This is a genomic window from Pedobacter montanisoli (assembly GCF_022809115.1).
Taxonomy (GTDB): domain Bacteria; phylum Bacteroidota; class Bacteroidia; order Sphingobacteriales; family Sphingobacteriaceae; genus Pedobacter; species Pedobacter montanisoli.
This window is the reverse complement of the sequence record NZ_JALGBH010000002.1, coordinates 685,543-743,213: the sequence shown is the minus strand read 5'-3', so window position 1 is coordinate 743,213 and position 57,671 is coordinate 685,543. Positions and strand designations below refer to the sequence as shown.

The window sequence follows — 57,671 nt, the reverse complement described above, 5'->3', positions numbered from 1 at the left end:
CAGCAAATATTTCGATAAAATTGAGGTAAAGAAAGGCAAACGTGAGTTTATTACACATACAGGTTATTTAGGCAAAAAGCGTATTAGTGTAGTTTCTACCGGTATAGGTACAGACAATATTGATATTGTTTTTAATGAATTAGATGCTTTGGTAAATGTGGATTTTGAAACCCGTACCATTAAACCAACATTAAAATCATTAGATATCATCAGGATAGGAACTTCAGGTGCTGTTCAGGAAGACATACCGATGGGCACTATTCTGGCATCAACTTATGGTTTAGGTTTAGATGCTTTGATGCATTATTATGAACAAAATAACAGCGCAGAAGAAAAAAATCTATTGGCACGTATCAATAGCCATTTTAGTAAAATTGAAGGGATAAGCCCTTACCTTACTGCTGCCAGTAATAAGTTATTAGAAAACATAGCTCATGATATGGCAAAGGGAATTACGGTTACTGCACCAGGTTTTTACGCACCACAAGGCAGACAGGTTAGAGCAAAAAATGCAGTAAGCAATTTTATAGCACAGTTGAACAGTTTTAAATTCGAAAATAACCGTATTACCAACCTTGAAATGGAAACTGCAGGTATTTATGCCTTAGCCAAAACATTAGGGCACAATGCACTTTCTGTTAATGCTATTTTAGCCAGCAGGGTAAAGTTCGAATTCAGCAGCAATCCTAACCAGATTGTAGAAAAAGCAATTAAAACTGTTTTAGAGCGATTATAGTACCGTTAATAATGGGATTTGCACAAACACTCCGAAGTATTCTGCTGCCTGTAATAGATTTCTTTTACCCTCCTTTTAAAAGAGTAATGGATTTGCAAACTTTCAGGTATGCGGTTTGCGGAGGTAGTAATGCGTTATTGAACCTGGTTATTTTCTTTCTAGCCTACAATTTTATTTTTAAACAGGAATTTATTCATATTGCGGGCTTTGATATTACCCGTTACATCGCCGCATATATTGTGGCTTTATCCATTAGCTTTCCGATAGGCTTTATCCTCAATAAATTCATTGTATTTCAGCAATCTAATTTAGAAAGCCGTGTACAGCTTTTCAGGTACGGTTTTGTAACTGCAACCAGCATTTTATTCGATTATCTGCTATTACATTTATTGGTGGGCTATTTCCAGTTCTGGGCTACTCCTTCTCAGGCTTTCATCATTGTTATTTTATCTTTATACAGCTATTTATGTCAAACGTATTTTACGTTTAAAACCGTTAAGTAAGACTTTTGATAAAATTTGATATGGTACCTGTAGGATATCCTTTCTTACTGATCCAATTCATAAGTGCATCCATCCTTTCTTCCATCTTAACTCCAGAATTTCTGCTTACATAAAATGGGAAACCATATTTTTCTTTCTGTTGCAGATCTGTAAACTCCCATGGGTGAAAATAAATATTTACGTACCCATCTTTCTGATAAGATAAATGAAAGAGATGTTTATAATACCATAAAGGGAAATTGTGAAAAGACAACCAGAATAGAGGTATTCTGAATTTAGGACTTACCGTAGCTGGCAACTGCCATACCTTTCCCTGCTTAAAATAAGTGCGTGGAATATGCAGGTTATTGTACCTGCCGGGTAAATACGTAGGATTTAAGGAGCTATTGTATATATAACCCGCTTCCTCTATCTCCTCATCACTTACAGGCATCATTCTCGGCATCCTGAAACCTTCTACTTTCATTCCTGAAAGTTCTTCTAACACCTGCTTAGATTTTAACAGATCTGCATTCTCGAATTTAGAATGATAATAAGTATGTGAAGCCAGCTCGTGACCTTCATTTTTTATACGTTCTATAACTCCCGGAGCGTTTAAGGCAAAAACAGCCGTAGAGAAAAACGTAGCCTTAAGCTGGTACTTAGCCAATAGATCGAGTATAATTTCGCAACCTTTAATAGATATACTAATCTGGTCTTTAAATACGATATCCTTATTGTATTCAAAGGGCATATCGAATTCTTCGATATCAAAACTCAATAATACCATAGCTTATTTAATATTTGTAGATCGGATAATATAGGTTGGCCTGTTTTTGCTTTGCATAAACATTTTACCAATATAAATTCCCAATATACCCAAAATAATAAGTTGTAAACCTCCAAAAAAGGCAATAGTTACAATAAGTGAAGCCCAGCCACTTACATGTGTATGAAAGTAAGCGTAAATTGCATATGGCAGATACAACAAAGACAAACCCGATATAAGAAATCCAAGATATACAGCCATATGTAAAGGTTTTACACTTAAAGAAGTTACACCTTGCATAGCTAATTTACGCATTCTCTTAATGTTATATTTACTGGATCCGGCAAAGCGGGCATTTGGAATATAATCTAAGGCATATTGTTTGAAACCTAACCATTTTACCATTCCGCGTACAAACAAATCATTCTCTTTAAAATCTTTGAATACATTAATCACGCTTCTGTCCATTAATCTGAAATCGGCCGTTCCAGGCTCCAGTTCAACATCAGATAAGCTATTCATCAATTTATAAAACAAACGCGAGGTTTTTCTTTTCTTAAAAGGAAGGTTTTTATCTTCCTGTCTGCGGGTATAAACAACATCATAACCTTGCTCCCATTTTTCCAGCATTTCTACGAGTAAACGTGGTGGATGTTGCAAATCAGCATCCAAAGAAATTACACAATCTCCTCTTGCGCTATCTAAACCTGCTTTTAAAGCCGGTTGGTGTCCAAAATTCCGAGATAATTCTATATAAAAAACCCTGCTATCTTTCTGCGCAGCTTCTCTTACTAAGTCTAAAGTACGGTCGGCACAACCATCATCAACAATGATCAGTTCATAATCGTAATTCAACTTTTCAAAAACATCTTCTATATGATCGATAACCACTAAAATGTTTTCTTCTTCGTTATACGCCGGTATTACAACCGAAACCAGTTTATCCATGAATAAGGTTTTCTTGATTAAATTTCTTAAATAAAAGCTGATATATAATGACCAACCAGATGATTATACACGGCAATGCTTTTAATGAATAAGGTTGTACATAGGTTTCTCGTACAAATCTCGGAAATAAATCTGATGGAGAAAAACTGGTTAATAGTAAAGCAAAAATAAAAAGCGCTATATACCAACCAGAAACAGGTTTTTCCTGAACTAAAAACCACACAGCTACGCCAACAAAAGCAATAATGTAAGTAGGCGATTCTGACGAATTACTAAAAATAACAGCAAAAATTAATGTTGAAGCCAGATAAAGTAATCTAAAATTAAGGAACTTGTATTGGTTGATACGTAAGTAAGGCAAGCAAAATAATACAACACCTGCAACCAAAAATGGGAGATTAGAAATATGAACATTATCCGTTATGCGTCTCACCATCCCCATTACAGAAATATCCTGCATTGAAGTTAAACTCGCATTTAACTCCTGCTTTTCTGAAAGCGAAGTGTACCAGTCATGGTAGCATTGCAATATATATGATGGTCCGAAAAATAACATGGGTAATACAAAAAATATTACTGCGCAAATGATACAGCTTAAAACAAACTGCATTTTTTTACGCACAAAAAAGAAAAAAGCCAACCCTACAATTCCATATAACTTTACAAAAGTGCCCAACATAATCAGAAACGCAGCCCAAAAATTCTTTTGCTTCTCAATCATGGTAAAGGTTAGAACTATAATAGCTGCTATTGAAATGTTAAACTGGAAACTAAACAAAGCCGTCAGCATTTCGTGCGCAACAATCCAGTAAACTGCATTAACTCTACGGTAAGTAAGTGATAATTGACTTATAGCAAAATACAGAAACAAAACATTAGCCAATTGCCAGAACATGGTACCCAAATAATCGGGAAGTATGGCAAAAGGTGCTATCAAAACGGTAAAAAATGGTCCGTAATGATTGGTATCTAAATACTGTTGCGGATAGGCAATATATAAATTCAATTTATCCAAGGCATGCACATAAACATGCTTAAAAATTAGATAATTGTTATACGACCCCTTATGGTATTGCTTATAGCAAGCTATTAAGGCCAGTAATACCCAGATCAGCAATATAAATTTACGGTTATTAACCAGACTAAGCAGTCTGCTGGTTAAGTTTGTTTGGTTGGGTTTCAAAATAGTTGTTTGTGTTTTAAATCCGTTATGAAGTTATAACAATTTTGTATATGGTTGTCTGTTTATATGAGCTTTCTGGATATAAAACTGTATTTGGAAAATCAGGAATATTAACTGCATTTGGATGATGTTGTGTTTCTATACAAAAAGCATCAAATTCATGATAATCTTTATTATTCTTCCCATTTTTTACATCAAGGTACTTAGCCGTATATAAATGGGCAACTGGTTCTGTAGTATATATTTGCAATTTTAAACCACTATTTTTGCAACTGGTTTCACTTGCCAAAGTCAGATCACCATAATTTTTATCTAAAACATAGGTTTGATCATAACCTAAATTCTCGTCCCAGTTTTCAGAAAAATATTTTCCTCGCTTAAAATCATGCATGGTTCCTTCAACTGGCATCAAATTACCCGTAACTACATAATTACTATCCTGCTCCAGCCAGTTGGAAGCATACATTTGGTGAAAGTGATTTTTAACATCACTACCATCTGCACATAAATTAAAATAACTATGGTGGGTTAAATTTACCGGAGTAGCTTTATCAGTAAGAGCCTGATAATTTAAAATAAGCTCATTATCATCTGTAAGCCTGAATTCCAGTTGTACAATCAGATTACCGGGAAAACCTTCTTCTTCATCTTTGCTTTCATACTGAAAAGTTACTGCATTCTTTTCTTCATTTACAGATAGAATATCCCATATTTTTCTATCAAAACCCTCCTTTCCTCCATGCAGGGTATCATTTCCTTTATTCTGTGCTACCTGAAAGAATTGACCTTCAATCTCAAATTTTCCGCCTTTTATGCGATTGGCATAACGACCAATTATAGCGCCTAAATAAGGATAATTATTCAAATATTGCTGGTTGATATAGCCTTCAAAATCATCAAAGCCTAAAACAATATCCTGACTTTCTCCATATTTATTAGATACAATGAATTTATTAATAATCAGGCCATAATTAAATAATGTAACAGCTGTACCTTTAGCATTGGTTAATAGAACAGCCATAACATCTTTTCCATCGATTGTAAAGCCTGTTCTATATTGCTTTATTTCCATTAATTGTATCTTAGTAGATCAACCGTAAAAATACATTTTTAACATTACACCTGTTTCAAAAAATGATTAATGATTTTAAGAGAACATTTTTTAATATCTATCAACAGGAACCCGATGCCTGTTACTTTGCACCGGGAAGAGTAAACTTAATTGGCGAACATATTGACTATAATGGAGGCTGGGTTATGCCATGTGCAATCAATGCCGGAACATGGTTACTCGTTCGGTTCAATAATGAATCTCTGATACGATTACATAGCCATAATTTTTCTGAACATTTTACAGTTCCAGTTGGTAAAAATTATCCCAAAAAAGCGAATGAATGGTTTTATTATCCCTTAGGGGTAATTGAAGCCTTACAGCAAAAATTTAACTTAAACATAAGCGGATTAGATCTTTATTACTTTGGTAATATCCCTGTAGGTGCTGGTTTGTCTTCTTCTGCTTCAATAGAGGTTCTCACTGCTTATGGGATAAGTGATATTTTTAAATTGAATACCCTACCTTTAGATATAGTTAAACTTACACAACACGTAGAAAATCTATATATTGGTGTTCAGTCTGGCATAATGGACCAGTTTGCAGTTACCTACGGTCAAAAAAATAAAGCTATCCTGTTAAATTGTTCTTCTCTTCAACATCAGACAATTACCTGTAATTTGGGAGATTATAACCTGGCTGTTATCAATACCAATAAAACCAGAAAACTGGAAGATTCAAAATATAACGAACGGGTACAGGAATGTAATTCAGTTCTTAAAATCCTGCAAAGCCAAATCAATATTCAATATCTTTGCGACATCAACCCTACAGAATGGCTCCAATATCAGTATTTGGTTGAAGACAAAACTTTATTGAAAAGAGCCACTCACGTAATTACGGAAAATGAAAGAGTTAAAAATGCAGTAGTTGCGTTAAAAGAAGGAGATTTAGATTATTTTGGAAAATTGATGTTCCAATCGCATTTATCTCTGAAAGATGATTACGAAGTTACAGGAGTTGAACTGGACACTATTATTGATTTTTGCACCGATCATCCTGATGTAATTGGCGCACGTATGACCGGAGCAGGGTTTGGAGGTTGTGCTATAGCACTATTAAAAAAAGGAAAAGAAAAAGACTTTACAAAAGAACTCAATAGTTTTTATAAAGAAAAAATAGGTTATCATCCAGATGTTTATATACAGGAAATTGGAGATGGCCCTACAAAGATATTTTAAATGCGCATGAAGAAATTAAAATTAGACGAGCTTAACAGGGTTGATATAGAAGAATTTAAAAAACAGGATAAACTCCCCATAGTTGTTATTCTGGACAATGTACGCAGTATGCACAATGTAGGTTCTGTATTTAGAACTGCCGATGGTTTTGCACTAGAAAAGGTAATTTTATGCGGTATTACGGCTCAACCACCTCATAGAGAAATTGAAAAAACCGCATTAGGTGCTACACAATCTATGGATTGGCAACATTATGACAATACATTAGATGCGGTTAACGATCTACGTAAAGATGGTTATGAAATTATAGCCATTGAGCAAGCCCAAAATAGCATAATGCTTAATGCTTTTAGACCAGATCATACCCAGAAATATGCCTTAATATTTGGCAACGAAGTAAATGGCGTAGCTGATGAAGTAATGAAACACATTGATCAATGCATAGAAATTCCTCAATTTGGAACCAAGCATTCTTTTAATATCGTAATATCAACAGGAATTGTATTATGGGACTTTTTCGCGAAAATAAAATTATAAGTAAATGGAAAACAAACTTCTAAAAAAATTACAGATTAAACCAGGATATTGTGTTTCTATTATTAATGAGCAACATTCTGTAAACTTTGGAGTGGTACCAACAGATGTAAGTTTTAACAACCAATTTATTTCATCAGCAGACGCTTTCTTTATTTTTGCCACAAACCGCAAAGAGCTTTATCAGCAATTGGAAAAAGTTGCTCCTTCTATTAATGAAAAGACCATTTGTTGGCTAATCTATCCTAAAAGCAAAAGCGGTATTGCCACAGATTTGAATTTAATGCAAAACTGGGAAGGTCTAAAAAATTATAAAGTTGAACCCTGTGCGTCTGCTGCCATTGACGAAACCTGGACTGCATTACGCGTACGAAAAGAAGGACAAAGTAAAAAATCGGGTTTAGCAAACGAGGACATCCAAAAAAGTGAATATGGCGATTATATTGATGTTACCAGTAAAACCGTAAGGTTACCTCCTTACCTCTTGGAGGCTTTAACAACACATCCTACAGCTTTGTCATTTTTTGAAAGCTTATCTTATAGCAACAAAAAAGAATATGTACTTTGGATTTTAAGTGCCAAGCAGGAAAAAACAAGAGATGAAAGAATAGGAAAAACTGTAGAAAAACTACTTTCTGGAAAAAAAAATCCTAGTGAAAAATAACCAATAAGCTGCTTCATAGAAGCAGCTTATTTAATTTCTACCCTAAGCCTGTTTCACAGCTGTATAACCAGCCAGGAGGGCAAAAACTTTGAGCATCAGCTGGAGTAGTGCAACACATATAAGGATAATTGAAGCCTTGTTCATAATCCTGAGATACACATACTATAAATCCTTTCCCTTGCAATTTACAAAAATCAGGATTAGGATCTCCAGGCTCTTCAGAACCTCCTCCTATTACTTTTTTCATCTCAGCTCTACTGAGTAAGTTGTTTTTTTTCATAGTATGAACATATTTTAACTATTGATTTATCTGTTTTTTTCAAATAGATAAAGGCTGATTCTGATTAAGCAGCTCATGATAAACTTATTATTCTATAGGAGGTATATCTGGCATTACACAGCCATATATCCATCCTGAAGGACAAAAGCTCTGTGCTTGTGCTAAAGAAGTACAGCACATATCAGGATAATCATAAGATGGACCATTTGGTGATACGCATGAGATGTACCCTTTTCCATCTTTTTCACAGGAACTATTTCCTGGGTCACCAGGTTCGGCAGAACCACCACCCATTACTTTCTTCATCTCAGCTCGACTGAGTAAGTTCATTTTTTTCATAACTTTGGATTTAAGTTTAATTGATTTAGACTTTGTAAACCTTCACGCAGGTTTACTTGAGCGGCAATAGTTTACGCCATTGCTCGTTTCGGGGTAGTACGCTTGCAATCGGCTACCCCTTTTCGTATATACAAAATCTTATCCTCCGCTATTTAGCATTTTAGTTATATTCCTTGTAAATCTTTGTAATAGAGAGCTTTTCTGCGTAATTATTTCTGCATCAGCCATCATTCCTGGTTTTAGAATTACCGGCCTGGATGTATTCTTTTGTTCAAATTTATTAAAGTCTATTTTTGCAATGAAAACACTATCTTTCAAAGCTGCATCTGTTATGAAACTTACTTTTCCATGTATCATGCCATACTCCTCAAACGGATAGCTCCTCAACTTTATTAAAGCCTCCTGACCAACATTAATTTTACCCATGTTAAACTGTGGAATTTGAACTTCTCCAAAAAAACCTGCATTGCCAGGATTTACAACAAACATCTCTTGTTTAGCCGTAATGTTTTGGTTCTCCTGTAAAATACCCGCATAGCTGATTTTACCAGATATTGGGGTAGAAACCACATACTGTAACAACCAGTCGTTAGTTTGGTTGATCATACTATTTAACGCTTGCAAAAACTTTGATTGCTGTTCTTTTATTGTATATTCTAACGCAACCAATTCTTTTTGTTTAGCTAAAACATTTGATTTATTATTTAATAAAGAGGTTGTGGTTTGTTGTAAAGGATATTTACTGGCCAGATACTTATTTTCCTGTTGCCTGTACTCACTTTCTGAAATTACATTTTTGCTTCTTAATTTTCTGTAAGCTTCATATTCTGTCTGAGCATTTGCAAATTCCATTTCCTGTACCTTTTTTTGTTCCTTTATCTGTTCTTCCAACCTTTTCAAGTCAAGCAGATCTCTTTGTAGGTAAGATTTTTGTGATTGGTACAATCCTCCTTTTTGCGTATTAACATATTGCAGATATTCCTGATAAAACACCTGATAGGATGGCTGTAATTCACCTAAAATTAATTGATTATCAAATATCCCAGCCTGAATCTGAGCAGAATCTCCATTTAGAGATTTGTTTAGCCAGTTTAATTTATTGGATAACCTGATTACATCTTCATGATTTGCTGTGCTTTCAATAAAAGCCAAAGGAGTTTTTGCTTCTACCACAGCTCCGTCATTAACTAAAAGTTTAACCAGTTTGCCACTTTGCATAGCTAGAAGGCCTTTAGGAGAATTAACAGAGTTTACTTTTAAAGGCATTTTAACTACATCCGGATATTGAATAAATGCAGATAATAGAATAATAGCCAGCAATAGAAACAAAATCAGCATTATACCTCTTCGCAAAATCCATGAAGGTATTGCTGTAATAATCTCTGTGATTTCATCACTGTTATGATTAATTTGATTTTCAGATTGTACAGGCATCGTTTTTTATTAATTTCCCAATTCTAATTGATTTTTGACCAAATGAAAATATGCTCCCTTCTGCTCTGTAAGCTCGGTATGATTTCCTTCTTCTATAATTTGACCCTTATCTAATACGATAATATGATCAGCATTTTTAACTGTGCTTAAACGATGTGCAACCACTACCACCGTTCTACCTTTAAAAAACGACTCCAGATTTTCCATAATTACCCGTTCATTATTCGCATCTAAAGCATTGGTTGCTTCATCGAAAAAGATATAAGACGGATCTTTATAAACCGCTCTAGCTATTAAAATACGTTGTTTTTGACCCTGACTTATGCCATTACCTTCAGCCCCTATTTTAGTGTTAAGTCCTAAAGGAAGGCTATCTATTAAATCGGTAATATTAGCTACTTTGATAGCATGTTGTAATTTAGATATATCAGGATAATCATCAGCTACTGCTATATTTTTAGCAATCGTATCTGAAAAAATAAAACCGTCTTGCATAACCACTCCACATTGGTTGCGCCAGAAGCCAAAACCTAGCTGCTCCAAATAAGTTGCACCTATTTTAATATCGCCTTTTTGTGGCAGATAAAACCGAAGCAATAATTTTAAAATGGTTGTTTTACCACTACCACTCATTCCAACTATAGCAGTGGTTTTACCTTCCGCAATATTTAGATCGATCCCTTTTAATACCGGTTCATTACCCGCGCCGGGATAGGTAAAATGTAAATTGTTAAGATAAATTCCTTTTTGTGAGGGCAATTCATGTAGAAAATTCCTTCCCACTGGTTCTTCATCCTCCAGTTCATGAATTTCGTTTAAACGCTCTAAACTTATTTTAGCATCCTGCAATTGTTGAATAAATCCCAATAATTGTTCTATAGGACTATTTACCTGCCCCACAATATATTGTATAGCCATCATTCCCCCCAAAGTAAGCTGGCCATCTATTACCGACTTTGCCACTAAAAAAGTAATCAGTATATTTTTTCCTTCATTGATAAAAAAGGCTCCGGCCTGCTGTATTTGCCCAAGAGAAAGGCTTTTTACACTAAATCTGAATAAACCTGCCTGTAAGTGTTCCCACTCCCATCTTTTTTGCCTTTCACAGTTATTCAGTTTAATTTCCTGCATTCCCCCTATTAGCTGCACAATACTGCTCTGATTTTTCGATGAGATATCAAATCTTTTAAAATCCAGCTTTCTTCTCCTTTTTAAAAAGGCAATTACCCATAATGTATATAATACACTGCTAATCAGAAAAATAAAAAATATATTAACATTATAATAAGCCAATACAAACGTAAAAACTACCAGATTAAATACCGAAAAAATAGTGTTTAGCGTAGATCCCGTAAGAAAGCTTTCGATACGTTTCTGATCATTCATACGTTGCATGATATCACCAGTCATTTTGGTATCAAAAAAACTCATGGGCAGCTTCATAAGTTTAATTAAGAAATCTGTTAAAATTGAGATATTAACCCTTGTACTGATATGCAATAATATCCATGACCGTATAAAGTCTACACTCATACGCCCTAAAAACAACATGGTTTGAGCAATAAGTATTATATAGATAAAGTTAAGATTACGGGTATTGATACCAATATCAACTACTGATTGAGTTAAAAACGGCACAATTAACTGCAATAAACTTCCAATGCCAAGCCCTACAAACAACTGTATAACAAGCTGCTTGTATTTATATAAATAACGTAATAAGAAACTAAAATCAAGCGCTTCTTTTTTATCTCCTTCCTGTTCATAGAATTGAGGACTTGGAGATAGCATTAACGCTATTCCCTGGCTACTACCATTATTATGTACGCTAATCCAGCTGTTATAAAATTCATTTTTGGTGTATTTGATCAATCCTTTTCCAGGATCTGCGATATAATATATATCTTTTTTAATAGCATAAAGTATTACAAAATGATTTTGATTCCAGTGTATAATACAGGGTAAATCTATTTCTTTAAGTTGATTTAAAGTAAGTTTTGCTCCTTGTGATCTAAACCCTATCTTTTCTGCTGCTTCACTAATTCCCAGCATAGAAACCCCTTCACGGTTAATGCCACTCAGGTCACGTATGCGTTGCAGCCTGATGTTTTTGCCATAATATTTAGCTATCATGCGCAGACAGGTAGGGCCGCAATCCATTTGATCAGGTTGTTTATAAAAAGGAAAAGCCTTCAAGTTAAATTAGTTTTATGTTTGGTCTTATTAGCCTAAATATATGGCTTTTTTATGTTTATCCTTGGTCCAGAATAAGTTTTCTATTGTGCTTATAAATTTAAGCTTTAATTATAGATTTTCACGCAGATTAGTAGTGTTAAACCAAACTGTATGCAAAAAATTCTTGTATTGAGTCTAATAAACTAAATATTTTATATCCTCCAATTGATAAGGCTCAGGAAGTTTATAGCCATTTACTAAAATGGTAGGCGTATATTTAATTTCAGCCATATCACACCACTCTTTTTGTTTTGCAGTAACCTCCGCCATTTCTTCTGCTATTACAATAGGGTATCGCTTTGCCCAGTCTTCATATTTTTTCTGACTTTGAGCATACCAGTCATTTAACGCATTGGCTAATAGCACTTCATCTTTGGTTTGGCTTAATGCTGATACATGTCTTGATACTTTGGTGCGCTGGTCATCATCATGATCTGCAGTAGTAAAAATTACTTTCAACTGAACATCACTCCTGGTCGCTAGCCAGTTATCTAAAAAAGCGTGAGCTTTAGCACATGGTCCGCAAAAAGGATTACTAACCATAGTAATAATGGTTTCTGCTTTAGGATTTCCCAAAACAACAGGCATTAAATTATCAGGAACAGCATATTTTGCCTGATTAGTTAAAGCGTGATTAAACAACTGTTGATCGTATTTGAATTTTTTGAGTTGTTGTTTTAGTGGATTATATTCGGCACTTTTTGTCAGCTGGGGTTTTAATAAGAACCACGCCATTACAGGAATAATAAAACTTAGAAAAAGCTGCACAAAAGTGAGTATGCTAAAGCTATGAATGATATATTGCTCTTTACCAAAACGAATACCTGCAATAAACTCTATCCATAACAACACCTGAACTGAACAGCACAGAGTACACCAATTATTTTGTCTGTACTGATACCCTATTGACCATAAAGTATAAGGTAAGCTTAGTAAATTAAGCCACAATAAGTACGGCATTAACGAAGGATTAAAATATAAGGCCAAGAACGAACCCATAAAATAAAAGAACCCTACTTCACTCCAGCTCAACCATTCGTTTATCTTGGCTGCATCAGATTTTAGTATTGCATTACAATTATTTTTACTACCCAAACCGCAAAGATTTCTAACAAATGGATTATTTGCATCAATACTATGTGTAAGCAATAAAACGCATATGCCAACTCCTAATAGCTTTACCAATAACAGGATATAATACCCTGGAACTGAGCTTTGTAAATTTAATCCAAGAAATAAGGTAGATAAGAGCGTTAAGATGAACAGGGGTTTACCAAGCGTTTTTAAATTAGCGAGAAGTTGTTTTTCATAGTATCTTGTTTCATAACTATTAGGAGTTACTGTGGCATATAAGGCAATTCCAGACCATTGCTGTATAAAATCCTTTTCAGGTATAATTGATTTTTTAGATTTTTCATCACTGAATGTTACTTTCCCATCCTTAATCTCATGTATCAACATAAATGCTCCCCCTTTGCTATTAATGTGAGCAATAAAAGGAAAGAATAAATCTTCTACTTTATATTCTTCTTTTTTGATTTGATAAGCTTCATTCTGAATATGATACTCATTTAAAACATCACTAATAGCTAATAAACTGGGATATTCAGGATGGTCGTATAAAGCTCTCTTTAAAGAATCATAGCTGATCTTGGCATCTAGATTCTTTAGAAGAAGTTGCGTTACCGCCAAAGCATTTTCTTTAGGACGTAGTAACATAAATTTAAGTTTGGTTAGTTGATATAACCTAAACTATAAATTAAGTCATGACAAACAAAGATTTGTGATTTTTTTTCACATTTTTGGTTTTTTCAATATATTTAATATATTAAATCATCTAAATTAACTCATCATGGATATAGGAAAAACGCTAAGAATATTCAGAAATATCAAGAAAGTTTCTCAAAGTAATGTAGCTAAAGCTCTTAACATGGAACGTTCAACTTATGCAAAACTTGAGCAGAACTTAACGATGTTACGAATGGATGTGGCGCAACAGATTGCAGAATTCTATGGGATGGAATTGTATTACTTTGCCCGCTGCTTAGAATATGAACGCTTTATTTCTGATCCTACAACCTCACGATTAATCCTCATAAGAAAAGATCAGGAAGAAAAAGAGTTGAAAATTATTTAGATTCTCAACTCTCCCTATTATATCTTAAAAATTCTTAGTAATCTGCTCATCTAAAGGTTTTACAGCAGATCGGTATCTGTGAATAAGCTGCCCTTTTTCATCTATTAAGAATTTTTCAAAATTCCATTTAATATCTCCCGTAAAATCAGGATTAGACTGGGTAGTTAAGTATTGAAACAAAGGAGAAATACTTTCGCCTTTCACCTCGCCTTTTTCTGCTATTAAGAACGTAGTGTTATACTTTCCTGTACAAAACTCTTTAATTTCTGCATTAGTACCTAACTCCTGACCTCCAAAATCAGCAGATGGGAAACCGATCAGTACCACCTTATTACCATATTGTTTATGCAGTTTCTCAAGATCTTCATATTGTGGAGTGTAACCACATTTAGAAGCCGTATTTACAATCAATATCTTTTTCCCTTTAAACTTTGAAAGTTTAACTTCTTTTCCATCCAATGTTTTGAAAGAGAAGTCATAAATACTTTTAGGTGGATTAGGATTAAGCATTAATCCTAATAAGATTAACAATGTGTTTATCATGATGCATCTTTTTAATTACATATAAAGATAAACGTTTTATATGTTTTTTAGTTCATCATTTTTTTTACAAAAAAAGGATTGTAATTGAATACTGAATATCAATACCTTATACAAAAGTTGGTTTTTCTTTAAATCGAGGCCACACTCTTTACTTACACAGTAACAAAGCTTTCCTTATTTTAGCTTCGAAATGCTAAGTGTAAAAAATTTAGAACTGTTATTAGACAGGTCAACAGACGATACGGGAGACCAAAATGTTATTTGCTCAATAACAGATTTAAAAGGTATCATTACTTATGTCAATAAAAAATTCTGCGAAATATCCGGCTATCATGAAGATGAGCTGATCGGTTCTAATCACAATATTATTAATTCGTCCTATCACAGCCGCGATTTTTTTAAGCATATGTGGCGTACCATTGGAAATGGTAAAATGTGGCAGGGCGAAGTAAGAAATAAAAGCAAAGATGGTACTTATTACTGGGTAGATACCATTATCATTCCTATTATTAATGATAATGGAAAAACTCATCACTACTTTTCTATTAGAACGCTCATTAATGAAAAGAAAGAAGCTGAGGCTAAAAAAGAAAGACAGGCAGAAGAATTAAGTATGTTGTTACATCAGGTATCTCATCAATTAAGGCAACCCATTACACAAATATTAAGTATTACCAATTTATTATACGAGAAACCAACCAGCAAAGAAGATTTTAAAAAATTAATAGCTTACTTGAAATCCTCAGCCAATCTCTTAGATAATTACAGCAAAATCTTAACCCGGGATTTAGAGCTTATAAAAAATAATTATAACTAATTAGTTTATATATTTGAAGTAATGACTGTTCAAAAGCCATTTTTTAAATATATCTGCATACTTGCTTTAGCAGTTGCTATGCTTTTATCATGTAACAAACATGAAAATGCACCGGCTTTAGATATGGGTTTACAGTACTATCCTTTAAAGGAAAATAGTGTAAGTATTTATGATGTAGACTCAACGGTGTATAATGACTTTAACAACTCAACCACTAAATACCAGTTTTTAATAAAAGATACGGTTACCAATAAATATATTGATGCTACTGGGAATACGGCTTATCGAATTGAACGGTATAAAAAATCGGGAACTGCAGACTGGTCTTTCCAAAAAGTTATTTCCCGTAAAGTAACGAGCAACAGGGCTGAAGAATTTTTAGATAACCGCAGATATATAAGGCTAGTCTTCCCTCCTGTTTTAAATTTAAAATGGAATGGAAATCTATACAACGACTTAGAGCGTTGGGATTACACTATTACGCTATTAAACGAAAAACAATCTGTTAATACTTTAAATTTTGACCATACCCTTACCGTTGAACAAATTAACGAGGTAAACTTTATACGTGAAGATGTTTATATAGAAAAATATGCTAAAGAAGTAGGTTTAATCTCCAAAGAGGTTAGAGCAATAGATAAAGATATTTCTTCAGGTAAAATAAAAAGGGGTTTTATTTACAAAATGCAATTAAATTCCTATAAATAACTTTTTTCAGCAAAAATGCAGGTTCAGTTTTTGAATTTGGTCTATTTTATCCTTTATTTGCAGAAAAAGTTCTTGAATGGCAAAAAATTTACTAATAGTTGAGTCTCCGGCAAAAGCCAAAACCATAGAAGGTTATTTAGGTAAAGATTTCTTAGTTAAATCGAGCTATGGCCATATACGTGATTTGGTTAAAGATGACATGGGGATTGATATTGATAATAATTTTGCCCAAACCTATGAAGTTCCGGCCGATAAAAGACAAGTAGTTGCCGAACTTAAGAAATTAGCTAAAACTGCCGAAACAGTTTGGTTAGCATCCGATGAGGACCGTGAAGGAGAAGCCATTTCATGGCACTTGTTCGAAACCCTCGGCCTAAAAGAACAAAATACAAAACGTATTGTATTTCATGAGATTACCAAACCGGCTATACTCAAAGCGATAGAAACACCCCGTAATATAGACTATAATTTAGTTTATGCACAACAAGCACGCAGGGTATTAGACCGTTTAGTAGGTTTTGAGCTTTCTCCTGTACTATGGAAAAAAGTAAAACCTTCTTTATCTGCCGGTCGGGTACAATCTGTTGCCGTACGTTTAATTGTAGACAGAGAACGCGAAATTAATCACTTCAGCTCTACTGCCGATTTTAAAGTAACTGCACAGTTCAGTACTGAAAAAGGTAAAGAGTTAATAAAAGCTGAATTGCCACAGCGTTTCAGCAAAGCTGAAGATGCAGAAAAATTCCTCAACGATTGTATAAATGCAACCTTTAATGTTAACAGCCTTGAAGTAAAACCAGCAAAACGCAATCCTGCTGCTCCATTTACTACTTCAACCTTACAACAGGAAGCATCGAGAAAATTAGGTTTTTCGGTAGCACGTACCATGCAAATTGCTCAGCGTTTGTATGAAAATGGTAAGATTACTTATATGCGTACCGATTCCGTAAACTTATCAGAAACGGCAATTGCAGCAGCAGCAGCAGAAATCAAGTCTGCATATGGTGAAAAATACCACCAGCCACGTGTATATAAAACCAAAACGGCAGGTGCACAAGAAGCTCACGAAGCTATTCGTCCTACTTATTTTGACCAGCATACCATTAATGGCGATAATACTGAAAAACGACTTTATGAACTCATTTGGAAACGGGCAATTGCCTCTCAAATGAGCGAAGCTATTTTTGAAAAAACAAGCGTACATATAGGCGTAAATACACGAAAAGAAGAATTTCTGGCAGAAGGAGAAGTTTTAAAATTTGAAGGTTTCCTTAAAGTTTACCTGGAATCTACTGATGACGAGGATGACGATAATGAAAACAACAATCTTTTACCTCCATTAGCTAAAAATCAAGCTCTAACTTTAAATGAGATGGCAGCTACCGAGCGCTTCTCTCGTCCGCCGGCGCGATATACAGAGGCCAGTTTAGTAAAAAAACTAGAAGAACTGGGCATTGGCCGTCCATCAACCTACGCTCCTACCATATCTACTATTCAAAATCGTGGGTATGTAGTTAAGGAAGACAGAGATGGTAAAAAAAGAGATTATACTGCATTTATTTTAAATAAGAATCAGGTTACCAAATACAAAAAATCTGAAATCACAGGTGCAGAAAAAGCCAAATTATTCCCTACAGATATAGGTGAAGTTGTAAACGATTTCCTTGTAGAACACTTTAAAGGAATTGTTGATTTTAACTTTACCGCTAAGGTTGAGAAACAATTTGATGAAATAGCTCAAGGATTACAGAACTGGACTAAGATGCTACATGCTTTTTATGGTCCTTTTCACGATGAAGTTGAAAATACCATTGAAAACGCTGACAGGGCTACCGGCGAACGTTTATTAGGTACAGATCCAGAAACTGGTAAAAATGTATATACCAAGGTAGGTCGTTTTGGACCTTTGGTACAAATTGGCGAGGTAAGCGACAATGAGAACGATAAGCCTCGTTATGCAAGTTTAACCAAAACACAATCAATTGGTACCATTACGCTTGAAGAAGCTTTAGACCTATTTAAGCTCCCTTTTCAGCTTGAAGATTATCAGGGAAAAGAAGTATCAGTAGGCATTGGAAGATTTGGGCCTTATGTAAAATGGGGCGATACCTTTATTTCGGCTCCAAAAAATATTGATCCCTTAAGCATTGATAATGAAAAAGCAATGGCTATTATCAATGAAAAAATTGATGCTGATGCGCCTATAGCCTCTTATCAAAATATGCCTGTAACAAAAGGCACTGGTCGCTTCGGACCTTTCATTAAATGGAATGATTTGTTTATCAATGTGCCTAAAGCATATAATTTCAATAATCTTTCTCAAAACGATATCGAAGAGCTGATCAGCAAGAAAATTGAAAAAGAGAGCAACCGATTCATCCAACAATGGCCTGTGGATAAAATTGCATTAGAAAATGGCCGTTGGGGACCTTTTATCCGTTTTGGTAAGGAAATGCTAAAACTGGGAAACAACCCTGCTACCAAACAGAAATTCACTGCTGAAGAACTGGCATCCATTTCATTAGAAGAAGTAAAAAAACTTATTGTTGCGCAAAAACCTGATGCTTTTGAAACGAAAAAGAAAGCAACAGCTAAAAAAACTACTGCAAAGAAAAAGTAAATAAATCGTCATGCTGAACTTGTATCAGCATGACGAATAATGACAAAATGAAAAAAGATTTACCTGAAAATATTGTTGAAGACGTTGCCATAGCCATTGTATTAATGGAAGAAAGTCCTGAAGTAAAAAATTGGACTGTTTATCTCCTTAATTTGAAAAATGAGCCTATAACTAATGTTTTGATTAGTTCTAAAGGATATGGAGAAAAAGATGGAAAACAGGTAAAAACCTCTACCCTACGCCATTTTATTGGAGATGTGAATGCTAAAAGCTATGCTGGTATTGAAGCCATCGACACTGCTGTTTTTGGACTAACAAACGAATACTGGTTAAGCTATTACATTAATGGTACTATCTACGACAAAAAATTTATCTTTTTACCAGAAAGCATAGTCGATACTAATTTAATCCGCATTCCGCTGATCAATAAACCAGGCGTAATGATTAAGTAAAAGCGAAAAAACCTCCTGATTTTCACTCTCATAACACCCATTCAGTTCTTATCTAAGAAGCTACAGAATTCAACCAGATTCTTGTGATTTATTTGCATTATAAATTTCAAGAAAATGAAAAGAATAGCTTTATTAATTTATTTCTCCATTATTTCAATTTCAGTTTTTGCACAGAACAAAACTAAAATTGTGGTTAAAGATGCCGAAAATGGCTCTCCTATAGTCGGAGCAACTATTTTTAGTAGAATCAATCGTCAAAATGCTGTACAATCCGATAAAAATGGTTTAGCAGTTTTTAATACCAAAATACCTGCAGATACATTAGAAGTGACTTATGTAGGTTATCAAAATCAGCTTTTACTTATTAAACAATCTGATACAAGTACACATACAGTTTTACTAAAAGTAGATCATACAACCTTGAACGAGGTAACCATTGTTTCTTCTACAAGGAGCAATGAACGCATTGAAAATGCTACTACAAAGGTTGAGGTGTTGGGTTTAGAAGAAATGAACGAAGAGAGTACTGTTAAACCAGCAAATGTAGCCAGTATATTAGGCGATATCAGCGGTGTTCAGATTCAGCAGTCGTCAGCAACATCGGGAAATGTCAATATCAGAGTACTGGGTTTAGACGGAAAATATACACAAATGCTTAGAGATGGAATGCCTTTATTTGATGGTTTTTCTGGCGGATTTGGGGTGTTATCCATTCCTCCTTTAGATTTGAAACAGCTAGAATTGATTAAGGGGTCTTCTTCTACCTTATATGGTGGTGGAGCAATTGGGGGTTTGGTAAATTTTATTTCCAAAAAGCCAGGCTTTAAACCCGATGCCTCGTTCGTTTTAAATGGCTCTACTTTAAAAGAATTTAACTTAAATGGTTATTATGGCCAACGTTGGAAAAATGTGGGTTTAACTCTATTTGCAGGACAAACCTTACAACATGAAGTCGATGCAGATAAAGATGGTTTAAGTGATTTACCTAACCTAAAAAGTACTTTAATACATCCGGTATTGTTTTTCTATCCATCAGAACAAAGCAGTATCTCATTAGGCTGGTCTGGTAATTTTGAAAAGCGCATTGGCGGCGATATGATTGCCATTAAGCACAAAGGAGATAGCGACCATCCTTATTTTGAAGAAAATAAGCTTTCAAGAAATACTTTTACCTTAATGGCCGATGACCGCTTAAATCCAAATTTAACAGCCAACATTAAAGCTACGTTAAGCAATTTCAATCGCGATATCTACACAAACACTTATAATTTTAGTGGTTCTCAACTTGATTATTATGCTGAGGGTTCACTCTCTGCTACACTGAATAAACACTTTCTAATTGTTGGTATAAATGCTGTGGGCAATAGTTTTAAGCCTTCTGCAAATACGCCTGTACCTGTTGGCAATTTTAACAACAATACCATAGGCATCTTTGCTCAAGACAACTGGAGAATATTAGAAAACACTAAATTGGAAACAGGTTTAAGGCTGGATCATAACGATTATGGCACTTACCTGCTACCGAGAATTGCCTTATTTCACCAGCTTAATGAATTGTGGGGATTTAGAGCAGGTTTAGGTACAGGTTATAAAACACCAAACCCACTTACCCCTCAAAACAAAGATTTTGACATCATCAATATTGATGCACTTAATGCCAATGCAGGAACAGAAAAGTCTTTAGGGGCAAATATTGAAGGGAATTTTAAATTAGAATGGGATAATGCGCATAGTCTATTTATTAACCAGGCTTTCTTTATCACCAGTATTAAACATCCTTTTATTGGTTATGAACAAGCTAATGGAAATTTAAGCTTTTTTAATGCTGCAAAGCCTATAGTTACCAAAGGATTTGATACCTATATACAGTTTAAATTAGAAGATTGGGAGGTCTATTTAGGTTATACCTTTACAGATGAGAAGCGTACTTATTTAAGTTCGAACCAGTTTATGCCTTATACACCTAAAAACAGAGCTGCAAGTACGCTGGTTTACGAAGTGGAAAATGAATGGAGATTTGGGATAGAAGCATCGTACAATGGCATTCAATACAGAGATGATTATACTAAAACACATGATTATGTTTTTATGGCCGGAATGATAGAAAAGAAATTCGGACCTAAGTTTAGCCTTGTTTTAAATGGAGAGAATTTATTAGATAAACGTCAGAGTAAGTATGAACCCGTTTATACCGGAAGTATTAAAAATCCTGATTATAAAGTACTATGGGCACCTATTGACGGAAGGGTAATCAATTTAGCGCTTAAGTTTACTCCTTTTGCTAAATAATTGGTAACAAAAAAGCATCTGAAAAAATTTTCAGATGCTTTTTTTAGCTTAAATCTAATTAAGGTTTTATCAGATTACCTTTTTCATCAAAAAGCAAATCTTTACCTTTTACTTCTGCTTCAAATACCACTTGTCCATTAGCTCTGGTAATCTTCGCTGTTTCGGTTACTTTTAAACCTTTAAGCTTAGTTCTTACCGCTTCTGGCAAATCATTAAACCTAACTGCTACTTCTGTTTCCTGTAACTGGCCCTTAGCATTGTAAACCTCAGAAGTTTTAACATCATTTGCTGTAAAGGCTGCCTCATAATTATCTTTCTCCATCTCCCATTTTACGCCTGTTACACCCGGATGAGCTTTTTGAAATGCTGATTTAACATTTGCAGGAACTTTACTTTCATTCACTTTTTGCGCATTTGCACCTATAGCCATAATCCCTAAGGCTAACATTAATTGAATTCCTTTTTTCATAATTTAATTTTTAAACTTTGATCCAAGTTAACAGGCAATTATGAAGTAATTCTGTAGCTATCTATTTTTTAAACAAGATATTGAATTGATGCTGTTTTTCTTCAAAACTATAGCTAAAATCAAAATGATAGAGGCTACAGATTTGAAAAACAATGGCTAGCCCTAAGCCTGTTCCGGTTGAATGGACAGATTTCTCAAATCGTTTGAAATATTTGGTGTCTAATGCACCTTCAACTGCAGTGTTCATTAATGAAAAACCATGATCCTGCAATACTACAGAAATATCTCCTCCTGCAGGAGTGTATTTAATAGCATTAATCAACAGGTTATTCAATAAAATATCTGCCAGATATTTACTCATTGTAACTTTACAAGAAACCTGCTGCATATGAAAACTAAGTTCTGCTTTTAATATCAGTTCACTAAACTGTTGTGATTTTTCAATAAACAGTTTTTCAATATCTATCTCCTGTTCATCTGGCAAGAGGTTATTTTCTATTTTGGTTAGTAGTAATAGCGACTGGTTCAATTTGGTCAAACGTGCTATGGCATCGTAAATATCAGTTATAATAAGTATATGTTGTTCTGTCAGTTTCTCTGTTTGCAATAAACTGTCTAATTTTGAGTTAACGATGGCCAATGGAGTCATCATTTCATGTGATGCATTGTCTGTGAAGTTTTTAAGCTCCTTATAATCCTGATTTACCTGATTGGCCATCATTATGGCTGAGCGATTTAACTCATTGAACTCTTCTATCTTGGTTTCTGTATGAGTAATTTCAGCATTTTGCTTGATATTAAAAGCCTTCATCTGGTTTAATACGCCATAGAACGGTTGCCACAGTCTATTCAATAAAAAACGATGAATAAGCCATAAAGCCAATAATAATAAACCTGTAATACAGACCGTAACCAAAAGGATCAGTCTTACTAAATCTTCTGATTCTACTCTCGATTTTATGATTGTAACTTCATAAAAAGTATCATTTACCTGTATAATTGTAACCAGACTTCTTCCAGGTTCAGTCTCTTTTTCCCGTTTGTCATAAAATACTGTGTTTCTAAATACTCTTTCTGTTGAAGATGGTAGAGTTGTAACTTTATATAGAACCTCTTGGTCTATAAAACTGGTCAGTAAAGGTAAGTCATGATAATTAGCAACATATTGTCGTATTTCATCTTCTTCTGTCATCAAGTCTCTATCCAGCTTTTTAGTCAAGATAAAATGTATAAGGAGATAATATACAATACCTGTTAATAGCAATATAAGTATGGAAACCAATAAATTAACCTTATTGTATTGATTAGCCAGCTTCATATAACACCAAATTTATAACCTATACCATAAACCGATTTCAAATAGTCTTTTGAACCTGCTTCCAAAAGTTTTTTGCGTAGATTCTTAATATGTGTATAGATGAAATCAAAATCATCTGCAATATCCATTTCATCGCCCCATAAATGTTCTGCTATGGCATTTTTAGAAACAACCTTAGTTTTATTGGCCAGAAAATAAACCAACAAGTCAAACTCTTTTTTAGTTAAAACCACCTGCGCTTCATTTACCAGAACATTAAAAGAAGAAAGGTCAATCTTAATCTCATTAAAGTGAATAATTTTGCTACCATTGAAATTCTTACGCCTCACAATGGCTACCACCCTGGCTTTCAATTCAGAAAGATGGAAAGGTTTAACCAAATAATCATCTGCACCTATTTCCAGTCCAAGCAACCTGTCATCTAAAGAATTCTTTGCAGAAATAATCAATACTCCGTCAGACTTACTGTGTTGTTTAATTTCTTTTAAAAGACTTAATCCATCTCCGTCTGGTAAACCTAAATCAAGTATGATACAGTCGTAATCGTATAAAGCTATTTTTTCAGATGCCGATAAAAAATCGGCAGCAGTTTCACATAAAGTACCATCTTCGGTAAGATAAGTTAAAATACTATCCAACAATGCTTTTTCGTCTTCAACGATTAAAACTTTCATTTTTATAAAACTATGTTCTTAATAACAATACCAATTTACAGTTTCCTTTTCAAATCTCTTTAAGGATTTTTTGCTTCGCAAGATAGATTGAAGCATAATTATTAAGCTAAAAAAATTATCTTTGCACAAAGATGAAAAATATACGTAATTTCTGCATTATAGCACATATAGACCATGGTAAAAGTACCTTGGCCGACCGTTTATTAGAATTTACAAACACCATAAGTCAGCGGGAAGCACAAGCTCAGTTATTAGATAATATGGACCTTGAGCGTGAGCGTGGTATAACTATAAAAAGCCATGCTATACAAATGAACTATAAACTTAACGGTGAAGAGTACATTTTTAATTTAATAGATACCCCCGGTCACGTAGATTTTTCTTACGAAGTTTCACGTTCTATTGCAGCATGCGAGGGTGCATTATTAATTGTTGATGCATCGCAAGGTATACAAGCCCAAACTATTTCCAATTTATACTTGGCCTTAGAACATGATTTAGAGATTATTCCTATTCTAAATAAAATGGATCTTCCGGGTGCAATGCCCGAAGAAGTGAAAGACCAAATTATAGATCTAATTGGATGCAAGCGTGAAGATATTATACCTGCTTCGGGTAAAACCGGAATGGGTATTCCTGACATTCTGCAGGCCATTGTAGAGCGGGTTCCTGCTCCAAAAGGTAATCCTGATGGTGAATTACAAGCTTTGATTTTTGATAGTGTTTTCAACTCATTTAGAGGTATCATTGCTTATTATAAGGTAGTTAACGGTAAAATTAAAAAAGGAGATAAAGTAAAATTCATCAACACAGGCAAGCAATACATCGCTGATGAGGTTGGTGTCTTAAAGTTAGATATGGCACCAAGAGACATCATTAAAACCGGTGATGTGGGCTATATTATTTCAGGTATAAAAGAAGCCCGTGAAGTAAAAGTTGGTGATACCATTACTACTGTAGAAAATGGATCAAATGAAGGCATACAAGGTTTTGAAGAGGTAAAACCGATGGTTTTTGCTGGTATTTATCCTGTAGATACAGAAGATTATGAAGAACTGAGAGAAAGTATGCACAAGTTGCAGCTTAATGATGCTTCCATTGTTTTCGAACCTGAAAGCTCAGCAGCTTTAGGTTTCGGTTTCCGTTGTGGCTTCTTGGGTATGCTTCATATGGAAATTATTCAGGAACGTTTGGAACGTGAATTTAACATGACGGTAATTACTACCGTACCAAACGTATCGTACAATGCATACACTTCAAAAGGCGAACTTGTTATTGTAAATAACCCTTCAGATCTACCTGATCCAAGCAAGATAGATTACGTAGAAGAGCCTTTTATCAAAGCTAATATTATTACCAAAGCAGAGTTTGTAGGCCCGGTATTAAGTTTATGTATTCAAAAGCGTGGTATTATTGTAAATCAGTCATACTTAACGGCAGACAGAGTTGAACTGGTCTTTGAAATGCCGATGGGCGAGATCGTTTTTGATTTTTATGATAAATTAAAAACCATATCAAAAGGATATGCTTCTTTTGATTACCATCCTATTGGTTACCGTAAATCAGACCTCGTTCGTTTAGACATCCGTTTAAATGATGAGCCTGTAGATGCTTTATCATCATTAATCCACCGTAGTAATGCGTATGATTTTGGTAAAAAGATTTGTGAAAAACTAAAAGAGCTTTTACCTCGCCAGCAGTTTGAAATCAAGATCCAGGCATCTATTGGCGCTAAGGTTATTGCTCGTGAAACCATCAGTGCTTTACGTAAAGATGTAACAGCCAAATGTTATGGTGGTGATATTTCACGTAAGCGTAAGTTATTGGAAAAACAGAAAAAAGGTAAAAAACGTATGCGGCAGGTAGGTAACGTAGAAATACCTCAATCGGCATTTATGGCAGTATTGAAATTAGATTAAACCTAGATATGAGAATTTAGATATGAGATTTGAGGCTTAGATAGTCTAAATCATATCTAACATCTCACATCTCACATCTCAAAATATGCAGTTATTAGACGGAAAATTCGTATCTGAAAAAATAAAGCTTCAAATAGCCGATGAGGCTGCAAACTTCTTAAACGATACTGGAAGAAAGCCTCATTTGGTAGCTATTTTAGTGGGTAACGATGGCGGTAGTGAAACCTATGTTGCCAGTAAAATGAAGAATTGTGAAAAAGTAGGGTTTAAATCTTCATTATATAGGTACGATACTACCGTTACTGAGGCTGAACTTTTAGACAAAATAGCTGAAATTAATAAGAATGCTGATGTTGATGGACTAATTGTACAATTGCCATTGCCTAAACATATAGATCCTGAAAAAGTTACCGAAGCTATTGATCATAAAAAAGATGTAGATGGTTTCCACCCAATTAACTTAGGCAGAATGATGCGTAATCTGCCCTGTTTTATCCCTGCTACCCCTTATGGTATTCTGTTAATGCTACAGGAATATGGAATAAATACAAGTGGCATGCATTGTGTTGTGGTTGGCCGCAGTAATATTGTAGGTAGCCCAATGAGTATTTTGATGGCACGCAATGCCAATCCAGGTAATTGTACAGTAACTTTAACACATTCTAAAACAAAAGATTTAAAAGAACAGGTATTACAAGCCGATATTATTATAGCTGCTATAGGTAAAAAGAATTTTATTACTGCCGATATGGTAAAAGCAGGCGCTATTGTTATAGATGTGGGCATCAACCGCGAATTTTCTACTGAAACCAAATCAGGTTTTAAACTTTATGGCGACGTAGATTTTGATAAGGTAGCTCCCCTAACATCATACATCACCCCTGTTCCGGGCGGCGTAGGCCTAATGACCATTGTAGGTTTATTGAAAAACACTTTGGCATCAGCTAAAAAAACAATTTACTAATATAAAAAGAAAACGAGGCCAATAAAACCATACTTAAAAGTATGGTTTTATTGGCTTTTTTATTTAATTAAAATAATACGTATAAAAATTTAATTTAACACGTAAAAAATATTAAATTTGTGATGTAATTAAAAAAAGAGGTACACATGGATACCAAACTAACTTTAAGCTTTGATAAAAATGTAATAGAAAAGGCTAAAAAATATGCTGATGAACATAACATTAGCTTATCACGCTTAATTGAGCATTTGCTTATACAGATTACTTCCAATCAGTATAAATCTTTAGAAGATTTTCCAATTAGTGATTGGGTAAATATGGTTGCCGAGGGCGAAGTAGAATACAAACGCAATACAAAATCATCAAGAAAAGATTTAAAAGACGAGTTTTTCTCTGCAAAAAAAGTCTAAATAATGACACGTATCTTTTTAGATGCCAATATCTTGGTTTCTGTACTCAATAAAGAATATCCACTCTTTACTTATTCGTCAAGAATATTAAGCCTAGCCAATCATACTAAATTTGAGGTTTATACTTCTCCTCTCTGCCTAGCTATCGCTTTTTATTTCGCTCAAAAGAAAAATAAGATTAATGCCAAACAAAAAATCGATGTGTTGTGCAGACATATCAGAATAACACATCATAATAGCGATGATGTATTTTCTACATTAATCAATAAAAGAATCAACGATTTTGAAGACGGCTTAGAATATTATGCTGCTTTATCGGTTAACTGCGATTATATCATTACAGAAGACACGGATGATTTTTATTTTTCAGAAATTGCTGTCCTCTCTTGTAAAGATTTTTTTGACAGGTGCATGATTAGCTAAACCATCTTTTCCAGATGCTTTCTTTTAATCCGATATACAAACCATCTTGCCTTTCTTCTAAAGGATATATGTCGATATAATCTCCTTGCCCCTCTGCTCCTCTACCTGTTTCTAGATTGTATTCATACCTGTGCAAAGGACAGATTAAATGTCCATTTTTACACCATCCGCCACTTAAAATGCCACCGGCATGCGGACAGGTATTCTGCGTAGCATAAAATTTATCTTTATGCTTTATCAGGCATATCTTTTTTCCATCTGCTTTAACCATCCTGATAAAATCTGCACCTTCAAGCTCCTGTTTTGACAAAACCTTTACCCAATTCATACTGAGAAAATTAACGATTGCGTATATTTGCCCTCTAATTTACAAAATGGCACATCAAATTCCAGAAGACGGCACTTTACTTCCTTTAATGGAAGAATTTTATACCATACAGGGCGAAGGATTTAATACAGGAAAAGCTGCATACTTTATTCGCTTGGGAGGTTGTGACGTAGGCTGTCATTGGTGTGATGTAAAAGAAAGCTGGGATGCCGAACTACATCCGCTTACACCTACAGATACTATTGTGAACAATGCTATGCAATATCCTGGTAAAGCAGTTGTTGTAACAGGCGGCGAACCTTTGATCTACAATTTGGATTATTTAACTTCTCAGTTGCAAGACAGAGGAATTCTTACCTTCATTGAGACTTCTGGGGCTTATCCCTTAAGCGGTAAGTGGGATTGGATTTGCTTGTCGCCAAAAAAATTCAAAGCCCCTCGTCCTGATATAACTCCTTTCGCCAATGAATTAAAAGTAATCGTTTTCAATAAAAGTGATTTTGAATGGGCTGAAAAATATGCCGAAACAGTATCTGAAAACTGTAAGTTGTATTTACAACCTGAATGGTCAAAAGCAAAAGAAATTACACCTTTAATTGTAGAGTATGTAAAGAACAATCCTAAATGGGAAATTTCCTTACAAACACATAAATTTCTGAATATCCCTTAAAAATATATACATTAGCATAGCTTATTTGTTAATCCTATGCGTAATTATCTCCTTATATTTTTAAGTCTGTTAACTTTACATGCAAGTGCTCAATCGCCAATAAGGAAAGCGCAAAACAGCTTTGATGATGCTCAGCAATTTGTGAGGCAAAATATTTTTGATGAAGCCCTTAAAAATCTTGATGCTGCAGTTAAAGCCGATCCTAAATTTCAGCTTGCTTACATACAACTGGGAGTGCTTTACAAACGTCTAAAAGATAATGAGAAGGCCAAAGAGAGTTTTAGACAGGCTGTAAATGTTGCGCCTGTGAGCGACCCTGTTTTGTATTTTACATTGGGTGAGCTAGAACTACAAACAGGAGATTACGTTGCTTCTAAAAAAACACTCTCTGTTTTTTTAGAGAAAGAAAATAAAGCAACAGAATTTACAGAAAAAGCAAAAAAATATCAGACAGACTGTGATTTTGCTATTGAAGCCGTCAAGAAACCAGTTCCTTATAAACCCGTTAACATGGGGTTTTATATCAATAGCGAATACCGCGATTATTTCCCAGCTTTAACCGCTGATGGACAAACCTTAATTTTTACACGTAATATCAGAGGTAATGAAGATTTTTATGTATCTGAAAAGAAAAATAATGAATGGCAGCAGGCTCAGCCACTAAGCGACAATATTAATACTCCCAATTTTAATGAAGGTGCACAATCTCTATCTCCAGATGGCAAATATTTATTCTTTACAGGTTGTAACAGACCCGATGGCCTTGGCAGATGTGATATTTACATTTCAAAAAAAACAGGCAATGGTTGGAGCAAGCCTTTAAATTTGGGAAAACCCGTCAATTCTGAACATTGGGAATCACAGCCAGCAATCAGTCCGGATGGAAATACCTTATATTTTGTGAGTAATAGAACTGGAGGTTTTGGGGGATATGACATCTGGAAAAGTACTTTACAAGACGATGGAAACTGGACAGAACCCGTTAATTTGGGTCCAAACATCAATACACCTTATGATGAAGTTACTCCATTTATGCATGTTGATGGCAAAACGCTTTATTTTTCATCAGATGGTTGGCCAGGATTTGGACAAAAAGACATTTATTATAGCCGACTACAGGATGATGGCAGTTTTAGTAAACCCATAAACTTAGGTTATCCTATTAACACTTTCAACGATGAAACAGGGTTTATTGTAGCTGCTGATGGAAAAGAAGGTTATTTTTCAGCAGATTTGGGTGGAGGATTTGGTAACGTAGATATTTACAAACTCGAACTTCCTCAAAATATAAAGCCATTACCTGTTACCTATGTTAAAGGTGTGGTTAAGGATAAACAAACGCTGAAAACGCTTGAAGCGTCCGTTCTTATTGTAAATCTAAAAACAAACAGTGCTACCTATAACGAATATACAAACGCTGAAACTGGTGACTTCATGGCTGTTATGCCTATAAATCAGGAATATGCTTTTAATATCTTAGCTGATGGTTACCTCATGTATTCACATCACTTTAATATCAAAAATGATGATGCGAACAAGCCTGTAAATTTTGAAATTCTGTTAGATAAAATTACAGTTGGTGCTGATGTAACACTTAACAATATCTTTTTTGATACCAACAAATATGAGTTACTGCCGCCTTCATTGATAGAGCTTAATCTTTTGGCCGAAGTCTTAAAATCTAACCCTACGCTTATAATTGAAATTCAAGGACATACCGATAATGTAGGTGATCTTAAAACAAATCAAAAATTATCAGAAAACAGAGCTAAATCTGTATATGATTATTTGATTAACAATGGGATTAACAGCAAACAACTCACTTATAAAGGTTATGGAGAGAATGTACCTAAATTCAATAATGATACTGAAGAGGGACGAAGCGAGAACCGTAGAACTGAATTTAAAGTAATTAAGATATAAACAAAAGCCTTAGCATATGCTGAGGCTTTTTATATTATTCTTTTAAATAATTGCTTCTCTTATTCTGATTAGCTTAACCAGCAGGTCTTCCAGTAAAGCTAAGTTTAGCATATTTGCTCCATCAGATTTAGCATTGGCCGGATCAGGATGTGTTTCTATAAATAAACCATCTGCACCTACAGCAATTGCTGCTTTTGCAATAGTGGTGATCAATTCTGGTTTACCACCTGTAACTCCACTGCTCTGATTAGGCTGCTGTAATGAATGCGTACAATCCATCACTACGGGAACACCAAAACTTTGCATTTCAGGTAATCCTCTATAATCTACAATTAAATCCTGATAGCCAAAAGTATTGCCTCGGTCTGTTAGAATAACATTAGCATTACCAGCCTCTATAATCTTTTCAACAGCAAATTTCATTGAACCCGCTGATAAAAACTGACCTTTTTTAACATTAACCACCTTACCAGTATTAGCAGCTGCAATCAGCAAATCTGTTTGGCGACATAAAAATGCGGGAATTTGTAGTACATCCACATAAGCTGCAGCCATAGCCGCTTCTCCGCTTTCATGTATATCAGTTACAGTAGGAATATCAAAAGTTTTTCCTACTTTTTCCAATATTTTTAAAGCCTTTTCATCGCCTATACCTGTAAAAGAACTTCCTTTGCTCCTATTCGCTTTTCTATAAGAACCCTTAAAAATATAAGGGATATTTAATTTATCAGTTATCGTAACGATCTTTTCTGCAATGCGTAGGGCAATTTCTTCGCCTTCAATTGCGCATGGACCTGCCATCAGGAAAAAATTATTGCTGTCCTGATGTTTCAATTTATCTAAATTCAACATGTTATCCTTGTATATTAAAATTTTGGGCATTAATTCCCTAATTCAGACATAAACTTAATTCTCATCAGTTGGATTTCTTCTCTGGTATAATCGGCCTCTCCCAAATCTTTCAGAGCCGCATCTATAGAATCTGTTTCTGCCGATTGGAAATAATCAAAAACTTCATCCTGACGATCTTCATCTATTACTTCATCAACATAATACGTTAAGTTTAATTTAGTTCCAGAATTTACAATGGCTTCAACTTCCTTTAAAATATCCGTGTAGGTTATACCTTTTGAGCGAGCTATATCTTCCAGACCAATTTGTCTGTCTATATTCTGAATGATAGAAACTTTAAGCGCCGATTTATTTGCCTGGGTTTTAATTACCATATCCACTGGGCGTTCAATATCGTTATCCTCAACATATTTCTTAATCAACTCTATAAAAGGAGAACCAAATTTGATGGCTTTACCATTGCCCACACCTGAAATCTGTTTCAGTTCTTCTGTGGTGACAGGATAATGTGTACACATTTCTTCTAAAGAAGGATCCTGAAAAACTACGAATGGTGGTACACCTTTCTGCTTAGCTATTTTCTTACGCAGATCTTTCAGCAGTTGTAACAATTGGCTATCTAAAGCACCTCCTCCTTGTTTTACCTCTTCATCTTCTTCTTCTGTAGTAGCGTCTATAATCTCGTTAAGTACAAATTTTAAGCTATAAGGATTTTCTATAAAATCCTTACCTATTTTGGTTAACTTTAGTAAGCCATAGTTATCAATATCCTTAGCTAAAAAATTATTCAGCACAGCTTGTCTGATTAATGATTTCCAAAGATTTTCACCATCAGCTTTTCCATAACCAAACTCAGCAAGTTTACTATGCTCATATGCCAAAGTTTGAGCCGTTTCTAAACCTAAAAAGATATTTAACAAGTGTGCATCATCAAACTTCTCTCCCGTTTTCTCTATAACTTTCAGTAAGGTTAGGAGTTTTTCCTCCGCTTCGAAATACTGTTTGCTTTTTTTGCAATTATCACACATGCTATTGCAACCAGTTTCATTAAAATTCTCCCCGAAATAATGTAAAATCTGCTTTCTTCTACATACAGAAGATTCAGCATAATCAATTACTTCTTTAAGTATCTGGGTACCTATTTCACGTTCAGAAACAGGTTTATCTTTCATGAATTTAGCTAATTTCTCTACATCTTTTTCAGAGTAAAAAGCAATACAAACTCCTTCACCTCCATCACGACCAGCTCTACCCGTTTCCTGATAGTAACCTTCCATACTCTTAGGTACGTCATGGTGAATTACAAAACGTACATCAGGCTTGTCTATTCCCATTCCAAAAGCAATTGTAGCAACAATTACTTCAACATCTTCCATTAAAAATTTATCCTGAGTTTCAGCTCTTACCTTAGGTTCTAAACCTGCATGATAAGGCAAGGCTTTAACACCGTTAATATTCAATGTTTCAGCAACCTCTTCTACCTTTTTTCTGCTTAAACAGTAAATAATACCTGATTTACCCGGATTATACTTTACATATCGAATAATTTCTTTGATGATGTTACGCTTAGGCCTGATCTCATAATACAGATTAGGTCTGTTAAATGAAGATTTGAACAGCGTAGCGTCTGTCATGCCTAAATTCTTGATAATATCTTGCTGAACTTTGGGTGTTGCAGTAGCTGTAAGTGCAATAATTGGGATGTCATTACCTAAACCTGCTATTACCTGTCTAATTTTTCTATATTCAGGTCTAAAATCATGCCCCCATTCAGAGATACAGTGGGCTTCGTCAACCGCAACGAAAGAAATCTTAAGTAAACGCAGAAATTCTACATTCTCTGCCTTAGCCAGTGATTCTGGCGCAACATATAATAATTTTGTTTGTCCAGACATTAAATCAGATTTTACCTGATTGATTTCTGTCTTGGTTAAAGATGAGTTTAAAAAATGGGCAATGCTATCGTTCCCTCCAAATGCCCTGATTTGATCTACCTGATTTTTCATCAACGCTATAAGGGGCGAAATAACAATTGCTGTTCCCTCACTCATTAATGCAGGCAGTTGATAACAAATTGATTTACCTCCCCCTGTAGGCATTATTACGAAAGTATTTTTCCCTTCCAAAATATTCGTAATAATCGCTTCCTGATCTCCTTTAAAGTTATCGAAACCAAAAAAAGTTTGCAGATTATCAAATAACGACTTTTTAACGTCCATTTGTGTATTTAATATTGTGTGCTATTTATTATCCAAAATAACATAATTTTGCATTAATTAAAGCATTAATTTACTAAATATTTCTCTTTGGAAAGTAAAAAATCTATCATAGAATTAGCGGCCAATACTTTTAAGTTAGAATCTGAGGCAATTTATAACTTAACAAACTATTTAAACGATGATTTTGTTGCCGTTGTTAATGAAATTTTAAATTGTGAAGGACGTGTAATTGTTACCGGAATAGGCAAAAGTGCAATTATTGCACAAAAAATTGTGGCCACATTCAATTCTACAGGCACACCAGCAATTTTTATGCATGCTGCTGATGCTGTACACGGTGATTTAGGTATTATACAACATAACGACATTATTCTCTGTATCTCCAAAAGCGGAAATACACCTGAAATCAAATTATTGGCTCCTCTGTTAAAACAACGGGGTAATAAACTGGTAGGAATGTTAGGTCAAATTGATTCTGCACTGGCCAAACAATCTGACTGGATTTTAAATACAACCGTAAGTAAAGAAGCCTGTCCTCTAAATCTGGCTCCCACTACAAGTACAACTGCTCAGTTAGCCATGGGCGATGCACTTGCTGTTTGTTTATTGGAAGCACGCAATTTTAAAGCTGATGACTTTGCCAAATATCATCCAGGCGGTGCTTTAGGCAAACGTTTGTATCTTAAAGCAGGAGATTTAGCGCTTAAAAATGAGAAGCCAAGTATCGATCCTGATGCATCTGTTAAAGATATCATTATTGAAATAAGTAAAAACAGACTGGGTGCTGTTGTTGTTATTGAAAATAATGATATTGCTGGTATTATAACCGATGGTGATATCAGGAGGATGTTAGAAAAACATACCGATTGGAGCAATTTAAAAGCCACTGACCTAATGAACAGAAATCCTAAAAAGATTGAACATGACGAACTGGCTTTATTAGCTCTAGAGATTATTAAAAACAACAATATTACCCAACTATTGGTAACGAAAAATGGCAAGTACTTTGGCTTAGTGCACATGCACGACCTTTTACAGGAAGGTATTATATAAAAGCCTATATTTGCGCTGAGCTATGAATAAAAATAACTATGCTTTGATTATGGCAGGTGGAATCGGTAGCCGGTTTTGGCCTGTCAGCAGAACTGAATTCCCTAAACAATTCATAGATTTTTTTGGTGTAGGTAAAACGCTTATACAAAGCACCTACGACAGGTTTTTGCAGATATGTCCCGCTGAGAACATTTTCGTAATTACTAATGAGATTTATACTGATTTGGTAAGAGAGCAATTGCCAGCTTTAAAAGATAATCAGATCCTTGCAGAACCTATTATGCGAAATACAGCTCCATGTATTGCTTACGGTTCCATGAAGATAGCTGAAATTAATCCTGAAGCGGTTATTGTTGTTGCTCCGTCAGATCATACCATAGCCAACCAGCCGGCCTTTTTAAAAGCCATAGAACAAAGCATGAACGCGGCTTCTGGCAGTAATACATTAATTACTTTAGGTATAAAACCGAACAGACCCGATACTGGCTATGGTTATATACAATATGTGGATGATACTTTAGAAAACGATACAGAAATTCATAAAGTAAAAATCTTTACAGAAAAGCCTAATCTGGAGCTGGCCAAATCTTTTATTCAAAGTGGCGATTTCTTATGGAATGCTGGTATTTTTATCTGGTCGGCACAAGCCGTTATCAACGCATTTGAAAAACATCTGCCGGATATGTTTGATATCTTTAGAAACGGCAAACCGCATTATAACACGTTAAAAGAGAGAGAATTTATTGCCCAGGCTTACCAGTTATGTACTAACATTTCAATTGATTTTGCCATTATGGAAAAAGCAGAAAATGTATATGTTCTCCCTGCAGATTTTGGCTGGTCTGATTTAGGCACTTGGGCTTCTATATATGAAATGGCTGAGAAAGATTATGTGGGTAATGCTGTAATGCCTTCAGAACACGTTATGATGTATAATTCTGCCAATTGTATGGTAAATGTACCTAAAGACAAACTGGTAATCTTACAGGGTTTACATGACTACATTGTTGTTGAATCTAACAATACTCTTCTTATTTGTCCAAGAGCAGAAGAACAGAATGTAAAAAACATTGTCGCAGATGTAAAAACTAAGTTTGGAGGTAAATTTAATTAATTACAAAGATCTTTGTCTAACTGCTTCATAAAGGATTACTCCTGCTGCTACAGAAACATTTAATGATTCTATGGTACCTATCATAGGTATCTTGGCAAGATGATCTGCTACTCTTAAGAGCTCATTTGATATACCTTCATCCTCAGACCCCATAATAATTGCGGTTGGCAAGGTATAATCTGGCTTATAGATCAGATCATCTGTTTTTTCTGTGCAAGCAATCAACTGTAAACCACTTTCCTGTAAGAACAAGCAAGTTTTATGCAGATTAGCATGTCTGCATACCGGCATATTAAACAAAGCGCCTGCAGAAGTTTTTATAGCATCAGCATTTACCTGAGCCGCGCCTTTTAACGGCACTACAATAGCATGTATGCCTACACAAGCAGCCGTACGTGCTATAGCTCCCATATTTCTAACATCAGTAACGCTATCTAATACCAAAATCAATGGTGTTTCACCTCTCTCGTAAATTGCAGGAATAATATCTTCTATGTTCTGGTATGTAATAGGCGACATAACTGCAATAACACCCTGATGATTTTTCTGGGTCATACGATTTAGTTTCTCTACAGGAACTACACTTAAAGGAATTAAACCACCTGATAATAAAGCTTTTAATTCTAAGAATAAATCCCCAGACAAACCTCTTTGCACATATATGGTTTCAATATCTTTACCTGCTTTAATTGCTTCTATTACAGCTCTTATACCAAAAACAAATTCGTTACTTTCTCTATTACGCTGAGGTTTTCTAAACTTATCCATCTTAAAATTATTAGTGTGCAAAAGTAAGGATTAAAATCTGTGAAGTTATTAGCTTATCCACACAAAATTGTTTACAAACATGCAGTCTTGAGATTTAGCTATAAAAATTAATTGATTTCACAATCAAGTTGTTGACAACCTGCGCAAAACTTCTTAAAACAAAACGCTCAACTTTTAGCTACATTTGTACTATGGCAACCGATAACGAACAGGGCAAACTAAATATATCTGCAAGAAAAAGCAGACTTGCAAATACAGTAAATATGGTAGGTAAATTACCTCCACAGGCTGTAGATCTGGAAGAAGCTGTACTAGGCGCCTTAATGCTTGAAAAAGATGCGCTTTCTTCAGTTATCGATATCTTAAAACCCGAAATTTTTTATCAGGAAGCTCATAAAAAGATTTTTGAAGCCATACAAAATCTTTTTCAGAAATCTAAGCCAGTTGATATTCTTACTGTTACCTCAGAAATGAGGCAAAACGGGACGCTGGAAATGATTGGAGGAGCATATTATATTACCAATCTTACCAACCGTGTTGCTTCAGCTGCCAATATAGAATATCATGCCCGTATCATTTCTCAGAAATATATACAGCGTGAGCTGATTAGGATTTCTACAGAAATCATCAACAACGCTTACGAAGATACCACAGATATTTTTGACCTGTTGGACCATGCGGAAAAAAACCTGTTTGATATAGCTCAAAACAATCTTCGTCGCGATACGCAAAAGATGGATGAGATTATGAAACAATCTTTAGCCACTTTAGAGATGTTACGTACAAAAACCGATGGTTTAACAGGTGTACCTTCTGGTTTTACAGATTTAGACAGAATTACCGGTGGTTGGCAAAAATCTGATTTAGTAATCATTGCTGCACGTCCTGCTATGGGTAAAACTGCCTTTGTTTTAAGCTGTGCCCGTAATGCCTGTGTAGATTTTCAGAAACCTGTTGTGGTTTTCTCTTTAGAGATGTCATCTGTTCAGTTGGTTAATCGTTTAATATCTGGCGAAGCCGAAATAGAACAGGAAAAAATCAGGAAAGGAAATCTGGCAGAATGGGAATGGCAGCAATTACATAGTAAAATAGGTCGCTTAACCGAGGCTCCTCTTTTAATTGATGATACACCTGCTTTAAATATTTTTGAATTTAGGGCCAAATGCCGCAGATTAAAATCGCAGTATGATATACAAATGATCATTATCGATTATTTGCAGTTAATGCATGGTAAAGGTGAAGGTGGCGGTAACCGTGAGCAGGAAATTGGTAGTATTTCAAGGGCACTAAAATCTGTTGCCAAAGAATTAGATGTTCCTGTTTTAGCTCTTTCGCAATTAAGCCGTGCCGTTGAAAGCAGGCCCGGACAGAACGGTAAAAGACCTATGTTATCCGATTTGCGTGAGTCTGGATCTATTGAGCAGGATGCCGATATGGTTCTTTTCTTATACAGACCAGAATATTATGGTATTACCGAAGATGAGCAAGGCAGGTCTATGGCTGGCGTAGGTGAAGTAATCATTGCCAAGCACCGTAACGGTGAAACTGGTATTGTTCCACTGCGTTTCATTGGTAAATATGTTAAGTTTGCTGATCTTGACGATGGTTTTATGCCACAAAACAGTTTTTCTGAGAGCAGCAGCTTAATGCCTTCTGACAATTTTGACAGACCTCAGGGCAATATCATCATCAGGCCATCAAGTATGAATGACATGCATGATGATGAACCACCTCCATTTTAAGCAATTATAAAGACTGGGCTTTTTTAGGTTTTTGCTCACCAAATATCCACCAGGCTTTTCTTGGTTTTTTGATTTTTTCAGGAGCACTGTGTTTATATTTCTTGATATGAGATACTACATCTTCAATATCATCGGTAAACAACAAAAGATCCATATCTGCTAAACTTATGGTCTTTTCTTCAATCATTCTTTGAACATGCTCATAAATGTGCTTGTGAAACTCTACTCCCATAATGATAACAGGAAATTTTTCTACTTTACCTGTCTGTATCAGAGTAAGGGTTTCAAAAAACTCATCAAGCGTACCAAAGCCACCTGGCAATACCACAAAAGCGTAAGAATATTTACGCAAAAGCTCCTTTCTTACAAAGAAATAATCTATCGTTACAGATTTATCTAAATAAGGATTTTCATGTTGCTCATGCGGCAATACAATATTGCACCCTAAAGATAAGCCATTAGCCTCTTTAGCTCCTCTGTTGGCCGCTTCCATTACGCCGGGCCCTCCTCCTGTCATAATCGCAAAACCCTGCTTTGCTATTTCTGAAGATACTTTTCTGGCCATTTCATAGTACGGATGTCCTTCTTTAAAACGTGCAGATCCAAATACGGTTACACAAGGCCCAACAAAATGCAATGTTCTAAATCCCTTATAAAATTGGTACAATACACCAAACACATACTTAACCTCTTTTATACGGGCTCGTGCTCCCTTTAAAAAATTGGCTTCTTCTCTTAAAAATTTATTCATAACTAAATCAAATAGCCCATAATTATGCCTACCAATACCAAAACAGTAGGATTAATTTTAGTAAAATTTAACAACATGAAAGAACAGAGCATTATCGCAATGAAAAGAATGTTAGCTCTCATTGGAATAGCTAACATGATAAAAGCTGCGGCAATAAAACCTACAGTAACTGCATTTACACCCGATAATGAATACTTAATACTGGCTATTTTTTTCAGGTCATCCCAGAATGGCACAATAAATAGCACCAGGATCAAGCCAGGCAGATTTATACCTAATACAGCCAGTAAACCGCCTACCAATTGCCCGTTAAAACCATAGCCACCATGTTTCATGCTTAAAGCCCCTACATAACTGGTAAAAGAAAAAGTAGGACCTGGTAACACCTGTTGAAAGGCAAAGCCCGAAAGAAAATCTGTTTGAGAAACATAATGCTTCATTTGCACAAACTCGGTATATAGCATGGGAACCAAGACCTGTCCGCCACCAAAAATAAAGATGCCGTTACGGTAAAAATTCTCAAACAGCCTAATGGGTAAACTGAAAGGTGATGTTCTATTAATGATTCCTCCCAACATAGCCATAATGAGCAAAACGCCCACAAAATACCCTAGCTTTTTAGGATTGATATTTGAAAATAATTTAACTCTTACCTGAGTTTCTTCTTGAGGTGTGGCAATAGCCGAAGAAATCATTCCGCCTATTAAAATAGCTAAAGGAAAAACATAGGCTTCTCTTAAAATCAAAGTACTCACTAAAGCTCCAAATGCCAAAAAGAACGTAACTTGGTCTGTAAGTACCTTTTTACCTAATTGATAAGCCCCATAAGCCACGATTCCCAAAGCTATAGGATGAACATATTCAAGGATATCAATAAATTTTCGTTTCTGATCTAACATTGAATAGCTAATACCTACAAAAGTCATGATAGCTGCTGAAGGAAATATCCAGATTAAAAAAGTAAGGATAGCCAAACCCAAACCACCTACTTTATAAGCTATACCCACCAAAGTTTGTGTAGAAGCTGGTCCGGGTAAAACCTGCGATAAAGCGTTTAATTCAAGAAGTTCTTCTTCATTGATGAATTTCACATTTGTAACAAAATACCTTAACAATAATGCAATATGAGCCTGAGCCCCACCAAATGAAGTAAAGGTAAATAACAGAACATTTCTTAAAAACAATAAGCGCTTATTTCCCATTTAAGGTAAAAATAAATTAAAGACTAGTCATCTTCATAATCGAGACCTGCCGCACTATTGTAGGCTCCCTGTAATTCTGATAATGCATGCATATCTCTTTTTTCTCTGGCTGCCTGCATTCCTTTCTGGTAAATTTCTATTGCCTTGTCTTTGAAATTCAACTTTTCGTACAGTTTTCCTAAATGATAGTAAGTACCTACGTATGCCGGATGTTTTTCTGTCAGTTGTAAATAATATTTTAGAGCATTCTCATCATCATTAATTGCATTATACTCTGTTGCAATTGCATACAGTATAAAACTATCATTGGGATCTGCTGTTAAAAATTCGAATAACTTCTCTAATCGGTTGTTTTGCATTTTAAATCACTGCTTTTTTAATTAAATTTGCAAAAAGACAATTTACGGGAAATGCTTCTTTATGTTAAAAAGAAGCTTGACCCATTACCTTTAACAAATGTAAACATATGAAAATTTTAGTGTGTATTAGTAACGTTCCGGATACAACCACAAAAATAACTTTTACATCCGATAATACCCAATTCAATACTGCAGGCGTACAATACATTGTTAATCCTTATGATGAAATCGCTTTATCAAGAGCTATTGAACTATGTGAAGGCGGTAAAGGCACGGTAACGGTAATTAATGTAGGCGAGAGCTCTACAGAACCTACCATTAGAAAAGCATTGGCTATTGGTGCTGATGATGCTGTAAGGGTAAACGCTGTGCCAAGAGACGCTTATTTTGTAGCTTATCAGATTGCGCAATATGCCAAAGCAAATGATTACGATATGATATTATGTGGTAGAGAATCTATTGATTACAATGGTTCTCAGGTTGCTGCAATGATTGGAGAGTTTTTAGATATTCCATCTATCTCAATCATAAAGAAATTGGATATGGATGGTAACACAGCTACTATTGAGCGTGAAATTGAAGGTGGAAAAGAAGTGGTAACCGTTACAGGAAAATTTGTGGCCAGTTGTGCAGAAGGTACAGCCGAACCAAAAATTCCTAATATGAGAGGCATCATGTCTGCAAGAACCAAACCTTTACAGGTTATTGAAGCAGAGCAAATTGATGAATTAAGCAAGGTTTCGAAATTTGAAACTCCTGCCCCTCGCGGTTCTGTAAAATTAATTCCTGCTGATAATGCGGGCGAACTGATTAATTTATTGCATACCGAAGCAAAAGTTATCTAATTAAATCTCAATTAAGGAAAACATAATTTTAAAACAAATGTCTCCTTTATTGGAGATTGGAGGTAAAAAATGTCAGTATTAGTATATGTAGAACAAGTTGATGGAAAATTTAAGAAATCAGTATATGAAGCTGTTTCTTACGCAAAAGCCATCGCAGATAATCAAAATACAAATTTAACAGCTGTTTCTATTGGCAATGTTGCCGATAGCGAGTTAAATGAACTGGGAAAATATGGTACTTCAAAAGTATTGAGTGTAAATACAGACCAGCTTAAACAGTTTGTTAACCAGGCTTATGCGGCTGTTATTGCCGAAGCAGCAAAAAAAGAAAATGCAGATATCGTAGTTTTATCTAATTCTTTTTCTGGTAAAGGTCTTGCACCACGTATAGCTGTAAAACTAAAAGCAGGTTTAATTGACGGCGCGGTTGAACTTCCTACAACTGAAGGAGGTTTTTCTGTAAAGAAAACTGCATTTTCAGGTAAAGCTTTCGCTATTACCACACTTACTTCTGCTAATAAGGTTATTGCTTTAAATCCAAATGCCTTTGGTGTTAAAGAAAATCCTGTAAGTATCTCTGTAGAAGCATTTACACCAGAGGTAAAAGCTACCGATTTGAGCACTATTGTTAAAGAAATTGTAAGAGCAACCAATAAAGTTTCACTTCCTGATGCAGAAATTGTTGTTTCTGGCGGTAGAGGCTTAAAAGGTCCTGAAAACTGGGGGATGGTTGAAGAACTAGCTGATTTGCTTGGTGCGGCTACAGCCTGTTCAAAACCGGTTTCTGATGCAGACTGGAGACCACACTCTGAGCACGTTGGCCAGACAGGTATTGCTATTAGCCCTAACCTGTATATCGCTATTGGTATTTCAGGAGCTATTCAACACTTAGCTGGTGTAAGCTCATCTAAAGTTATTGTTGTAATTAATAAAGACCCTGAGGCACCTTTCTTTAAAGTTGCCGACTACGGAATTGTGGGTGATGCCTTTGAAGTAGTGCCTAAAGTTATTGAAGCATTAAAAGCATACAAGGCCTAGTTTTACAACGTTATGTATATAGTCTTTTGGGCAACTAAACCCAAAAGACTTAATTTTTGATATGAAAAAAGTAAAACTTGATATTGTAGGTCTATCATATAGCCAGACACAATCAGGAGCTTATGCTTTGGTTTTAGGTGAGGTTAATGGTCGCAGAAGATTACCAATTGTAATTGGTGCCTTTGAAGCTCAGGCTATTGCCATTGAAATTGAGAAAATGACCCCTACCCGGCCCTTAACTCATGATTTGTTTAAATCGCTGGCCAATGCTTTTGAAATAAAAATTAACGAGGTTTTAATTTACAATTTAGTTGATGGTGTTTTCTATGCAAAACTGATTTGCACCAACGACCAGCAAACTATAGAGATTGATGCGAGAACATCTGATGCTATAGCTATAGCAGTAAGGTTTAATGCCGCAATCTACACTTATGAATTCATTTTGGCTTCGGCCGGAATTTTAATTGAAGGTAACGATTTTCTTTTCCTTGAAAATATAGAGGGCGTTAACAAAGACTCTGATACACAAACAATCACTAACCCTACTTCTGATTTTGGTTACCAGTCTTATAGCCTGGAAGAATTAAAACAAAAATTAGAAGAAGCTTTAGCTGAAGAGGCTTATGAAAAAGCAGCCAAAATAAGAGATGAAATTAATAAGCGAAATGCAGGCAAATAACCTGCATTTTTTTGTTTAGCAGCTTTTCTCAATATGAAATGCTATTTTTTTTCAAATAAATCCTATCTTCAAATCCTTAACTTTTAAACTAAACAAAATTTAACCTATATGAATGTTAAGTTTCGCTTAACCGTAATGAATTTCATGCAATTCTTTGTTTGGGGTGCATGGTTATTAACAATTGCAAACTATTGGTTTGGAACTAAACAATGGGACGGTACCCAGTTTGGAAAAATATTTGCCACAATGGGTTTTGCTTCTTTATTTATGCCCACTTTAACGGGCATCATAGCCGATAAATGGATCAATGCCGAACGTTTATATGCTTTAATGCATATTTTATATGCTGCTGTGCTTTTTTATATACCACAAGTGCAAAATCCAGATGATTTTTTTGGTATAATGCTACTGGCCATGTGTTTTTACATGCCAACCATATCATTAGCTAATTCCATATCATATACTACCTTAAAATCTAACAATTTAGATGTGGTTAAAGATTTCCCTCCTATACGTGTGTGGGGAACCGTAGGTTTTATCGTTGCCATGTGGGTAACTAACCTTAGCGGAAGTAAAGCTTTGGCAGCTCAATTTTACATTGCCGGTGCAGGTGCCTTATTTTTGGGTGTTTATGCGTTAACCTTACCTAAATGCAGACCAGCTAAACTGATTTCGGAAAAAGCTTCATTAAGCGAAACCTTAGGCTTAGGTGCATTTAAATTGTTTGCCAATTATAAGATGGCTCTTTTCTTCATATTTTCTATGTTTTTAGGAGGAGCTTTACAATTAACCAATGCTTATGGTGATGTATTTTTAGATGAATTTAAGCACTTTCCTAAGTATGCCAACTCATTTGTGGTTAAGTATTCTACCATCATCATGTCTATTTCCCAAATATCTGAAACTCTGTTTATACTTGCTATTCCGTTCTTTTTAAAACGTTTTGGTATCAAAAGGGTAATGATCATTGCCATGATGGCCTGGGTATTCCGTTTTGGTTTATTTGCTTATGGCGATCCGGCAGGAAACCTATGGATGATCGTTTTATCATGTATCGTTTATGGCATGGCTTTCGATTTTTTCAATATATCCGGTTCATTATTCGTAGAAACTTCTACTACGCAGAAAAACCGTTCTTCGGCACAAGGTCTTTTTATGATGATGACTAATGGTTTTGGAGCTGTTTTCGGAAGTTTGGTTTCGGGATGGATGATCGATAAATATTTCACCAAATCATTTAATAATGTAAATGAACTGGCAACTTTTGTAGATAGTTCTTCTTCAAACTCACATTTACTTGATTTTATTAAAGGACAAGGCGTTACTTTAATGAATGACGGTACTTTTAGCAAAGTTTTGATGATGAAAGATTGGCATCACATCTGGCTTTCATTTACAGTTTATGCTTTGGCTATTACTATTTTATTTGCATTGATGTTTAAGCATAAACATACCCGTGCCGAAGAAGAAGCTATTGAAAGAATATCACATTAATTTTTTGCGGAGTTTTTATTCATGTCATCAAATAACCTTAGAAAAGAGAAAGACTGCTTAAATTGCGGACATAGAGTTGAAGATCGATACTGCCCCCATTGCGGACAGGAAAACATAGAGCTCAAAGAAGATGCATGGCATATGTTATCGCACACTATAGCAGATTACTTCCATTTTGAACATAAGTTTTTTGGAACATTAACCCCCCTTCTATTAAAACCCGGATATCTTACTAAAGAATACGTTGCAGGTAAAAGGATGTCTTATTTACATCCTGTAAAAATCTATATTTTTATCAGTATCGTTTTCTTCATTTTTATTTTAGGAGGCGAAAAGGTTGATAAGAAAAAAAAGGTTACTGAAAATAGTACTCCTGCAAAAACCGAAAAATCTACAGACACAGCATCTTTTGATGATGTTTCAGAACTTAAAGAAGTATTAAGATACATTCCTATAGAAAAAAAGGTTAAAGATAGCATAATCAGACAGGCCGAAAATGATATTAAAACCAAAGGAAACACTAAAATAGATTTCAATAAAAAAATTAGTGAGCGTAACTTCTTAAATAAAGTAAAATCTAAAGAGGAAACCGTTGAGGAATACGAAAAAAACCAAAAGGCACTACCCAAAGAACAAAGAGATGGTTTCCTGAAAAATTATTTCAAAAAGAAAAACATAGAATTTAATCAATACGAAGATCCCGGCAAAGAATTTAAGAAGAGCATTTTACATAATGTACCTAAAATGATGTTTGTGCTTTTGCCTCTTTTTGCTTTAATTCTTAAATTGGTTTATATCAATAAGAAAAAATATTATTATGAGCATCTGATTTACTCGTTTCATGTGCATTCTGCCCTGTTTTTATCTGTACTTATTTGTATGTTTTTAACATGGGCAACAAGCTTTTTATTCAATATGAGTAACTGGCTTATTTTTGCCTGCATGATCTACATGACCTGGTACATTTACAAATCATTACGGGTATTTTATGGAGGTAGAAGATGGGGAACCATTCTCAGATTATTTTTACTCTTCTTATTATATAATATCTTATTCTCATTTTGTGCTATTCTGTTAATCGGAGTAAGTTTTATTCTGGTTTAGTATATAGTATTATATAACAGACACAAAAAAATCCGGTAATAATTATTACCGGATTTTTTATTTTATGAATTTACTCTTAAAAGCAAATTGTTATTTGCTCATGGTTTTATTTACCTCACCGGTATAAACCTGACGCGGACGGCCAATAGGTTCTTTATTCTCTTTCATTTCTTTCCATTGTGCAATCCATCCAGGTAAACGACCTAATGCAAATAACACAGTAAAGAACTCTGAAGGGAAACCTAATGCACGGTAAATGATACCTGAATAGAAATCTACGTTAGGATATAATTTTCTTTCGATAAAATAAGGATCTGTCAATGCTGCTTCTTCCAAGCGTTTTGCAATTGCCAATACCGGATCATTAATACCTAAACTTTCTAAGATATCGTCACAAGCCTTTTTAATGATTTTTGCTCTAGGATCAAAATTCTTGTAAACTCTGTGTCCAAAGCCCATCATACGGAAAGGATCGTTTTTATCTTTAGCTTTAGCAATCCATTTATCTGTATCTCCGCCATCTTCTTTAATACGCTCAAGCATTTCGATTACCGCCTGGTTTGCTCCACCATGTAAAGGTCCCCATAAAGCAGCGATACCTGCTGAAACAGAAGCATATAAATTACAATCTGAAGAACCTACGATACGAACCGTAGAGGTAGAACAGTTTTGTTCATGATCTGCGTGCAGGATCAAAAGCTTGTTCATCGCACTTACAATTTTAGGATTTACTTCGTAATCTTCTGTACGCTGACCAAAAGTCATCCATAAATAATTGGTTACGTAATCGTATTTATTTTTTGGATAAATAAGCGGGTGACCTAAAGATTTTTTATAAATAAAAGCTACGATAGTAGGAAGCTTAGCCAATAATTTAATGATGGTAAGGTTAAGTTCCTCATAAGTTTGGTTTTGTTTAAAGCTTTCAGGATAGAAAGTAGCTAATGAAAAAACAAGTGATCCCAATTGAGCCATAGGATGTGATTTTGACGGAAAACCATCAAAAAATTTCTTCATATCCTCATGGATCAATGTATGTTTACTGATGGTATTCTGAAAATTCTCTAATTCTTGGTCACTTGGTAATGCACCATATATTAAAAGATAAGCTACTTCAAGAAATGAAGCTTTTTCAGCCAGTTCCTCAATAGGGTATCCTCTGTATTTTAAAATCCCCTCTTCTCCATCTAAAAAGGTTATCGCACTTTTGGTAGAACCTGTATTTTTATATCCAAGATCCAGTGTGATGTGACCGGTAAGGTCTCTTAATTTTGAAATATCAATGGCTTTCTCATTCTCTGTTCCGGTTATAATCGGAAATTCATAACTTTTGCCATCTATTTTTATTTCTGCGTTAGCTGACATATATTGTTTATTTTATGTGTTATTATAATTCGTTCTTATTATTTAAGGTAATAACGCTTTATTAAGTTAATGTTATTTTGTTTTTATCTCTTCTGTTACAGCACCGCATTCAAGCATTTCATCTCCATAATAAGGGTTCTGTATTTTTTTTTCTGATGACAACCAATCTCCTCCGTCTCCATTATTAGCCATAGGACAATGCTGTACATAAATGGTACCTGCTGTTAATTCTGCATGTTTAAACATAGGAATCAATTCAATGTTTAATGCTGTAAACTGCTTGCGTTGTTCTTTTAAATCTGTAGAACTATTTATTGAAGTTGCAATCTGTGCGGCATTTTCACACCCGTTAAAGTTTGTAAGTTCTTTTGATAATACAAGTGCGGCATTTTTTGCATCTTCTGCATTACTTTTTACAAGATCGTCTTTTAATTTAAGATAAGCTGTATATATATTTTTCAGTTTTTCATCTTTAAGGGCTACGGTTGTCTGTTGAACAGTTTCTTTCTCTGTATGAGTACTGGTCTTGGTATTATTACAGGCGGTTATAAAGGCTGCTAATGCAATAACACTCATGTATTTTTTTATAGACATCATGCGGTTTTAAATTGGTGTTTCAGAGGTTAAGAAGCAAATTTTATTGCTTGTTTTTAAACCTGCTCAAAATAACATTTATATTTCTAAAATAATAGAAAAAGCCCCGATAAATTATCGGGGCCTTAATAAAATTATATTGCAATTATATTTTTCAGGTTCATTTTATAGTTTAAAACCGTATGCCAAGCGTAAGCCTACGTAACCTGCAGTTCCGTTTTTAGAATAGCCTTCGTATTTAGCAGCTAAATCAACACCACTACTCCATGCATATCCAATGGCAGGCGAAAATACAAAAGCTGTTCCCATACCATCGCTGGTACCAAAACCAGCTCCTACTTCTGCCAAACCATAAGCACCTGCGCCTGAAGGATTAAAAAAGTATTTTAAACCTGCCTTTACAGGAATAAAACCTATACTGCCTCCTCCAAATTTATCTTTTATAGAAAAATTAGTATATCCAGCAGTAATTGGAACAGAAAGTTGTTTATCTACATCTAATTGATAGCGCAAATCTCCACCTATAGCAAAGCTATAGGCATCATCTGTAGGTGCTCCAAGATTTAGACCTATACCTAATTTAGGGCCAGACTGTGCATGCGCAGTATTTGAAAAAGTAAATAATATAGCCAGGGCAGCTACTGCCACAACCATAATTTTTAGGTTTCTTTTCATAGTTTTATTATTCCGTTAATTGATTTATCAGTTTAACTTAATTGATTACTTATGATCTTATCCAAACTATATGCCATACAATATAAAAATAAACACAATTACCTAAAAAACAAACAGTTATGAAAAATAAGCTATTAAGAATGAAGTGTATGATTTTTATAAAAATGTATGTCAAAGTAAACAATCTTACTTTCTAAAGGTCTTTTTTCCAGTTTTTTAATTCGTTCAAACTAAAATGGTAATTAACGGTTACACCCAGATGTCTGCCATTAACTTCATCTCCTTCTCCGCTCTTTCTTTTAAATTTTCTCTTGTTTCTTTCTTTTTCCCAGATAGGTTTTAATTCTGAAACCAAACGGTAATAGTATTTCTCTTCATGCCCTTTAAGCACACATGGTCTGCTTAACAGAACCCAAAATAAAAAGATCGGTTCCTTTATTTTTTCTCCTATTTCAAAATATCTCAACAGATCACTTTCATTTAAGGCAATTGTTTCAGAGGGTTTAAGGTTACTTTGCGGCAGATATTTTTGTACAGCCATGAATGTACGACGCTGAACTTTTACTTCAATGTAAAAAATCACTTTGTTCTGAGAAACTACCTGTACATCGGGATAACTTTTTTCAGTAGTTTTTTCTGCTTTAAAGACTGTATTCTGATTAATGTAATCAATCAGTTTCTGTTCATAAAGAGATGAGAATTCAGCATCTTCATCAAAAAGGTAAGCATTTTTACTGATGCCCTCACATTTTGTGCGGCAGGTTTCGCAGTTAAATATAAAAGGATTATGCTGCGAAACGTTTCTCATAATATTTTAATAATTGGTTATAATGAGGTGAATTACAGCCCTGTCATTGCGGCCCCGCACATTGTAGGTGTAATTTTTACTAAAAGTTACGATTTTTATTTCAGGATGAGTATAGATCTCTCTGATAAATGCAGTTTCTTTGATAACCAGCATCCATTTAGCTTTGGTATGTTTTAAAAAGTCTGCCAAGCGTTGCTGATCTTTTTGTGTAAAAGCGTTCTGGTCGTATTCAGAAAATTCGCTGTCATAAGGTGGATCCAAAAATATAAAATCAGATTCTCTGAGTTTGGCTTCTTTTAAAAACGCTTCAAAATCGAGGTTGTGTACTTGTACCGATCTAAAAAGAGTTTCAATTTCAGGAGAGAAAAGGCGATTGGCTTTCTGTCTGAAATTTTTGCGGTTATACGCGATACCTCCATATGGTATGTTAAAATGGCCTTTGCTGTTATATCTAAACATAGAACCGTAGCAAAATTCACGTACAAAAAACCAGTTCGCAGCGGCTTTTTCATCTGTAAGCTGAATTTTTCCACCGTATTTCTGATTAAGTAAATTTCTGAAAAACAGATAAAAACCGCTTTTAATACCAGTTTCAAAATGATCTTTTAATTCATTAACCGTAAAAATTCTGCTTTCTTTTTTTACGATCCGTTTTATCCGTCTTGTTTTATCTGTTATACTGTCAGTAACATATTTTATAAAAAACTCTTTGTCAATAACAAACGTATTGGTTTTTAATGTTTTAGTTTGGTTAAATTGTAATGACACAGCAGTTAGCATCTGTTCTGAAAAAGATAGAATTTCTTTTTCAGCAAAAATACAATCAGAAAAATAAGTATGATATGTGAGCCAGAGTTCCTGTACCATAGCCGTAATTTCATCCCAGGCATTAACATATTCATAAACTGAGCTTTTAAATAGTTCATTGTTAATGTTTTTATAAAAAGAAATCAGGTCTGTACTTTTATCATTAATTAAAGCAGTTGTTTGAGGTTGCAACGCAAAAAACACTCCTCCTCCTCCAAAAAATGGCTCTATATATCTTTTAAAATCAGGAATATATTTTTCAAATAAAGCAAATTCATTGTACTTTCCTCCTGTCCATTTGATGATTGGCTTTATCTTATTCCTCATTTTGCTCTTGTAAATATGATATGTTAAAATGATTGCGAACAAGTTCTGCTACCTGTTCTTTTATATTACTGCTGTTTGTATTGATCCAATTGATCTTAACTCCGTCTTTTTCCATTTTTCTAAAAAATGTCATCTGTCTTTTAGCAAACTGGCAAATGGCTGTACCTAATCGTTCTCTCAATTGCTCAAAGCTAAGAGCTCCATCCAAATAAGCAACAACAAATTTATATTCAAGTCCGTAAAAAACAAGCATTTCTTTACTTACACCTACATTGATTAAATTCTGTACTTCTTCTATCAGACCATGATGTAAGCGATGCTCTAAACGATCTAAAATTCTTTTTCTGCGGGCTTCTACCTCTGAATACAATCCTACTACTAAACAATTAAGTTCGGGTCTTTTGATAAAATCGACTTTGTGGTATTTCAAATAGTCTGCTATTTCTATGGCTCTTAATAAACGCTTTTCGGAACTGAAATCGGCATGTTTATAGAGTTCTTCAGGATAAGTTTTAAGGTACTTTTGAAGTTCTTCTTTATTTAATGAAATTAACTGCTCTCTTAATTGATAATTTACGGGTATTGCGGTATAATCATGATTTTGTAATAAACTATGGATGTACATTCCTGTTCCCCCACACAAGATTGGTAGCTTATGCTTGTCTGTTATTTGATGGAGTGCCTTGTAAAAGTCTTCTTTAAACAGGTTTACATTATAGGTTTGTCCGGCATCTATGATATCAATTAAATGATAAGGTATTTTAACACCGTTGATCTCATATTCATTGATATCTTTTCCGGTTCCAACATCCATACCTCTGTAGATCTGCCTACTATCTGCACTGATAATCTCACCTTTTAATTGCCATGCAATTTGTGCAGCAAGAGCAGTTTTACCAGAAGCTGTTGGTCCTAAAATGATGAGCAAATTAGCCATTATATAAAATATACTTGATATTACCTGTATTAAAAACTCTTACAAAATCATTTTGTAAAAGCTGTGCTTTCAATTCTTCTTCTTTATTTATATTTAAAAATTTAGCAGTAATACTTTTGGGTAATTTATCTTCAAGATAACGTTTTCCGGTACTTAAATCTACAAGCATATAAAGCGGTGGAGTGTATAGCATCTTGTTAAAACCCAATTTTTCATAGCCATTTCCTACAGACCAGTCTCTGTCAGCATAAGTCATGATATCATTTACCTTAGCTTCTTCTAAAAAATATCTGATCAGTTTGCTTAAACCTCCTGTAACAGTATAACCTTCTTGTGTAGCAAAACGTACTAATTCTGATGAATAATAATTTTCGCCTCTGCTTTTCATTAATTTTTCAGCTCCAAAACAGGCTACAGAAATCAATATATCTTTGTAATAAAGGCCATAATTATAGGCGGTTTTTACATAACCCTGCAAATGGTTTTCTTCTAAAAAGCTTTTAACAGAATTTGTCTCTTTAACTTCTTTTATTTGTACAGAACGAGCATATATAATCTTATTCAGGCTTAAAAAGGAATAAATCCTGCTTAAAACCTGAGTACGTTTATTACTCCATACGTCTTCCCATAAATGAATTAAAGTTTTTTGTTCTTTATGGTATCTGGTTTGTAATTCAATCAGTTGTTCTGCATTTATATGTGCATTCAGGCTAACGAAATTAATGAACAGCTTATCGTTAAAACCAATTACATTAAAAGAAGTTTCTGTTGCTGTTTCTATCGTAGAACAACAGGCTTCAATTTCTGCAATAAATTCTTCTATCCACAAATGGTGTACATCCATTCTTTATCAACTGGGTTTTAAACAACAAGGGTCAAAATTGGTAAAATTTTACAACTATTTACCGAACTAAATAAATTAACCTTAAAGGGCATCTCTGCATAAAATAAGTGTTTTCTGCTTCTAAAGGTTTATATTGGCAGACGTTAATAAATTTAACTCTATGAAACTTACCGTATGGGGTGCAGCGCAGCAGGTTACAGGCAGCATGCATTTACTGCAAACCCAAAACTATACTATTTTAATCGATTGCGGCTTAGATTACGAAAAAGGCACTTTCCAAGATGAGAACTTAAATTTTCCTTTTAATCCTGAAGATATCGATGTAGTTATTTTAACCCATGCACACATTGATCATTCAGGCAATCTGCCTACTTTAATAAGGATGGGCTATAAAGGACAGATTTTATGTACGGCTCCTACAGCAGAGCTTGCAGAAATTTTAATGCTCGATTCTGTAAATCTTTTTCTCAACAAACAAAATAAAAAGCACAAATGGCAAAAGCATAAATCAACTCCAAAACCACTTTACCTGCAAAAGCATGTTATAGATACCACTGAGCGATTTGTTACGCTTAATTTCAATAAGCCATTTAAAATAAATGCGCATATTGAGCTTACATTTATACCTGTAGGTCACTTACTCGGAGCTGCTGCCGTTTCCTTAAAAATAACTGAAGACGGAGTTGAAAAGAAAATAGCTTTTACAGGCGATATCGGTCGTAAGAACTACCCGGTTCTAAATGACCCACAACCTTTACCACAGGTTGATTACCTCATATGCGAAGCTACTTATGGTGGTAGGTTACATAGCGCAAATGATACTTTAGATCATAAATTAACCGAAGTTATTAAAGAAACCTGCATCAAAAATCCAGGCCGGTTAATTATTCCGGCATTTAGTATAGGCAGAACCCAGTCTTTAATTTTTAAACTTAACCAGATTTTTAGCAAAGGCTTGCTTCCCCGAGTTAAGGTTTTTGTAGATAGTCCTTTAGCTCATTTGGCAACCGATATTTACAGAAAATATGCCGATATGACCAGTGAAGAAGCCAGAGCATTTTATAAAGAAAACGGAGATAATTACGATTTTGAGAATCTTACTTTTTTATATACACAAAAGGAAAGCCTTTCTGCAATTAATTACCTTGATCCCTGTATCATTATTTCTTCTGCAGGCATGTTAGAGGGGGGCCGTATTCAGGATCACCTTTATTATAATATACAAAACTATTACTGTACTATTCTTTTTATAGGCTACTGTGCCAAAGGTACCTTAGGCGACAGGTTATTAAGAGGTGACCCTATTGTTCGTTTACGTGGCAGAGATTTAATGGTGTATGCAGGCATACAAAAAACGGATCTATTGAGCGGCCATGCTGATCATGATGGCTTGATGGAGGTGATCAGAAATCAGAAATCTCTAAAAAGATTGTTCTTTGTTCATGGTGATTTGAGTAGCATAAATGCGCTTGAAAAAAGTGCAACTGATGAAGGTTATACCGTAAGCATTCCTAAACGGGGAGAATGTTTTGAGCTGTAATTAAAAGTAACAGAAATTGATACGCCGCTCTCTTAGGGTTGAGAAGTACCAGCTTACCGAGATTTCATGCGTAGAGCCGCTATAGCCATTCAGGCGGCTCGTGCTGTAATCATATGAATAGCCCAATCTTAATTTTTCTCCCAAAAACATTTCGGCCATGCCTATTAAACCGTTACTGTTCTTTATTTCTGTATTTAGGTTAGGTTTGTTGTAAAGTTTTATACCTGTACGGTAACCGCCTCCAATCCATAATTTCTTATTTAACAAGATAAAGGCATTAATATCCAATACTGTAGGCCCACCTACATCATCTTTTATTAAAAACAAAGGTTTCAATTCTATCTGATCTTCTACAATAGGTGTAACAAAACCTCCGGTAAAATAAAAATGTGGTTTAGGCACAGGATAATTGAAGTTTGGTGCTTTTTTATCCAAAAAATATTTACCTACAAGATTTGTTGCCGACAAACCCAGATACCATTTCTCTGCTGATAAAAAGACCCCTGTTTTAACATCTGGTCCAATTTCTCTTATGGTTCCGTTAGGGATATAATTATCTCCCGGATCAGTGCCTTCTAACATTTCGCCAAACAAACCAGATTGTTGAAGACCTATTCCCAGGCCTAAAGCCAGGGTTGTAGTTTCATCATAACCTATTAATTTTCTATAGGCATAATTAGCATATACAGACAAATTACTTTGTGCCCCAAGTTTATCATTGGTTATTTGAAGTGCCAGACCTACTTTACCATCATCAGCCACAGCATCTACAGCAAAGGCCATGGTTCTTGGCCCTCCATTAATTCCTACCCATTGTGCTCTATAATTCGCATTTAAATTGAAGCGTTCTTTATACCCCGCATAAGCCGGATTGATATAAATGGAATTAAAAACATACTGACTGTATTGCGCATCTTGTTGCCCTGATACCTTAAGGCCAAGACAGCAAAAAATCATCAATATGTATATTTTTAAACGCATTCTTTTAATCTCTCAATAACATGATATAACCAGTAACACTTTGTTTTGTACCATTTTCAAGGCTATAAGTAAGCACATAATAATAAGTACCTTCGCTTAGCCCTCTTCCATCCCAATCATTCTTATATCCTTTGCTCCTGTAAACTTCGTTGCCCCACCTGTTAAAAATAGATAATGTATTTTCCTTATAAAGCTCTATGCCCACTATTTTTAGAACATCATTTTTACCATCGCCATTTGGTGTAATTACATTAGGTACCTTAAGCACTACTGAATTCTTAATTGCGGTAGAACTGTTGTTTAAAAGATTAAGATCGGGTTCGCTACCTGTTACACTGGCTGTGTTAGAAATTAAACCTAAACTTTCTGTTCTTACCTTAAGTGTAACTATCTCCTTATTACCGGCATTTAAAACTCCTATTTTCCAGGTTAATGTTCTTGTCTTATCGTCGTATTCTATACGTCTATCCTGCAAATCAGGTATATAAGTTACCTGATTAGGAATAACGTCTGTTGCAACTACATCATGGGCAATAAACAAACTATTGTTTTTTACCTCAAGTTTATATTCGAATTCTGTACCTACTGTAATCGGTGTAAGATCTGCTATTTTCAACATAGACAGGTCTATTGTGATGTAAGGATCCAATGGTGGAGATTTTACACACTCGGCACAGCCAGGCTCAGCATCAGGGTTAGGATTAGGATCTGGTGTAGGACTAGTCACTTTAGCCATATTTACAATACGTTGAGTATGATCTGGTGGGGTTTGCAGAACCGCTTCAATTGCGATAGAAGATCCATTTGGTAATAAAGGAATGGTTTCATCTAGATTTCCATTTCCAGAAATACGGGCCAATTGAGGATTACCTGAAAGAACGACAATCTTCCAGCTTTTTATAGTTGTACCTGGAGGTGGTACATCTACTATCCTTACATTTCTTGCATCTCCTGGACCATAATTGGTAACTTTTATCAGATAGATCACATCTTCACCAGGAGTATAAAGTTGCTGAGAGGTATTTTTAAGTGATTTGGAGAAAACCAAATCTGCTTCCGGTTCTGTAGGAATACCAGGTGTAGTACAGGCTCCGCAAGTAGGGTCTGGGTCAGTGGTTGGCGAACTCACATCAACAGTATTTTTCAAAACTCCTGTATAATTTAATGGAACTCTCAAAACCACTGTATAAGTTACTTCTGCTCCATCTGGCAAAAGTGGTATGACTTCATCCAAAGTTATGCTGCCATTATCTCTAGGTAGATTTACAGAGCCTTGTACTACAGCCCACCATCTTTCTAATATAGTCTGAGCAGGAACTCTCTCTATAACATGAACTTGTTCTGCATCACTTGGGCCATTATTCTTAATTTTAATTGTATAGGTTACGGTTTCTCCCGGAACATAAAATCTTTGATCGGTACTTTTTACAGTTACAATATCCGCACTCGCAATTATGGTAATTTTAATTATATTACTTATTGAAAGCGTACAACTTCCTGAACGTACTATCCTTCTAAAATAGGTTGTTTGTTTTAGTTTACCTGGTTGGTAATCCTTAGCTGTTGCTCCTGGTATATCTACAAAGCTACCATTATCTCCTGTTAAAGATTGCTGCCACTGGTAAACAAAAGAATTGCTTTCTCCTGTTGGTAAGGAACCTGTTAATTTTGAAGGTACTTCATGTGCGTAAACTGTCTGGTTATCTGAAATTATATTATTACTTATTGGTAAAGGCTCATTAATTACCACTACTTTATTCGATAATAAACACCCTTTAGCATCTCTTACACTCCAGTTATATGTTCCTGCTCTTACATTAGTAAATACTCCTGTGATATTGCTCTGAGAACCTAATGTATATTGGTAATTGCCATTACCTCCATTTGCTACCAAAGTAATCGTAGAAGTACCGCCATTACAATTAATAACAGTATGGCTTTCAGTTGCTGTTATAATTGTAGGCTCAGCGATGGTTATACTACCTGTTGCAGGTGCACAGTTCTTGCCATCGGTAACGCTCCAGCTATATGTACCAGCAGGGATGTTATTAAAGATACCTGTGGTATTGGTCTGAGTACCTAAGGTATACTGATAATTACCATTACCTCCCTGGGCAGTTAAAGTCACCGTTGAACTACCGCCATTACAATCAATAACCGTATGATTTTCGGTTGCTGTAATTTTTGCAGGCTGACTAATTGTTACATTGCCTGTTGCAGGTGCACAGCTCTTGCCATCGGTTACACTCCAAGTATATGTACCAGCTGCGATGTTATTAAAGATACCGGTAGAATTAGTCTGAGCACCTAAAGTATATTGGTAGCTGCCATTCCCTCCCTGAGCAATTAAAGTCACCGTTGAACTACCACCATTACAATCAATAGCCGTATGATTTTCGGTTGCTGTAATTTTTGCAGGCTGACTAATTGTTACATTGCCTGTTGCAGGTGCACAGCTCTTGCCATCGGTTACGCTCCAAGTATATGTACCAGCAGGGATGTTATTAAAAATACCGGTAGAATTAGTCTGAGTACCTAAGGTATACTGATAATTACCATTACCTCCCTGAGCAGTCAATGTTACTATTGAGTTACCTCCGTTGCAGTCAATAACCGTATGGCTTTCTATTGCTGTAATTTTTGCAGGCTGACTAATTGTTACACTGCCCGTTGCAGGTGCACAGCTCTTGCCATCGGTTACGCTCCAATTGTAAGTACCAGCTGCGATGTTATTGAAAACACCCGTAGAATTAGTCTGAGCACCTAAAGTATAGCTGTAATTTCCATTACCACCATTTGCAGTTAAAGTTACCGTTGAACTTCCGCCATTACAGTCGATCACCGTATGGTTTTCAGTTGCAGTGATCAGTACAGGCTCAGTAACTGTTACGCTGCCCGTTGCAGGTGCACAGCTCTTGCCATCCGTTACGCTCCAAGTATATGTTCCAGCAGGGATGTTATTGAAAACGCCCGTAGAGTTGGTTACGCCATTGAAAGTATAACTGTAACTGCC

At 35.0% G+C, this 57,671-nt stretch carries 55 protein-coding genes (1 of these 55 running past the window's edge); 26 read left to right on the top strand and 29 right to left on the bottom strand.

The window, feature by feature from the left end:
- On the top strand, positions 1 to 736 hold the 3' portion of the coding sequence (locus tag MMF97_RS11000) for a nucleoside phosphorylase (protein ID WP_243362358.1). It extends 128 nt beyond the left edge of the window; only the last 736 of its 864 coding nucleotides appear in the window; its start codon lies off the left edge, out of view; its stop codon occupies positions 734 to 736.
- An 11-nt stretch (positions 737 to 747) separates the two neighbouring features.
- Complete coding sequence (locus tag MMF97_RS10995) at positions 748 to 1,239, top strand: GtrA family protein (protein ID WP_243362357.1); 492 nt, start codon at positions 748 to 750, stop codon at positions 1,237 to 1,239.
- On the opposite strand, the gene MMF97_RS10990 is transcribed toward MMF97_RS10995, so the two are convergent.
- From MMF97_RS10990 to MMF97_RS10975, 4 genes are read right to left on the bottom strand one after another with little or no spacing between them, the layout of a single operon-like run.
- Positions 1,232 to 2,008, bottom strand: a complete 777-nt coding sequence (locus MMF97_RS10990) for a polysaccharide deacetylase family protein (protein WP_243362356.1) — start codon at positions 2,006 to 2,008, stop codon at positions 1,232 to 1,234. The two genes, MMF97_RS10995 and MMF97_RS10990, sit on opposite strands and share 8 nt — an antisense overlap.
- 3 nt (positions 2,009 to 2,011) lie before the next feature.
- Positions 2,012 to 2,935, bottom strand: a complete 924-nt coding sequence (locus tag MMF97_RS10985; RefSeq protein ID WP_243362355.1) for a glycosyltransferase family 2 protein — start codon at positions 2,933 to 2,935, stop codon at positions 2,012 to 2,014.
- Positions 2,928 to 4,118, bottom strand: a complete 1,191-nt coding sequence (locus MMF97_RS10980; RefSeq protein WP_243362354.1) for a glycosyltransferase family 87 protein — start codon at positions 4,116 to 4,118, stop codon at positions 2,928 to 2,930. Before MMF97_RS10980 ends, MMF97_RS10985 begins: the two co-directional genes overlap by 8 nt.
- A 25-nt stretch (positions 4,119 to 4,143) precedes the next feature.
- A complete protein-coding gene (locus MMF97_RS10975) occupies positions 4,144 to 5,190 on the bottom strand; it encodes an aldose epimerase family protein (protein WP_243362353.1) in 1,047 nt (348 codons plus the stop codon).
- 62 nt (positions 5,191 to 5,252) lie between these two features.
- Here MMF97_RS10975 and MMF97_RS10970 point away from each other — a divergent pair, with 62 nt between their 5' ends.
- The 3 genes from MMF97_RS10970 to MMF97_RS10960 are packed head-to-tail and all read left to right on the top strand — an operon-like array spanning position 5,253 to position 7,608.
- The gene (locus tag MMF97_RS10970; protein WP_243362351.1) at positions 5,253 to 6,410 is read left to right on the top strand and encodes a galactokinase; all 1,158 of its coding nucleotides are present in this window, start codon (positions 5,253 to 5,255) and stop codon (positions 6,408 to 6,410) included.
- A gap of 6 nt (positions 6,411 to 6,416) precedes the next feature.
- Positions 6,417 to 6,947, top strand: a complete 531-nt coding sequence (locus tag MMF97_RS10965; protein ID WP_243362348.1) for an RNA methyltransferase — start codon at positions 6,417 to 6,419, stop codon at positions 6,945 to 6,947.
- A gap of 4 nt (positions 6,948 to 6,951) precedes the next feature.
- Entirely contained in the window at positions 6,952 to 7,608 is a 657-nt protein-coding gene (locus tag MMF97_RS10960; protein ID WP_243362346.1) for a YdeI/OmpD-associated family protein, read from the top strand.
- Positions 7,609 to 7,645: 37 nt separating this feature from the next.
- Here MMF97_RS10960 and MMF97_RS10955 read toward each other — a convergent pair whose 3' ends face one another.
- The 5 genes from MMF97_RS10955 to MMF97_RS10935 form a co-directional block, all read right to left on the bottom strand.
- Complete coding sequence (locus MMF97_RS10955; RefSeq protein WP_243362344.1) at positions 7,646 to 7,855, bottom strand: hypothetical protein; 210 nt, start codon at positions 7,853 to 7,855, stop codon at positions 7,646 to 7,648.
- A gap of 120 nt (positions 7,856 to 7,975) precedes the next feature.
- Positions 7,976 to 8,218, bottom strand: a complete 243-nt coding sequence (locus MMF97_RS10950) for a hypothetical protein (protein WP_243362342.1) — start codon at positions 8,216 to 8,218, stop codon at positions 7,976 to 7,978.
- A gap of 147 nt (positions 8,219 to 8,365) precedes the next feature.
- A complete protein-coding gene (locus tag MMF97_RS10945) occupies positions 8,366 to 9,661 on the bottom strand; it encodes an HlyD family efflux transporter periplasmic adaptor subunit (RefSeq protein WP_243362341.1) in 1,296 nt (431 codons plus the stop codon).
- Positions 9,662 to 9,670: 9 nt separating this feature from the next.
- Positions 9,671 to 11,857: a peptidase domain-containing ABC transporter gene (locus MMF97_RS10940; protein WP_262916122.1), complete on the bottom strand. Its 2,187-nt coding sequence runs from the start codon at positions 11,855 to 11,857 to the stop codon at positions 9,671 to 9,673.
- A 174-nt stretch (positions 11,858 to 12,031) separates the two neighbouring features.
- The gene (locus MMF97_RS10935) at positions 12,032 to 13,615 is read right to left on the bottom strand and encodes a cysteine peptidase family C39 domain-containing protein (protein ID WP_243362338.1); all 1,584 of its coding nucleotides are present in this window, start codon (positions 13,613 to 13,615) and stop codon (positions 12,032 to 12,034) included.
- A gap of 133 nt (positions 13,616 to 13,748) precedes the next feature.
- Here MMF97_RS10935 and MMF97_RS10930 point away from each other — a divergent pair, with 133 nt between their 5' ends.
- A complete protein-coding gene (locus MMF97_RS10930) occupies positions 13,749 to 14,033 on the top strand; it encodes a helix-turn-helix domain-containing protein (protein WP_243362337.1) in 285 nt (94 codons plus the stop codon).
- Between the two features lie 24 nt (positions 14,034 to 14,057).
- On the opposite strand, the gene MMF97_RS10925 is transcribed toward MMF97_RS10930, so the two are convergent.
- Positions 14,058 to 14,576 (bottom strand): glutathione peroxidase, encoded by a 519-nt coding sequence (locus MMF97_RS10925; protein WP_243362336.1) that lies wholly within the window; start codon positions 14,574 to 14,576, stop codon positions 14,058 to 14,060.
- A 190-nt stretch (positions 14,577 to 14,766) separates the two neighbouring features.
- Here MMF97_RS10925 and MMF97_RS10920 point away from each other — a divergent pair, with 190 nt between their 5' ends.
- The 5 genes from MMF97_RS10920 to MMF97_RS10900 all read left to right on the top strand — a co-directional run bounded on the left by MMF97_RS10920 (position 14,767) and on the right by MMF97_RS10900 (position 21,462).
- Positions 14,767 to 15,393 (top strand): PAS domain-containing protein, encoded by a 627-nt coding sequence (locus MMF97_RS10920; protein ID WP_243362335.1) that lies wholly within the window; start codon positions 14,767 to 14,769, stop codon positions 15,391 to 15,393.
- 21 nt (positions 15,394 to 15,414) lie between these two features.
- Complete coding sequence (locus MMF97_RS10915) at positions 15,415 to 16,101, top strand: hypothetical protein (protein WP_243362334.1); 687 nt, start codon at positions 15,415 to 15,417, stop codon at positions 16,099 to 16,101.
- A gap of 76 nt (positions 16,102 to 16,177) precedes the next feature.
- Positions 16,178 to 18,721, top strand: coding sequence for a type I DNA topoisomerase (gene topA / locus MMF97_RS10910; RefSeq protein ID WP_243362333.1), 2,544 nt, complete (start codon positions 16,178 to 16,180; stop codon positions 18,719 to 18,721).
- Positions 18,722 to 18,768: 47 nt separating this feature from the next.
- Positions 18,769 to 19,173: a hypothetical protein gene (locus MMF97_RS10905; protein ID WP_243363305.1), complete on the top strand. Its 405-nt coding sequence runs from the start codon at positions 18,769 to 18,771 to the stop codon at positions 19,171 to 19,173.
- Between the two features lie 114 nt (positions 19,174 to 19,287).
- Positions 19,288 to 21,462 (top strand): TonB-dependent receptor, encoded by a 2,175-nt coding sequence (locus MMF97_RS10900; RefSeq protein WP_243362330.1) that lies wholly within the window; start codon positions 19,288 to 19,290, stop codon positions 21,460 to 21,462.
- A gap of 58 nt (positions 21,463 to 21,520) precedes the next feature.
- Here MMF97_RS10900 and MMF97_RS10895 read toward each other — a convergent pair whose 3' ends face one another.
- From MMF97_RS10895 to MMF97_RS10885, 3 genes are all read right to left on the bottom strand, one after another.
- Complete coding sequence (locus MMF97_RS10895; RefSeq protein WP_243362328.1) at positions 21,521 to 21,931, bottom strand: PepSY-like domain-containing protein; 411 nt, start codon at positions 21,929 to 21,931, stop codon at positions 21,521 to 21,523.
- Between the two features lie 61 nt (positions 21,932 to 21,992).
- A complete protein-coding gene (locus MMF97_RS10890; RefSeq protein WP_243362326.1) occupies positions 21,993 to 23,249 on the bottom strand; it encodes a sensor histidine kinase in 1,257 nt (418 codons plus the stop codon).
- Complete coding sequence (locus tag MMF97_RS10885; RefSeq protein WP_243362325.1) at positions 23,246 to 23,923, bottom strand: response regulator transcription factor; 678 nt, start codon at positions 23,921 to 23,923, stop codon at positions 23,246 to 23,248. The genes MMF97_RS10890 and MMF97_RS10885 overlap by 4 nt, the downstream gene beginning before the upstream one ends.
- Before the next feature lie 131 nt (positions 23,924 to 24,054).
- Here MMF97_RS10885 and lepA point away from each other — a divergent pair, with 131 nt between their 5' ends.
- The 4 genes from lepA to MMF97_RS10865 all read left to right on the top strand — a co-directional run bounded on the left by lepA (position 24,055) and on the right by MMF97_RS10865 (position 27,639).
- Positions 24,055 to 25,842: a translation elongation factor 4 gene (gene lepA / locus MMF97_RS10880; RefSeq protein ID WP_243362324.1), complete on the top strand. Its 1,788-nt coding sequence runs from the start codon at positions 24,055 to 24,057 to the stop codon at positions 25,840 to 25,842.
- 85 nt (positions 25,843 to 25,927) lie between these two features.
- Entirely contained in the window at positions 25,928 to 26,806 is an 879-nt protein-coding gene (locus MMF97_RS10875) for a bifunctional 5,10-methylenetetrahydrofolate dehydrogenase/5,10-methenyltetrahydrofolate cyclohydrolase (protein WP_243362323.1), read from the top strand.
- A 146-nt stretch (positions 26,807 to 26,952) separates the two neighbouring features.
- Positions 26,953 to 27,216 carry a DUF6364 family protein gene (locus MMF97_RS10870; RefSeq protein WP_243362322.1) on the top strand — a complete coding sequence of 88 codons (264 nt, stop codon included), beginning with the start codon at positions 26,953 to 26,955 and terminating at the stop codon, positions 27,214 to 27,216.
- A 3-nt stretch (positions 27,217 to 27,219) separates the two neighbouring features.
- Positions 27,220 to 27,639, top strand: a complete 420-nt coding sequence (locus MMF97_RS10865; RefSeq protein WP_243362321.1) for a type II toxin-antitoxin system VapC family toxin — start codon at positions 27,220 to 27,222, stop codon at positions 27,637 to 27,639.
- On the opposite strand, the gene MMF97_RS10860 is transcribed toward MMF97_RS10865, so the two are convergent.
- The gene (locus MMF97_RS10860; RefSeq protein ID WP_243362320.1) at positions 27,632 to 27,967 is read right to left on the bottom strand and encodes a Rieske (2Fe-2S) protein; all 336 of its coding nucleotides are present in this window, start codon (positions 27,965 to 27,967) and stop codon (positions 27,632 to 27,634) included. The two genes, MMF97_RS10865 and MMF97_RS10860, sit on opposite strands and share 8 nt — an antisense overlap.
- 46 nt (positions 27,968 to 28,013) lie before the next feature.
- Between MMF97_RS10860 and MMF97_RS10855 the strand changes: the two genes are divergently transcribed.
- Positions 28,014 to 28,637, top strand: coding sequence for a 7-carboxy-7-deazaguanine synthase QueE (locus MMF97_RS10855; protein WP_243362318.1), 624 nt, complete (start codon positions 28,014 to 28,016; stop codon positions 28,635 to 28,637).
- A gap of 36 nt (positions 28,638 to 28,673) precedes the next feature.
- On the top strand, positions 28,674 to 30,560 hold the full coding sequence (locus MMF97_RS10850; RefSeq protein ID WP_243362316.1) for an OmpA family protein: 1,887 nt from the start codon (positions 28,674 to 28,676) through the stop codon (positions 30,558 to 30,560).
- Between the two features lie 42 nt (positions 30,561 to 30,602).
- Here MMF97_RS10850 and kdsA read toward each other — a convergent pair whose 3' ends face one another.
- Positions 30,603 to 31,412 carry a 3-deoxy-8-phosphooctulonate synthase gene (gene kdsA, locus MMF97_RS10845; RefSeq protein WP_243362314.1) on the bottom strand — a complete coding sequence of 270 codons (810 nt, stop codon included), beginning with the start codon at positions 31,410 to 31,412 and terminating at the stop codon, positions 30,603 to 30,605.
- A 29-nt stretch (positions 31,413 to 31,441) separates the two neighbouring features.
- The gene (recQ, locus tag MMF97_RS10840) at positions 31,442 to 33,631 is read right to left on the bottom strand and encodes a DNA helicase RecQ (protein WP_243362312.1); all 2,190 of its coding nucleotides are present in this window, start codon (positions 33,629 to 33,631) and stop codon (positions 31,442 to 31,444) included.
- Positions 33,632 to 33,718: 87 nt separating this feature from the next.
- On the opposite strand from recQ, the gene MMF97_RS10835 reads away from it, so the two are divergent.
- Positions 33,719 to 34,684 carry a KpsF/GutQ family sugar-phosphate isomerase gene (locus tag MMF97_RS10835; RefSeq protein ID WP_243362310.1) on the top strand — a complete coding sequence of 322 codons (966 nt, stop codon included), beginning with the start codon at positions 33,719 to 33,721 and terminating at the stop codon, positions 34,682 to 34,684.
- Positions 34,685 to 34,706: 22 nt separating this feature from the next.
- Positions 34,707 to 35,798, top strand: a complete 1,092-nt coding sequence (locus MMF97_RS10830; protein ID WP_243362309.1) for a mannose-1-phosphate guanylyltransferase — start codon at positions 34,707 to 34,709, stop codon at positions 35,796 to 35,798.
- On the opposite strand, the gene rlmB is transcribed toward MMF97_RS10830, so the two are convergent.
- A complete protein-coding gene (rlmB, locus tag MMF97_RS10825) occupies positions 35,799 to 36,566 on the bottom strand; it encodes a 23S rRNA (guanosine(2251)-2'-O)-methyltransferase RlmB (RefSeq protein WP_243362308.1) in 768 nt (255 codons plus the stop codon).
- A 191-nt stretch (positions 36,567 to 36,757) separates the two neighbouring features.
- Here rlmB and dnaB point away from each other — a divergent pair, with 191 nt between their 5' ends.
- Positions 36,758 to 38,308: a replicative DNA helicase gene (gene dnaB / locus MMF97_RS10820; protein ID WP_243362307.1), complete on the top strand. Its 1,551-nt coding sequence runs from the start codon at positions 36,758 to 36,760 to the stop codon at positions 38,306 to 38,308.
- Between the two features lie 4 nt (positions 38,309 to 38,312).
- On the opposite strand, the gene MMF97_RS10815 is transcribed toward dnaB, so the two are convergent.
- Genes MMF97_RS10815 through MMF97_RS10805 form a run of 3 tightly spaced genes read right to left on the bottom strand, consistent with a single transcriptional unit; the run spans position 38,313 to position 40,620 of the window.
- A complete protein-coding gene (locus MMF97_RS10815) occupies positions 38,313 to 39,059 on the bottom strand; it encodes an LOG family protein (protein WP_243362306.1) in 747 nt (248 codons plus the stop codon).
- A gap of 2 nt (positions 39,060 to 39,061) precedes the next feature.
- Positions 39,062 to 40,261 (bottom strand): chromate efflux transporter, encoded by a 1,200-nt coding sequence (gene chrA, locus MMF97_RS10810; protein WP_243362305.1) that lies wholly within the window; start codon positions 40,259 to 40,261, stop codon positions 39,062 to 39,064.
- Between the two features lie 23 nt (positions 40,262 to 40,284).
- Positions 40,285 to 40,620, bottom strand: a complete 336-nt coding sequence (locus tag MMF97_RS10805) for a tetratricopeptide repeat protein (protein WP_243362303.1) — start codon at positions 40,618 to 40,620, stop codon at positions 40,285 to 40,287.
- A 107-nt stretch (positions 40,621 to 40,727) separates the two neighbouring features.
- Here MMF97_RS10805 and MMF97_RS10800 point away from each other — a divergent pair, with 107 nt between their 5' ends.
- From MMF97_RS10800 to MMF97_RS10780, 5 genes are all read left to right on the top strand, one after another.
- The gene (locus tag MMF97_RS10800; RefSeq protein ID WP_243362302.1) at positions 40,728 to 41,465 is read left to right on the top strand and encodes an electron transfer flavoprotein subunit beta/FixA family protein; all 738 of its coding nucleotides are present in this window, start codon (positions 40,728 to 40,730) and stop codon (positions 41,463 to 41,465) included.
- Between the two features lie 69 nt (positions 41,466 to 41,534).
- The gene (locus MMF97_RS10795) at positions 41,535 to 42,503 is read left to right on the top strand and encodes an electron transfer flavoprotein subunit alpha/FixB family protein (protein ID WP_243362300.1); all 969 of its coding nucleotides are present in this window, start codon (positions 41,535 to 41,537) and stop codon (positions 42,501 to 42,503) included.
- A 61-nt stretch (positions 42,504 to 42,564) separates the two neighbouring features.
- Positions 42,565 to 43,182, top strand: a complete 618-nt coding sequence (locus MMF97_RS10790) for a bifunctional nuclease family protein (protein ID WP_243362298.1) — start codon at positions 42,565 to 42,567, stop codon at positions 43,180 to 43,182.
- 108 nt (positions 43,183 to 43,290) lie between these two features.
- Entirely contained in the window at positions 43,291 to 44,676 is a 1,386-nt protein-coding gene (locus MMF97_RS10785) for a nucleoside permease (protein ID WP_243362297.1), read from the top strand.
- A gap of 21 nt (positions 44,677 to 44,697) precedes the next feature.
- Positions 44,698 to 45,780 carry a DUF3667 domain-containing protein gene (locus tag MMF97_RS10780; RefSeq protein WP_243362296.1) on the top strand — a complete coding sequence of 361 codons (1,083 nt, stop codon included), beginning with the start codon at positions 44,698 to 44,700 and terminating at the stop codon, positions 45,778 to 45,780.
- 90 nt (positions 45,781 to 45,870) lie between these two features.
- Here MMF97_RS10780 and MMF97_RS10775 read toward each other — a convergent pair whose 3' ends face one another.
- The 7 genes from MMF97_RS10775 to MMF97_RS10745 all read right to left on the bottom strand — a co-directional run bounded on the left by MMF97_RS10775 (position 45,871) and on the right by MMF97_RS10745 (position 52,137).
- Positions 45,871 to 47,145, bottom strand: a complete 1,275-nt coding sequence (locus MMF97_RS10775) for a citrate synthase (protein WP_243362295.1) — start codon at positions 47,143 to 47,145, stop codon at positions 45,871 to 45,873.
- A 72-nt stretch (positions 47,146 to 47,217) separates the two neighbouring features.
- On the bottom strand, positions 47,218 to 47,742 hold the full coding sequence (locus tag MMF97_RS10770; protein ID WP_243362294.1) for a DUF3347 domain-containing protein: 525 nt from the start codon (positions 47,740 to 47,742) through the stop codon (positions 47,218 to 47,220).
- Positions 47,743 to 47,904: 162 nt separating this feature from the next.
- Positions 47,905 to 48,414 carry a hypothetical protein gene (locus MMF97_RS10765; protein ID WP_243362293.1) on the bottom strand — a complete coding sequence of 170 codons (510 nt, stop codon included), beginning with the start codon at positions 48,412 to 48,414 and terminating at the stop codon, positions 47,905 to 47,907.
- 193 nt (positions 48,415 to 48,607) lie between these two features.
- Positions 48,608 to 49,222, bottom strand: a complete 615-nt coding sequence (locus tag MMF97_RS10760; RefSeq protein WP_243362292.1) for a hypothetical protein — start codon at positions 49,220 to 49,222, stop codon at positions 48,608 to 48,610.
- Between the two features lie 6 nt (positions 49,223 to 49,228).
- The gene (locus MMF97_RS10755; protein ID WP_243362291.1) at positions 49,229 to 50,356 is read right to left on the bottom strand and encodes a DNA adenine methylase; all 1,128 of its coding nucleotides are present in this window, start codon (positions 50,354 to 50,356) and stop codon (positions 49,229 to 49,231) included.
- On the bottom strand, positions 50,346 to 51,293 hold the full coding sequence (gene miaA / locus MMF97_RS10750; RefSeq protein WP_243362289.1) for a tRNA (adenosine(37)-N6)-dimethylallyltransferase MiaA: 948 nt from the start codon (positions 51,291 to 51,293) through the stop codon (positions 50,346 to 50,348). The genes MMF97_RS10755 and miaA overlap by 11 nt, the downstream gene beginning before the upstream one ends.
- Positions 51,286 to 52,137, bottom strand: coding sequence for a hypothetical protein (locus MMF97_RS10745; RefSeq protein ID WP_243362287.1), 852 nt, complete (start codon positions 52,135 to 52,137; stop codon positions 51,286 to 51,288). Before MMF97_RS10745 ends, miaA begins: the two co-directional genes overlap by 8 nt.
- A gap of 160 nt (positions 52,138 to 52,297) precedes the next feature.
- On the opposite strand from MMF97_RS10745, the gene MMF97_RS10740 reads away from it, so the two are divergent.
- Entirely contained in the window at positions 52,298 to 53,677 is a 1,380-nt protein-coding gene (locus MMF97_RS10740) for an MBL fold metallo-hydrolase (RefSeq protein ID WP_243362285.1), read from the top strand.
- Here the strand turns inward: MMF97_RS10740 and MMF97_RS10735 are convergent, their stop codons facing one another.
- The gene (locus tag MMF97_RS10735; protein ID WP_243362283.1) at positions 53,678 to 54,658 is read right to left on the bottom strand and encodes a PorP/SprF family type IX secretion system membrane protein; all 981 of its coding nucleotides are present in this window, start codon (positions 54,656 to 54,658) and stop codon (positions 53,678 to 53,680) included. It lies immediately after the preceding gene.
- A gap of 4 nt (positions 54,659 to 54,662) precedes the next feature.
- A partial coding sequence (locus MMF97_RS10730; RefSeq protein ID WP_243362281.1) for a T9SS type B sorting domain-containing protein occupies positions 54,663 to 57,671 on the bottom strand: 3,009 nt, incomplete at its 5' end.

Coding starts and splice junctions, on each gene's coding strand:
- MMF97_RS10755 (WP_243362291.1), bottom strand. CDS start 50,356: ATGAGGAATAAGATAAAGCCAATCATCAAATGGACAGGAGGAAAGTAC.
- MMF97_RS10990 (WP_243362356.1), bottom strand. CDS start 2,008: ATGGTATTATTGAGTTTTGATATCGAAGAATTCGATATGCCCTTTGAA.
- MMF97_RS10930 (WP_243362337.1), top strand. CDS start 13,749: ATGGATATAGGAAAAACGCTAAGAATATTCAGAAATATCAAGAAAGTT.
- MMF97_RS10965 (WP_243362348.1), top strand. CDS start 6,417: ATGAAGAAATTAAAATTAGACGAGCTTAACAGGGTTGATATAGAAGAA.
- MMF97_RS10955 (WP_243362344.1), bottom strand. CDS start 7,855: ATGAAAAAAGTAATAGGAGGAGGTTCTGAAGAGCCTGGAGATCCTAAT.
- MMF97_RS10770 (WP_243362294.1), bottom strand. CDS start 47,742: ATGATGTCTATAAAAAAATACATGAGTGTTATTGCATTAGCAGCCTTT.
- miaA (WP_243362289.1), bottom strand. CDS start 51,293: ATGGCTAATTTGCTCATCATTTTAGGACCAACAGCTTCTGGTAAAACT.
- MMF97_RS10760 (WP_243362292.1), bottom strand. CDS start 49,222: ATGAGAAACGTTTCGCAGCATAATCCTTTTATATTTAACTGCGAAACC.
- MMF97_RS10735 (WP_243362283.1), bottom strand. CDS start 54,658: ATGCGTTTAAAAATATACATATTGATGATTTTTTGCTGTCTTGGCCTT.
- MMF97_RS10780 (WP_243362296.1), top strand. CDS start 44,698: ATGTCATCAAATAACCTTAGAAAAGAGAAAGACTGCTTAAATTGCGGA.
- lepA (WP_243362324.1), top strand. CDS start 24,055: ATGAAAAATATACGTAATTTCTGCATTATAGCACATATAGACCATGGT.
- MMF97_RS10875 (WP_243362323.1), top strand. CDS start 25,928: ATGCAGTTATTAGACGGAAAATTCGTATCTGAAAAAATAAAGCTTCAA.
- MMF97_RS10765 (WP_243362293.1), bottom strand. CDS start 48,414: ATGAAAAGAAACCTAAAAATTATGGTTGTGGCAGTAGCTGCCCTGGCT.
- MMF97_RS10995 (WP_243362357.1), top strand. CDS start 748: ATGGGATTTGCACAAACACTCCGAAGTATTCTGCTGCCTGTAATAGAT.
- MMF97_RS10935 (WP_243362338.1), bottom strand. CDS start 13,615: ATGTTACTACGTCCTAAAGAAAATGCTTTGGCGGTAACGCAACTTCTT.
- MMF97_RS10830 (WP_243362309.1), top strand. CDS start 34,707: ATGAATAAAAATAACTATGCTTTGATTATGGCAGGTGGAATCGGTAGC.
- MMF97_RS10885 (WP_243362325.1), bottom strand. CDS start 23,923: ATGAAAGTTTTAATCGTTGAAGACGAAAAAGCATTGTTGGATAGTATT.
- MMF97_RS10905 (WP_243363305.1), top strand. CDS start 18,769: ATGAAAAAAGATTTACCTGAAAATATTGTTGAAGACGTTGCCATAGCC.
- MMF97_RS10970 (WP_243362351.1), top strand. CDS start 5,253: ATGATTAATGATTTTAAGAGAACATTTTTTAATATCTATCAACAGGAA.
- MMF97_RS10745 (WP_243362287.1), bottom strand. CDS start 52,137: ATGGATGTACACCATTTGTGGATAGAAGAATTTATTGCAGAAATTGAA.
- MMF97_RS10915 (WP_243362334.1), top strand. CDS start 15,415: ATGACTGTTCAAAAGCCATTTTTTAAATATATCTGCATACTTGCTTTA.
- MMF97_RS10870 (WP_243362322.1), top strand. CDS start 26,953: ATGGATACCAAACTAACTTTAAGCTTTGATAAAAATGTAATAGAAAAG.
- MMF97_RS10785 (WP_243362297.1), top strand. CDS start 43,291: ATGAATGTTAAGTTTCGCTTAACCGTAATGAATTTCATGCAATTCTTT.
- MMF97_RS10790 (WP_243362298.1), top strand. CDS start 42,565: ATGAAAAAAGTAAAACTTGATATTGTAGGTCTATCATATAGCCAGACA.
- kdsA (WP_243362314.1), bottom strand. CDS start 31,412: ATGTTGAATTTAGATAAATTGAAACATCAGGACAGCAATAATTTTTTC.
- MMF97_RS10920 (WP_243362335.1), top strand. CDS start 14,767: ATGCTAAGTGTAAAAAATTTAGAACTGTTATTAGACAGGTCAACAGAC.
- MMF97_RS10865 (WP_243362321.1), top strand. CDS start 27,220: ATGACACGTATCTTTTTAGATGCCAATATCTTGGTTTCTGTACTCAAT.
- MMF97_RS10775 (WP_243362295.1), bottom strand. CDS start 47,145: ATGTCAGCTAACGCAGAAATAAAAATAGATGGCAAAAGTTATGAATTT.
- MMF97_RS10740 (WP_243362285.1), top strand. CDS start 52,298: ATGAAACTTACCGTATGGGGTGCAGCGCAGCAGGTTACAGGCAGCATG.
- chrA (WP_243362305.1), bottom strand. CDS start 40,261: ATGGGAAATAAGCGCTTATTGTTTTTAAGAAATGTTCTGTTATTTACC.
- dnaB (WP_243362307.1), top strand. CDS start 36,758: ATGGCAACCGATAACGAACAGGGCAAACTAAATATATCTGCAAGAAAA.
- MMF97_RS10960 (WP_243362346.1), top strand. CDS start 6,952: ATGGAAAACAAACTTCTAAAAAAATTACAGATTAAACCAGGATATTGT.
- MMF97_RS10985 (WP_243362355.1), bottom strand. CDS start 2,935: ATGGATAAACTGGTTTCGGTTGTAATACCGGCGTATAACGAAGAAGAA.
- MMF97_RS10815 (WP_243362306.1), bottom strand. CDS start 39,059: ATGAATAAATTTTTAAGAGAAGAAGCCAATTTTTTAAAGGGAGCACGA.
- rlmB (WP_243362308.1), bottom strand. CDS start 36,566: ATGGATAAGTTTAGAAAACCTCAGCGTAATAGAGAAAGTAACGAATTT.
- MMF97_RS10925 (WP_243362336.1), bottom strand. CDS start 14,576: ATGATAAACACATTGTTAATCTTATTAGGATTAATGCTTAATCCTAAT.
- MMF97_RS10950 (WP_243362342.1), bottom strand. CDS start 8,218: ATGAACTTACTCAGTCGAGCTGAGATGAAGAAAGTAATGGGTGGTGGT.
- MMF97_RS10800 (WP_243362302.1), top strand. CDS start 40,728: ATGAAAATTTTAGTGTGTATTAGTAACGTTCCGGATACAACCACAAAA.
- topA (WP_243362333.1), top strand. CDS start 16,178: ATGGCAAAAAATTTACTAATAGTTGAGTCTCCGGCAAAAGCCAAAACC.
- MMF97_RS10975 (WP_243362353.1), bottom strand. CDS start 5,190: ATGGAAATAAAGCAATATAGAACAGGCTTTACAATCGATGGAAAAGAT.
- MMF97_RS10855 (WP_243362318.1), top strand. CDS start 28,014: ATGGCACATCAAATTCCAGAAGACGGCACTTTACTTCCTTTAATGGAA.
- MMF97_RS10860 (WP_243362320.1), bottom strand. CDS start 27,967: ATGAATTGGGTAAAGGTTTTGTCAAAACAGGAGCTTGAAGGTGCAGAT.
- MMF97_RS10945 (WP_243362341.1), bottom strand. CDS start 9,661: ATGCCTGTACAATCTGAAAATCAAATTAATCATAACAGTGATGAAATC.
- MMF97_RS10795 (WP_243362300.1), top strand. CDS start 41,535: ATGTCAGTATTAGTATATGTAGAACAAGTTGATGGAAAATTTAAGAAA.
- MMF97_RS10900 (WP_243362330.1), top strand. CDS start 19,288: ATGAAAAGAATAGCTTTATTAATTTATTTCTCCATTATTTCAATTTCA.
- recQ (WP_243362312.1), bottom strand. CDS start 33,631: ATGGACGTTAAAAAGTCGTTATTTGATAATCTGCAAACTTTTTTTGGT.
- MMF97_RS10895 (WP_243362328.1), bottom strand. CDS start 21,931: ATGAAAAAAGGAATTCAATTAATGTTAGCCTTAGGGATTATGGCTATA.
- MMF97_RS10850 (WP_243362316.1), top strand. CDS start 28,674: ATGCGTAATTATCTCCTTATATTTTTAAGTCTGTTAACTTTACATGCA.
- MMF97_RS10890 (WP_243362326.1), bottom strand. CDS start 23,249: ATGAAGCTGGCTAATCAATACAATAAGGTTAATTTATTGGTTTCCATA.
- MMF97_RS10805 (WP_243362303.1), bottom strand. CDS start 40,620: ATGCAAAACAACCGATTAGAGAAGTTATTCGAATTTTTAACAGCAGAT.